General features: G+C 73.0%; 59 protein-coding genes and 2 pseudogenes (1 of these 61 only partly in view). 32 read left to right on the forward strand and 29 right to left on the reverse strand.

The window, feature by feature from the left end:
* Together ABT300_RS05325 and ABT300_RS05330 are read left to right on the forward strand one after the other, a co-directional pair.
* A pseudogene (locus ABT300_RS05325) lies at positions 1 to 423 on the forward strand (hypothetical protein); the annotation flags it as partial.
* 317 nt (positions 424 to 740) lie between these two features.
* Positions 741 to 1,397: a DedA family protein gene (locus ABT300_RS05330; RefSeq protein ID WP_351672349.1), complete on the forward strand. Its 657-nt coding sequence runs from the start codon at positions 741 to 743 to the stop codon at positions 1,395 to 1,397.
* A 30-nt stretch (positions 1,398 to 1,427) separates the two neighbouring features.
* Here ABT300_RS05330 and ABT300_RS05335 read toward each other — a convergent pair whose 3' ends face one another.
* Positions 1,428 to 1,955 carry a gamma carbonic anhydrase family protein gene (locus ABT300_RS05335; RefSeq protein ID WP_351672351.1) on the reverse strand — a complete coding sequence of 176 codons (528 nt, stop codon included), beginning with the start codon at positions 1,953 to 1,955 and terminating at the stop codon, positions 1,428 to 1,430.
* Positions 1,956 to 2,064: 109 nt separating this feature from the next.
* Between ABT300_RS05335 and ABT300_RS05340 the strand changes: the two genes are divergently transcribed.
* Entirely contained in the window at positions 2,065 to 2,829 is a 765-nt protein-coding gene (locus ABT300_RS05340; RefSeq protein WP_351672353.1) for an acyltransferase, read from the forward strand.
* Positions 2,830 to 2,900: 71 nt separating this feature from the next.
* On the opposite strand, the gene ABT300_RS05345 is transcribed toward ABT300_RS05340, so the two are convergent.
* Entirely contained in the window at positions 2,901 to 3,758 is an 858-nt protein-coding gene (locus ABT300_RS05345; RefSeq protein WP_351672355.1) for an EamA family transporter, read from the reverse strand.
* Between the two features lie 106 nt (positions 3,759 to 3,864).
* On the opposite strand from ABT300_RS05345, the gene ABT300_RS05350 reads away from it, so the two are divergent.
* Entirely contained in the window at positions 3,865 to 4,440 is a 576-nt protein-coding gene (locus tag ABT300_RS05350; protein ID WP_351672357.1) for a helix-turn-helix domain-containing protein, read from the forward strand.
* Between the two features lie 43 nt (positions 4,441 to 4,483).
* Positions 4,484 to 5,047: a YbaK/EbsC family protein gene (locus ABT300_RS05355; protein WP_351672359.1), complete on the forward strand. Its 564-nt coding sequence runs from the start codon at positions 4,484 to 4,486 to the stop codon at positions 5,045 to 5,047.
* A gap of 126 nt (positions 5,048 to 5,173) precedes the next feature.
* Here ABT300_RS05355 and ABT300_RS05360 read toward each other — a convergent pair whose 3' ends face one another.
* Positions 5,174 to 6,361 (reverse strand): cation diffusion facilitator family transporter, encoded by a 1,188-nt coding sequence (locus tag ABT300_RS05360; protein WP_502977882.1) that lies wholly within the window; start codon positions 6,359 to 6,361, stop codon positions 5,174 to 5,176.
* Between the two features lie 61 nt (positions 6,362 to 6,422).
* Between ABT300_RS05360 and ABT300_RS05365 the strand changes: the two genes are divergently transcribed.
* Positions 6,423 to 6,782: an ArsR/SmtB family transcription factor gene (locus ABT300_RS05365; protein WP_351672361.1), complete on the forward strand. Its 360-nt coding sequence runs from the start codon at positions 6,423 to 6,425 to the stop codon at positions 6,780 to 6,782.
* 27 nt (positions 6,783 to 6,809) lie between these two features.
* Here the strand turns inward: ABT300_RS05365 and ABT300_RS05370 are convergent, their stop codons facing one another.
* Both ABT300_RS05370 and ABT300_RS05375 read right to left on the reverse strand, forming a co-directional pair.
* Positions 6,810 to 8,018, reverse strand: a complete 1,209-nt coding sequence (locus tag ABT300_RS05370; protein WP_351672363.1) for a 4-hydroxybenzoate 3-monooxygenase — start codon at positions 8,016 to 8,018, stop codon at positions 6,810 to 6,812.
* A 7-nt stretch (positions 8,019 to 8,025) separates the two neighbouring features.
* Positions 8,026 to 8,442, reverse strand: coding sequence for a CoA-binding protein (locus ABT300_RS05375; RefSeq protein WP_351672365.1), 417 nt, complete (start codon positions 8,440 to 8,442; stop codon positions 8,026 to 8,028).
* 118 nt (positions 8,443 to 8,560) lie between these two features.
* Here ABT300_RS05375 and ABT300_RS05380 point away from each other — a divergent pair, with 118 nt between their 5' ends.
* From ABT300_RS05380 to ABT300_RS05400, 5 genes are all read left to right on the forward strand, one after another.
* On the forward strand, positions 8,561 to 9,334 hold the full coding sequence (locus ABT300_RS05380; protein WP_351672367.1) for a hypothetical protein: 774 nt from the start codon (positions 8,561 to 8,563) through the stop codon (positions 9,332 to 9,334).
* A complete protein-coding gene (locus ABT300_RS05385; RefSeq protein WP_351672369.1) occupies positions 9,331 to 9,873 on the forward strand; it encodes a SixA phosphatase family protein in 543 nt (180 codons plus the stop codon). The genes ABT300_RS05380 and ABT300_RS05385 overlap by 4 nt, the downstream gene beginning before the upstream one ends.
* 181 nt (positions 9,874 to 10,054) lie before the next feature.
* A complete protein-coding gene (locus ABT300_RS05390; RefSeq protein WP_351672371.1) occupies positions 10,055 to 10,681 on the forward strand; it encodes a YigZ family protein in 627 nt (208 codons plus the stop codon).
* Between the two features lie 119 nt (positions 10,682 to 10,800).
* Positions 10,801 to 11,964 (forward strand): exonuclease SbcCD subunit D, encoded by a 1,164-nt coding sequence (locus ABT300_RS05395; RefSeq protein WP_351672373.1) that lies wholly within the window; start codon positions 10,801 to 10,803, stop codon positions 11,962 to 11,964.
* Positions 11,961 to 14,984 carry an AAA family ATPase gene (locus tag ABT300_RS05400; protein WP_351672375.1) on the forward strand — a complete coding sequence of 1,008 codons (3,024 nt, stop codon included), beginning with the start codon at positions 11,961 to 11,963 and terminating at the stop codon, positions 14,982 to 14,984. The genes ABT300_RS05395 and ABT300_RS05400 overlap by 4 nt, the downstream gene beginning before the upstream one ends.
* Here ABT300_RS05400 and ABT300_RS05405 read toward each other — a convergent pair.
* Positions 14,945 to 15,391, reverse strand: coding sequence for an Lrp/AsnC family transcriptional regulator (locus tag ABT300_RS05405; protein WP_107445146.1), 447 nt, complete (start codon positions 15,389 to 15,391; stop codon positions 14,945 to 14,947). The genes ABT300_RS05400 and ABT300_RS05405 overlap by 40 nt on opposite strands.
* Positions 15,392 to 15,523: 132 nt before the next feature.
* Between ABT300_RS05405 and ABT300_RS05410 the strand changes: the two genes are divergently transcribed.
* Complete coding sequence (locus ABT300_RS05410; RefSeq protein WP_351672377.1) at positions 15,524 to 16,000, forward strand: rhodanese-like domain-containing protein; 477 nt, start codon at positions 15,524 to 15,526, stop codon at positions 15,998 to 16,000.
* 150 nt (positions 16,001 to 16,150) lie between these two features.
* Here ABT300_RS05410 and ABT300_RS05415 read toward each other — a convergent pair whose 3' ends face one another.
* The 3 genes from ABT300_RS05415 to ABT300_RS05425 form a co-directional block, all read right to left on the reverse strand.
* A complete protein-coding gene (locus tag ABT300_RS05415) occupies positions 16,151 to 16,945 on the reverse strand; it encodes an ATP-grasp domain-containing protein (protein WP_351672379.1) in 795 nt (264 codons plus the stop codon).
* Positions 16,946 to 17,137: 192 nt separating this feature from the next.
* Entirely contained in the window at positions 17,138 to 18,841 is a 1,704-nt protein-coding gene (locus ABT300_RS05420; protein ID WP_351672381.1) for a DUF885 domain-containing protein, read from the reverse strand.
* Positions 18,842 to 18,874: 33 nt separating this feature from the next.
* Entirely contained in the window at positions 18,875 to 19,366 is a 492-nt protein-coding gene (locus ABT300_RS05425) for an Lrp/AsnC family transcriptional regulator (protein WP_351672383.1), read from the reverse strand.
* Positions 19,367 to 19,408: 42 nt separating this feature from the next.
* On the opposite strand from ABT300_RS05425, the gene ABT300_RS05430 reads away from it, so the two are divergent.
* Positions 19,409 to 20,695 (forward strand): trans-sulfuration enzyme family protein, encoded by a 1,287-nt coding sequence (locus ABT300_RS05430; protein ID WP_502977883.1) that lies wholly within the window; start codon positions 19,409 to 19,411, stop codon positions 20,693 to 20,695.
* Positions 20,696 to 20,854: 159 nt separating this feature from the next.
* On the opposite strand, the gene ABT300_RS05435 is transcribed toward ABT300_RS05430, so the two are convergent.
* From ABT300_RS05435 to pdxR, 3 genes are all read right to left on the reverse strand, one after another.
* On the reverse strand, positions 20,855 to 22,282 hold the full coding sequence (locus ABT300_RS05435) for a GNAT family N-acetyltransferase (RefSeq protein WP_351672385.1): 1,428 nt from the start codon (positions 22,280 to 22,282) through the stop codon (positions 20,855 to 20,857).
* A gap of 247 nt (positions 22,283 to 22,529) precedes the next feature.
* Positions 22,530 to 24,116 carry an alkaline phosphatase D family protein gene (locus ABT300_RS05440; protein ID WP_351672387.1) on the reverse strand — a complete coding sequence of 529 codons (1,587 nt, stop codon included), beginning with the start codon at positions 24,114 to 24,116 and terminating at the stop codon, positions 22,530 to 22,532.
* A gap of 131 nt (positions 24,117 to 24,247) precedes the next feature.
* Entirely contained in the window at positions 24,248 to 25,684 is a 1,437-nt protein-coding gene (gene pdxR / locus ABT300_RS05445; protein WP_351672389.1) for a MocR-like pyridoxine biosynthesis transcription factor PdxR, read from the reverse strand.
* 48 nt (positions 25,685 to 25,732) lie between these two features.
* Here pdxR and ABT300_RS05450 point away from each other — a divergent pair.
* A pseudogene (locus tag ABT300_RS05450) lies at positions 25,733 to 26,569 on the forward strand (EamA family transporter); the annotation flags it as partial.
* Between the two features lie 45 nt (positions 26,570 to 26,614).
* Here ABT300_RS05450 and ABT300_RS05455 read toward each other — a convergent pair.
* Positions 26,615 to 27,445, reverse strand: coding sequence for an alpha/beta fold hydrolase (locus ABT300_RS05455; protein WP_351672391.1), 831 nt, complete (start codon positions 27,443 to 27,445; stop codon positions 26,615 to 26,617).
* A gap of 269 nt (positions 27,446 to 27,714) precedes the next feature.
* Between ABT300_RS05455 and ABT300_RS05460 the strand changes: the two genes are divergently transcribed.
* Positions 27,715 to 28,476: a GntR family transcriptional regulator gene (locus ABT300_RS05460; protein ID WP_351672393.1), complete on the forward strand. Its 762-nt coding sequence runs from the start codon at positions 27,715 to 27,717 to the stop codon at positions 28,474 to 28,476.
* 276 nt (positions 28,477 to 28,752) lie between these two features.
* Here ABT300_RS05460 and ABT300_RS05465 read toward each other — a convergent pair whose 3' ends face one another.
* The gene (locus tag ABT300_RS05465) at positions 28,753 to 29,910 is read right to left on the reverse strand and encodes an ROK family transcriptional regulator (RefSeq protein WP_351672394.1); all 1,158 of its coding nucleotides are present in this window, start codon (positions 29,908 to 29,910) and stop codon (positions 28,753 to 28,755) included.
* Positions 29,911 to 30,178: 268 nt separating this feature from the next.
* Between ABT300_RS05465 and ABT300_RS05470 the strand changes: the two genes are divergently transcribed.
* Positions 30,179 to 30,550 carry a hypothetical protein gene (locus ABT300_RS05470; RefSeq protein WP_351672396.1) on the forward strand — a complete coding sequence of 124 codons (372 nt, stop codon included), beginning with the start codon at positions 30,179 to 30,181 and terminating at the stop codon, positions 30,548 to 30,550.
* A gap of 47 nt (positions 30,551 to 30,597) precedes the next feature.
* On the opposite strand, the gene mug is transcribed toward ABT300_RS05470, so the two are convergent.
* From mug to ABT300_RS05485, 3 genes are all read right to left on the reverse strand, one after another.
* Complete coding sequence (gene mug / locus ABT300_RS05475) at positions 30,598 to 31,143, reverse strand: G/U mismatch-specific DNA glycosylase (RefSeq protein ID WP_351672526.1); 546 nt, start codon at positions 31,141 to 31,143, stop codon at positions 30,598 to 30,600.
* On the reverse strand, positions 31,140 to 32,585 hold the full coding sequence (gene purB / locus ABT300_RS05480) for an adenylosuccinate lyase (RefSeq protein WP_351672398.1): 1,446 nt from the start codon (positions 32,583 to 32,585) through the stop codon (positions 31,140 to 31,142). Before purB ends, mug begins: the two co-directional genes overlap by 4 nt.
* A gap of 132 nt (positions 32,586 to 32,717) precedes the next feature.
* On the reverse strand, positions 32,718 to 32,930 hold the full coding sequence (locus tag ABT300_RS05485) for a hypothetical protein (protein WP_351672400.1): 213 nt from the start codon (positions 32,928 to 32,930) through the stop codon (positions 32,718 to 32,720).
* 209 nt (positions 32,931 to 33,139) lie between these two features.
* Between ABT300_RS05485 and ABT300_RS05490 the strand changes: the two genes are divergently transcribed.
* From ABT300_RS05490 to cutA, 11 genes are all read left to right on the forward strand, one after another.
* Positions 33,140 to 33,616 carry a hypothetical protein gene (locus ABT300_RS05490; protein WP_351672402.1) on the forward strand — a complete coding sequence of 159 codons (477 nt, stop codon included), beginning with the start codon at positions 33,140 to 33,142 and terminating at the stop codon, positions 33,614 to 33,616.
* Complete coding sequence (locus ABT300_RS05495; RefSeq protein WP_351672404.1) at positions 33,616 to 34,524, forward strand: hypothetical protein; 909 nt, start codon at positions 33,616 to 33,618, stop codon at positions 34,522 to 34,524. The genes ABT300_RS05490 and ABT300_RS05495 overlap by 1 nt, the downstream gene beginning before the upstream one ends.
* Entirely contained in the window at positions 34,521 to 35,117 is a 597-nt protein-coding gene (locus ABT300_RS05500) for a hypothetical protein (RefSeq protein WP_351672406.1), read from the forward strand. Before ABT300_RS05495 ends, ABT300_RS05500 begins: the two co-directional genes overlap by 4 nt.
* A complete protein-coding gene (locus tag ABT300_RS05505; RefSeq protein ID WP_351672408.1) occupies positions 35,114 to 35,494 on the forward strand; it encodes a DUF6907 domain-containing protein in 381 nt (126 codons plus the stop codon). The genes ABT300_RS05500 and ABT300_RS05505 overlap by 4 nt, the downstream gene beginning before the upstream one ends.
* A 264-nt stretch (positions 35,495 to 35,758) precedes the next feature.
* Positions 35,759 to 36,613 carry a DUF2637 domain-containing protein gene (locus ABT300_RS05510; protein ID WP_351672410.1) on the forward strand — a complete coding sequence of 285 codons (855 nt, stop codon included), beginning with the start codon at positions 35,759 to 35,761 and terminating at the stop codon, positions 36,611 to 36,613.
* On the forward strand, positions 36,610 to 36,930 hold the full coding sequence (locus ABT300_RS05515) for a hypothetical protein (RefSeq protein WP_351672411.1): 321 nt from the start codon (positions 36,610 to 36,612) through the stop codon (positions 36,928 to 36,930). Before ABT300_RS05510 ends, ABT300_RS05515 begins: the two co-directional genes overlap by 4 nt.
* A 102-nt stretch (positions 36,931 to 37,032) precedes the next feature.
* The gene (locus ABT300_RS05520; RefSeq protein ID WP_351672413.1) at positions 37,033 to 37,218 is read left to right on the forward strand and encodes a hypothetical protein; all 186 of its coding nucleotides are present in this window, start codon (positions 37,033 to 37,035) and stop codon (positions 37,216 to 37,218) included.
* A gap of 18 nt (positions 37,219 to 37,236) precedes the next feature.
* Positions 37,237 to 37,413, forward strand: coding sequence for a DUF6257 family protein (locus tag ABT300_RS05525; RefSeq protein ID WP_351672415.1), 177 nt, complete (start codon positions 37,237 to 37,239; stop codon positions 37,411 to 37,413).
* Positions 37,414 to 37,502: 89 nt separating this feature from the next.
* Positions 37,503 to 39,551: a P-loop NTPase family protein gene (locus tag ABT300_RS05530; RefSeq protein ID WP_351672417.1), complete on the forward strand. Its 2,049-nt coding sequence runs from the start codon at positions 37,503 to 37,505 to the stop codon at positions 39,549 to 39,551.
* Between the two features lie 254 nt (positions 39,552 to 39,805).
* On the forward strand, positions 39,806 to 40,060 hold the full coding sequence (locus ABT300_RS05535) for a hypothetical protein (protein ID WP_351672419.1): 255 nt from the start codon (positions 39,806 to 39,808) through the stop codon (positions 40,058 to 40,060).
* Positions 40,061 to 40,190: 130 nt separating this feature from the next.
* On the forward strand, positions 40,191 to 40,517 hold the full coding sequence (gene cutA / locus ABT300_RS05540; protein WP_351672421.1) for a divalent-cation tolerance protein CutA: 327 nt from the start codon (positions 40,191 to 40,193) through the stop codon (positions 40,515 to 40,517).
* Between the two features lies 1 nt (position 40,518).
* Here cutA and ABT300_RS05545 read toward each other — a convergent pair whose 3' ends face one another.
* Positions 40,519 to 41,802 carry an NsdA family TPR-like regulatory protein gene (locus tag ABT300_RS05545; RefSeq protein ID WP_351672423.1) on the reverse strand — a complete coding sequence of 428 codons (1,284 nt, stop codon included), beginning with the start codon at positions 41,800 to 41,802 and terminating at the stop codon, positions 40,519 to 40,521.
* Between the two features lie 352 nt (positions 41,803 to 42,154).
* On the opposite strand from ABT300_RS05545, the gene ABT300_RS05550 reads away from it, so the two are divergent.
* The 3 genes from ABT300_RS05550 to ABT300_RS05560 all read left to right on the forward strand — a co-directional run bounded on the left by ABT300_RS05550 (position 42,155) and on the right by ABT300_RS05560 (position 43,222).
* Positions 42,155 to 42,496, forward strand: coding sequence for a hypothetical protein (locus ABT300_RS05550; protein WP_351672425.1), 342 nt, complete (start codon positions 42,155 to 42,157; stop codon positions 42,494 to 42,496).
* Between the two features lie 103 nt (positions 42,497 to 42,599).
* Positions 42,600 to 43,073, forward strand: coding sequence for a glycine-rich domain-containing protein (locus tag ABT300_RS05555; protein WP_351672528.1), 474 nt, complete (start codon positions 42,600 to 42,602; stop codon positions 43,071 to 43,073).
* Between the two features lie 23 nt (positions 43,074 to 43,096).
* Positions 43,097 to 43,222 carry a hypothetical protein gene (locus ABT300_RS05560; protein WP_351672427.1) on the forward strand — a complete coding sequence of 42 codons (126 nt, stop codon included), beginning with the start codon at positions 43,097 to 43,099 and terminating at the stop codon, positions 43,220 to 43,222.
* 266 nt (positions 43,223 to 43,488) lie between these two features.
* Here ABT300_RS05560 and ABT300_RS05565 read toward each other — a convergent pair whose 3' ends face one another.
* The 3 genes from ABT300_RS05565 to ABT300_RS05575 form a co-directional block, all read right to left on the reverse strand.
* A complete protein-coding gene (locus tag ABT300_RS05565) occupies positions 43,489 to 43,797 on the reverse strand; it encodes a hypothetical protein (protein WP_351672429.1) in 309 nt (102 codons plus the stop codon).
* Positions 43,797 to 47,690 (reverse strand): hypothetical protein, encoded by a 3,894-nt coding sequence (locus ABT300_RS05570; RefSeq protein WP_351672431.1) that lies wholly within the window; start codon positions 47,688 to 47,690, stop codon positions 43,797 to 43,799. The genes ABT300_RS05565 and ABT300_RS05570 overlap by 1 nt, the downstream gene beginning before the upstream one ends.
* Before the next feature lie 461 nt (positions 47,691 to 48,151).
* Entirely contained in the window at positions 48,152 to 48,373 is a 222-nt protein-coding gene (locus ABT300_RS05575; RefSeq protein WP_351672433.1) for a helix-turn-helix domain-containing protein, read from the reverse strand.
* 300 nt (positions 48,374 to 48,673) lie between these two features.
* On the opposite strand from ABT300_RS05575, the gene ABT300_RS05580 reads away from it, so the two are divergent.
* Positions 48,674 to 49,144, forward strand: a complete 471-nt coding sequence (locus ABT300_RS05580; RefSeq protein WP_351672435.1) for a helix-turn-helix domain-containing protein — start codon at positions 48,674 to 48,676, stop codon at positions 49,142 to 49,144.
* Between the two features lie 104 nt (positions 49,145 to 49,248).
* Here the strand turns inward: ABT300_RS05580 and ABT300_RS05585 are convergent, their stop codons facing one another.
* Positions 49,249 to 49,875, reverse strand: a complete 627-nt coding sequence (locus ABT300_RS05585) for a hypothetical protein (RefSeq protein WP_351672437.1) — start codon at positions 49,873 to 49,875, stop codon at positions 49,249 to 49,251.
* Between the two features lie 127 nt (positions 49,876 to 50,002).
* A complete protein-coding gene (locus tag ABT300_RS05590; protein WP_351672438.1) occupies positions 50,003 to 51,067 on the reverse strand; it encodes a site-specific integrase in 1,065 nt (354 codons plus the stop codon).
* Between the two features lie 113 nt (positions 51,068 to 51,180).
* On the opposite strand from ABT300_RS05590, the gene ABT300_RS05595 reads away from it, so the two are divergent.
* A complete protein-coding gene (locus ABT300_RS05595) occupies positions 51,181 to 52,140 on the forward strand; it encodes a hypothetical protein (RefSeq protein WP_351672440.1) in 960 nt (319 codons plus the stop codon).
* 64 nt (positions 52,141 to 52,204) lie between these two features.
* Here the strand turns inward: ABT300_RS05595 and ABT300_RS05600 are convergent, their stop codons facing one another.
* The 6 genes from ABT300_RS05600 to ABT300_RS05625 form a co-directional block, all read right to left on the reverse strand.
* On the reverse strand, positions 52,205 to 52,444 hold the full coding sequence (locus tag ABT300_RS05600) for a hypothetical protein (protein ID WP_351672442.1): 240 nt from the start codon (positions 52,442 to 52,444) through the stop codon (positions 52,205 to 52,207).
* A gap of 1 nt (position 52,445) precedes the next feature.
* Positions 52,446 to 52,934 carry a hypothetical protein gene (locus ABT300_RS05605; RefSeq protein ID WP_351672444.1) on the reverse strand — a complete coding sequence of 163 codons (489 nt, stop codon included), beginning with the start codon at positions 52,932 to 52,934 and terminating at the stop codon, positions 52,446 to 52,448.
* 56 nt (positions 52,935 to 52,990) lie between these two features.
* Positions 52,991 to 53,203 (reverse strand): hypothetical protein, encoded by a 213-nt coding sequence (locus ABT300_RS05610; protein ID WP_351672446.1) that lies wholly within the window; start codon positions 53,201 to 53,203, stop codon positions 52,991 to 52,993.
* Complete coding sequence (locus tag ABT300_RS05615; RefSeq protein ID WP_351672448.1) at positions 53,200 to 53,577, reverse strand: helix-turn-helix domain-containing protein; 378 nt, start codon at positions 53,575 to 53,577, stop codon at positions 53,200 to 53,202. Before ABT300_RS05615 ends, ABT300_RS05610 begins: the two co-directional genes overlap by 4 nt.
* Positions 53,574 to 53,888, reverse strand: coding sequence for a hypothetical protein (locus tag ABT300_RS05620; protein ID WP_351672450.1), 315 nt, complete (start codon positions 53,886 to 53,888; stop codon positions 53,574 to 53,576). Before ABT300_RS05620 ends, ABT300_RS05615 begins: the two co-directional genes overlap by 4 nt.
* Before the next feature lie 132 nt (positions 53,889 to 54,020).
* Positions 54,021 to 54,276: the 3' portion of a hypothetical protein gene (locus tag ABT300_RS05625; RefSeq protein ID WP_351672452.1), read on the reverse strand. The gene runs 62 nt beyond the window's last position; the window shows 256 of its 318 coding nt (coding positions 63-318); its start codon lies off the right edge, out of view — the gene reads right to left on this strand; the stop codon is at positions 54,021 to 54,023.

Below are 54,276 nucleotides of genomic sequence, written 5' to 3' on the forward strand. Positions count from 1 at the left end.
CCCGCCCCGAGGTCGGCGCAGCCGCCGGCGGAGCCCGCGCCGGGCGACGCCGCGCCCCTCGCCCCCGACACCGCTCCGCCGCCTGCCGAACCCACCCCGTCGGCACCGCAGTTCCGCCCGAAGATCGTCCAGGCGGACTGCTGCGACCCGACGGATGACCCCGGCGCCTCGGACGGTTCGGGCGCCTCGGAGGCCGCCGACGGTTCGGACGCCGTCGATGGTTCGGACGGCGTCAAGGGTTCGGAGGCCGCCGACGGTTCGGACGTCCCAGGTGCTCCAGGCGCCTCGGGGGCTGCTGGCGACCCGGGTGGCCGACCGGTTCCCGCCGCGCGTCTGCGGGCGTTGCCCGTCCACCCCGGCGCACATCGGTCGCCGGGTGCCGCCGTCGCCGTCGCCGTCGTGACGAAGGTCGTGGGCCGCTGACCTGCGGGCGGACGCGGAGGTCAGCGAGGGCCGGAAGCGCGCCGCGGGCGGAGCCGCAGAAAGCAGACCGTCCCCCCCCGGGACTCGCCCCGGCGGTCGCGGCGGAGTCCGGGCTGTCGCGGCGGATTCCGGGCGGTCGCCCGCAAGGCCCCGGCGGCAGCCCGCGACCGTCGAGTGAGTGAGCCTGCCGACCGCCCTGCGCGTCCCGGCCGGGGGAAGTCGGCGTGCTGCGCCACCGGACGGCTCCGGGCCCGGCCGACCCGGTAGGCTTCCCGGGGACGCGCAAGCCCAAAGACGTCGAACGGGAGGAACCCGCGGTGCACGTGCAGGAATGGCTGGACTCGGTGCCCGCGATCGCCGTCTACGCGATGGTGGGCCTCGTCATCGGCCTCGAGAGCCTCGGCATCCCGCTGCCCGGCGAGATCATCCTGGTCTCGGCCGCGCTGCTGTCCTCCCAGCACGGCGGCATCAACCCCGTGGTCCTGGGCGCGTGCGCCACCGCCGGGGCCGTCATCGGCGACTCCATCGGCTACGCCATCGGTCGCAAGGGCGGACGTCCGCTGCTGGCCTGGCTCGGAGCGAAGTTCCCCCGGCACTTCAGCGAGGGGCACATCGCCACCGCCGAGCGCTCCTTCGAGAAGTGGGGCATGTGGGCGGTCTTCTTCGGCCGCTTCGTCGCCCTGCTGCGCATCTTCGCCGGGCCGCTCGCGGGCGTGCTGCACATGCCCTACTGGAAGTTCCTCGTCGCCAACGTCCTCGGCGGCATCGCCTGGGCGGGCGGCACGACCGCGGTCATCTACTACGTGGGCGTCGTCGCCGAGTCCTGGCTGAAGCGGTTCTCCTGGCTGGGCCTGGTGCTCGCGGTGCTGATCGGCCTGACCTCGATGCTGGTGCTCAAGCGCAAGGCGAAGAAGATGCAGGCGGCGCGGCCCGAGTCCGCGTCCGAGCCGGAGCCGGTGCCCGCCGGGGAGTGACCCCCGGCCCGGGACTGCTGGAGGCGCGCTCTACTCGTGGATCGCGTCGTGCGCCTTGGCCAGATCCGCGTACAACGTGCCGTTCAGCGTGACCCCTTGACGCTCCTCCTCCGTCAACGCCCGCTTCACCTTGGCCGGCACGCCCGCCACCAGCGAACCCGGCGGGACCTGCATCCCCTGCGGCACCAGCGCCTGTGCGGCGACCAGCGAACCCGCCCCGATCACGGCCCCGTTGAGCACCGTCGCGCCCATTCCGACGAGGCAGTCGTCCTCGACGGTCGCCCCGTGCACGACGGCGTTGTGGCCCACGGAGACCCGTTCGCCGATGGTCACGGGAAATCCGGGGTCAGCGTGCAGCGTCGCGTTGTCCTGCACGTTCGCGTCCCTGCGCACGGTGATCCGCTCCACGTCGCCGCGCACCACCGCCCCGTACCAGACGCTCGCGCCGGCCTCCACCGTCACGTCCCCGATCACAGAGGCCGTCGGCGCGACGAACGCCGTCGCGTCGACCTGGGGTTCCCTGCCGCCGATGCCCACGATCAGCGCCCTGTGCGTCATCACCGTCTCCTCGCGTCCGTCGTCTGCGGGCACCGTACGCCACCCGGTTGGGGCGAAGATCACAGGGCTGTGGTCCCGTGGCCCCGGCGACGCTGAGTACGGTGAGCGGGTGCCGAAGCGCAAGAACACGTTCTCATCATGGTGGCGCCGCCTCGTGCAGCGCGCCGTCCACGCGGGCTGGGCCTGGGTGCAGCGCACGGGGTCCGTCAGTGCCGAGCGCCCCGGACGCTTCCGTTTCGGCTCCATGGGCGCGGGCACCCGGCTCGCCTTCCCGCTCGGCACCGTGTTCGGGGAGCCGTGGATCCACCTGGGGGCGCACTGCATCGTCGGCGAGCAGGTCACCCTGACCGCCGGCCTGATGCCCGACCTCGATCTCGGACCCGATCCGATCCTGCGTCTGGGCGACGGCGTGGTCCTCGGCCGGGGCAGCCATGTCATCGCCGACACCACCGTCACCATCGGCAGCGACTGCTACTTCGGCCCGTACGTGTACGTCACGTCCACGAACCATTCCTACGACGACCCGCACGAGCCGATCGGCAAGCAGTGGCCGAGGATGGAGCCCGTGGAGATCGGGCCCGGCTGCTGGATCGGCACGGGCGCGGTGATCCTGCCGGGAGCGCGGATCGGCCGCAACGTCGTGGTGGCGGCCGGGGCGGTGGTGCGCGGCCCGGTCCCCGACCACTCGGTGGTCGCGGGTGCGCCCGCCCGGATCGTACGGCGCTGGACGCCCGCCGACGGCTGGCAGCCGCCGCTGCGCACCCCTCCTCCGGTGCCGATACCGGACGGAGTCACCCCGGACCAGCTGGTCGCGCTGTCGGAGCTGGACGACGAGACGGTGGAACGCCTCGCCCAGCTGGAGCCCGAAGGCTGACCGGGCCGGACGGACGGACCGGGCCACAGGGGCGCACGGTCCGGGTCGGGCGGACGAGCCGGGCCGGCGGCTCAGCCGCTCGCCAGCAGCAGCGTCCCCACGAGGGCCAGCCCCGCGCCGGCGGCCTGGAGGCCCCGGAGCCGCTCGCGCAGCAGACCGCGCGCGGCGAGGGCGGTGACGACCGGGTAGAGGGAGGCGAGCACGGCGGCCACCGTCACGGGCCCGTGCTGGGCGGCCACGACATAGGTCCCGTTCGCCGCGACGTCGGCGAGGCCCACGAAGGCCAGGGCCGGCAGCGAGCGCCACGGGAAACCGCCGTCCGGGAGGGCGGCGGCCCCCCGCCTGACGGAGACGTACAGAGCGAGGCCGCCGACCGTCACGTTGACCGCGCGCTGGACGAAGAGGGCGAGGAACAGTCCCGTCACCGTGACCGACGACTCCGCGATCAAAGCGAACACCGTGCCGAAGCCGCCGGCCGCGACCAGCGTGAGCAGGATGGCCTGCCGCTGCACGGGCGCGCCCCGCAACTGCGGTCCGCCCGCGAGGACGACCCCGAGCACGGCGACCGCGATCCCCGCGATCTGCGTCAGACCGGGCCGCTCGCCGAGGAAGAGGCCCACGCCGACCGGGACGGCCACGCCCACCGTGCCGAGCGGGGAGACCACCCCCATGGGGCCGAGCGCGAGCGCCTTGTAGAAGCAGAGCAGCGCCACCGGGCCCACCGCCCCGGCCGCGACCGCGAACCACAGCCGGGGGCCCGCCTCGCTCCAGCCGCCGGTGGCGACGACGACCGCGCCGAGGACCGCCGCAGCGATCGCCTGCGAGACGACGACCACCGTCAGCGCGGGGGTGCGCCGGGTCAGCAGACCGCCGCCGAAGTCGGCCAGCCCCCACAACAGGCTGGTGGCGAGGGCGAAGAGTGCTGTCACTGGCTCACTCGCAGTACAGTTCGGCGAACGATCGGGTACACCTCACCGTAGTGCAGTGAAGTGCACTCTGTCATTGAATATATTGCCCTCGTCTCCTGGATGGAATGTGTCGGACCTCGATCTGCTGACTCAGTCCCTGGCGCGCAACGTCAAGCGATGGCGCACCGAGCGCGGATTCACCCTCGACGCGCTGGCCGCCCGCGCGGGTGTCAGCCGCGGCATGCTGATCCAGATCGAACAGGCCCGCACCAACCCCAGCATCGGCACGGTCGTCAAGATCGGCGACGCCCTCGGGATCAGCGTCACCACCCTGCTGGACTACGAGCGGGGCCCGAAGGTCCGCATCGTCCCCGCCGATCAGGCGGTACGGCTGTGGCACACCGATGCGGGCAGTTACAGCCGCCTCCTCGCGGGTACGGAGGCGCCGGGGCCGCTGGAGATGTGGGACTGGCGGCTCATGCCCGGCGAGGGCAGCGGGTCCGACCCGCACCCGCCCGGCACGGTCGAGATCGCCCATGTCACCGCCGGCGAGCTGACGCTGACCGTCGACGGCGCCGAGTACCGCGTCGAGGCGGGGGCGAGCGTCACGTTCGACGCCGACGCCGCGCACTCCTACGCCAACCGCGGTGAAGTGCCGACACAGCTGGTGCTGACGGTTTCGGTGCCGCCGCCCGCGCACTGAGGCGACGGGCCGACAGCCGGTCGGGGGCTGTTAGCGTGCGGTCATGCGCGCACCCATCGGACGCTTCGACAGCGCCGCCCCGGCCCCCGATCGCCTCGACGAGCTGCCCGGCCCGGTCGCCGACGCCGTGCGCCGCTGGAGCGGCAGCGTGCCGGCCGACCAGATCGTGCACGTCGACACCGATCCGCAGTGGGCGGACACCGCCGTCTTCGTCGAGCACTACGGCCGTGAGCTGCTGGAGCAGTCCGCGAACTGCGTCGTGGTGGCCGGCAAGCGAGGCGGCGAGACGACGCTCGCCGCGTGCGTGGTCCTGTCCACCACGCGGGTCGACGTCAACGGTGTCGTGCGCCGCCGACTCGGGGCGCGCAAGGCCTCGTTCGCGCCGATGGACCTCGCGGTGGGCGAGACCGGCATGGAGTACGGCGGCATCACCCCGATCGGACTCCCCTCCTCCTGGCCGGTGCTGGTGGACGCCGCGGTCGTCGACCTGCCCTATGCGCTGGTGGGGAGCGGGCGCCGCCGCGGGAAGCTCCTGGTGCCGGGCAAGGCGTTCGCCGAACTGCCGGGCGCGGTGGTGATCGAAGGGCTCGGACTGCCCGTGGACTAGGGCACGCGGGCAGAGCCGCGCCGGTCGGGCGTGCAGGCGTCGCTGGCCGGGGCGTGCCGGACGTCGTGGGCGCGGCATGCCGGGCGTCGCGCGCCGGGGGCGGGCCGGGTGGTTCGTCGGCGCGGCCTAAGACGTGCTCGCGGCGGCCGTGTGGTGGGCGAGCACCCGGTGCGGGTCCTCCTCGCCGGGCGCCGCCGCCGGATCGGCGTGCACCAGAGCCGCCGTCAGGCGCGGCACCGCGTGCAGCAGGGCGTGCTCCGCCGCCACGGCGACCCCGTGCGCCTGACGTACGGTCATGTCGCCGTCCACCACGACCGCCACCTCGGCGCGCAGCCGGTGCCCGATCCAGCGCAGCCGCAACTCGCCCACCCCGCGCACCCCTTCGACCTCCCGCAGCGCCCGCTCGGCACGGTCGACCAGCGCCGGGTCGACGGCGTCCATCGCCCTGCGGAACACCTCCCGGGCGGCGTCCCGCAGCACCAGGACGATCGCCGCCGTGATCGCCAGTCCCACGACCGGGTCGGCCAGACGCCACCCGAGCGCCGAGCCGCCCGCGCCCAGCAGCACCGCGAGCGAGGTGAACCCGTCCGTGCGGGCGTGCAGTCCGTCCGCGACCAGCGCGGCCGAGCCGATGGAGCGGCCGACCCGGATGCGGTACCGCGCGACCCACTCGTTGCCCGCGAAACCCGCCAGCGCGGCCACGGCGACGGCCCCCACGTGGTCGACGGGCCGTGGGTCGAGCAGTCGCTCCACCGCCGTCCAGCCCGCGAAGGCCGCGGAGGCGGCGATGGTCAGGACGATCGCGATGCCCGCCAGATCCTCCGCCCGGCCGTAACCGTAGGTGAACCGGCGGGTGGCCGCCCGCCGGCCCAGGACGAAGGCGATGCCGAGGGGGACGGCGGTCAGGGCGTCCGCCGCGTTGTGCACCGTGTCGCCGAGCAGGGCCACCGACCCGGAGAGCGCGACCACGACCGCCTGCGCGGCGGCCGTCACGCCCAGCACCGCGAGGGAGACCCAGAGCGCTCGCATGCCCCGGGCGGAACTCTCCAGGGCCGCGTCCAGCTTGTCGGCCGTCTCGTGGGAGTGGGGCGTGAGGAGGTGCGCGAGGCGATGGCGCAGGGCGCGGGCGCGGGAGGCGGCGGACGGTGCGGAGGCGGGAGAAGCGGGGCCGGGGCGGTCGCCGTGATCGGCGCTGTGGTGCGGGTGGACATGGGCGTGATCGTGGGTCCGGTGGGCGGAGTGGTGGTGTGCGTGCTCGTGCGCGGGGTGGTGCTCGTCGTCGGTCCGGTGTCCGCGTTCGTGCCGCTCGCTCACGTCGATCCCCTTCCGTGCGCCGGGGTGGACTGGTGCGCGCCCACCCCGCCATTATGTGCGTATGAGCGCACGCATGCACCTGTCATCTGCACACCATGCGCATCCGCGCACCCCCGGCGAGGAGCAGTTCGCCCTCGCCGCCGAGCTGCTCGCCCTCCTGGGCGACCGCACCCGGCTCACCCTGCTGCATGCTCTGACCTCGGGCGAGGCCGACGTGACCACGCTGACCGAGGCCTGCGGCGCGGCCCGGCCGGCGGTCAGCCAGCACCTCGCGCGGCTGCGGTTGGCCGGACTCGTCAGCACCCGCAAGGAGGGCCGCCGCGTGGTCTACTCGCTCTCCGACGGACATCTGCGCCGCCTGGTGGACGAGGCGCTGAACGTGGCGGACCACCGGCTCGGCGACGAGCCGCCGCACGACTGACCCTCGGCCGGTCATGACCCCGGCCGGTCAGTAGCGCTCGGCCGTCCCGAGGTACTGCTCCGCGAAGGCGGCAGCGGCGGCCGGCGAGGTGAACAGCCGGCGCAGCCGGGCGGACGCGGCGCCCGCCCGGAACGGGTCGCCGGACGCCGTCCCGTGGTAGACCTCGGACAGCCACTGCGAGAACTCCTGGTAGTCCCACACCCGGCGCAGACAGGCCTCCGAGTAGCCGTCCAGACCGGCCTCGTCACCCGCGTCCACGGCGGCGACCAGCGCGTCGCCGAGCAGGAACGCGTCGTGCAGGGCGAGGTTCATGCCCTTCGCGGCGATGGGCGCGACGAGGTGCGCCGAGTCCCCGGCCAGGAAGAGCCGCCCGTACCGCATCGGCTCGACCACGTAGTCGTGCATGTCCAGCACCCGTTTCTCGATCAGCGGGCCCTCGGTCAGCGGCGGCGCCCCGGCCACCTCGAGCCGTCGGCGCAGCTCGGACCAGATCCGGTCGTGCGACCAGTTCTCCGGGTCGTCGCCGGGCGGACACTGGAGGTAGTACCGGGTCACCTCGGGGCTGCGGGCCATGTGTCCGGCGAAACCGTCCGGATGCACGCCGAACAGGACGCAGTCGGAGGACGGCGGCGCCTCGGCGAGCAGGGCCAGCCAGCCGATGCCGTAGTCGTGCCGGGCGATCCGCGCGCGCCCGGCCGCAGGCGCGGTCCGGCTCACCCCGCGCGCACCGTCCGCACCGACCACGAAGTCACAGGTCAGCAGCCGCCGTTCGCCCGACTCGGGGCAGGTGTACGACACGGAGGGGCGAGCCGAGTCGAGGTCGTGGAGCCCGACGTCGCGGGCCGAGAAGCGGGCGTCGCCGCCGCGCACGTCGACGTACTCGCGGACGAGGTCGGCGACCAGCAACGGCTGCGGATACACCCAGTGGTGATGTCCCGTCAGCTCGGTGTAGGGCAGGCGGCGGCGTTCGCCGCCGAAGCGGAACTCGCACGCCGAGTGCCGCTGCGCTCGCTCCACCAGGCCCTGGGCGAGGCCGCGTTCGCGCAGTCCGCGGACGGCCCGCTCCTCGATGACTCCGGCGCGCGGCCTGCGCTCGATGGACGCACGGCTCTCCGCCTCCAGGACGACACAGTCGACCGACGCGGCGCGCAGGATGTTCCCGACGGTCAGACCCGCGGGTCCCGCGCCCACGACGACGACCGAAGTGTGCTGGGAGGAAGGGGAGTCGGCGGTCACTCTCCCATTATGGGCGGGCTCCCAGCCGGGGGATCTCTATCGCCGGGCAGCGGTCCATGACCATCTCCAGGCCGGCCGCCCGCGTGCGCTCGTAGGCCGCCTCGTCGACGACGCCGAGCTGGAACCACACCGCCCGCGCACCTTTGGCCACAGCCTCGTCGGCGACGTCGCCCGCGAGCTCGCTGTTGACGAAGACGTCGACGACGTCCACCTCGAAGGGGATGTCCGCGAGGGACGCGTACCCCTGCTCCCCGTGGACCGTCTCCGCCTTCGGATGGACGGGCACCACCCGCTTGCCGAAGCGCTGCAGCACCTCGGCGACGCCGTAGGCCGCGCGGCTGCGGTTCGTCGACAGGCCGACCACGGCCCAGGTGTCACCGAGTCCGGTGAGGATCTCGCGGATCGTCGCCTCGTCGCCGTACACCGGCGGCCTCCTCTGGGTAAGGGTCGTCCACAGCCTGGCTCCCCCTGCAACACCGCACGACGCACCTTGATTCCGGCTCCTGCCTGCGCACCGCGCTCCGCCCGCCTAGGCTCGCCCTGTGCTGAGCATCATCGACGCCCGAACCGGCGAACCCGTCGCCGCCTCCGTCCGGCGGGGCCCGACCCGGGTCGAGGCGCATGCCCGCGGGTACGGCGCGGCGTCGCTGCGCGTCCTGCTCGTCGCGGATCTGCTCGTGCGCGCCCTGGAGATGGGCGGCACGCCCGCGTGGGCCCTGCTGAGCGAGGGGGCGAGCGGCAGGGCGGAGCTGCGCGCCGGCGCCGCAGCCCTCGGCATGCACCCCTTCGAGGACGGCCGCGGCGCCACCGGGGGAACGGGCGCGGCCCAGGTGCTGCACGTGGTCGGGGCGGACGGCCCGGCCCCGGACGGCGTACGGATCGCCGTCGCTCCCGTGCAGGGGGCCGTGCCCGACTGGCGGGCTGCGACCGCGGGCCGCGGCGATCCGGCCGCGGGCGGCGCGGCGCCGGGTCTCGACCCCTCCGTCCTGCGCCTCGCCCTGCTCGCGGTGGAGCGCACCGAACCCCTCCGGCTCGACGAGGCCGCCCTGGACGAGGCCCGCGACACCCTCGCGCGCTGGCGGCGGGCCGTCGCCGACTGGGCGCGACGGCCCTCGCGTCCGGTCCCCGACGAGGTGCGCGGACGCCTGCGCGCCGCGTGGGAGGACGACCTGGACGTGCCCGAGGTGCTGCGGGTGCTGCGCTGGACGGAGGACGCCGGACCGGAGCTGCCGGACGGCGCCCGCTTCGAGACGTACGCCTACGCGGACCGGCTCCTCGGCCTGGAACTCACCCGCTGTGTGGGAGCCCCCGAATGAGCCGCCCTGCCGGCGTCGCACCGCGCCGCCTGGTGGTGCTGCGGCACGCCAAGTCGGCCTGGCCGGCCGGGGTCCCCGACCATGAGCGGCCGCTCGCCCCGCGCGGCCGCAGGGACGCTCCGGCGGCGGGCCGCGCGATCGCCGGGGCCGGCTGCGTCCCCGACCTCGCGCTGTGCTCCACCGCGGTGCGCGCCCGCGGGACCTGGGAGCTGGCGTCCGCCCAGTGGGACGCCCCCGTGCCGGTCCGCCTCGATCCCCGGCTCTACGGGGCGGACGTGCCCGAGCTGCTCGACGTCGTCCGGGAGACGCCCGCCGACGTCGGGACGCTGCTGCTGGTCGGGCACAATCCCGGCCTGGAGGAACTGGTCCTCGACCTGGCCGGGGACGGGGAGCCCGCCGCCCTGGACGCGGTACGGCTCAAGTTCCCGACCTCGGCGCTGGCCGTCCTGACCTGGCACGGAACCGACTGGCGGTCCCTGACCCCCGGCGCGGCGCGGCTGACGTCGATGACGGCGCCGAGAGGCGACCGCACGCCGTAGCCGCCCGATCGGCCGCGCCCCCTGCGACCGGTCGGCGCCCCGCCTCCCGACGGGTCCGGCGGGTCGGCGCTCCCCAGCGGTCGGGCGCAGTGCCCCCGACGGCGACGTCGCCCACCGTGCGGACCGTCGCCCGCACGCCTGCGCCGTCGGCGACCCGCGTCGCACCGCATAGGCTGTCCCGATGCAGGAGGAGTACCGCACCGTCGCCCGCGCGGGCGTGCACGAGACCGAGGTCAACCGCTCGCGCTTCCTGTGCGCCCTCGCCCCCGCGGCCACCGAGCGGGAGGCCCAGGACTTCATCGCGTCCGTGCGCAGGGAGCACGCCGACGCCACCCACAACTGCTGGGCGTACGTCATCGGCGCCGACGCCGGCGTGCAGAAGGCGAGCGACGACGGCGAGCCCGGCGGCACCGCGGGCGTGCCGATGCTCCAGATGCTGCTGCGGCGCGAGATGCGGTACGTCGTCGCCGTCGTCACCCGCTACTACGGCGGCGTCAAGCTCGGCGCGGGCGGTCTCATCCGGGCGTACGGCGGCGCCGTCGGCGAGGCGCTGGACGTCCTTCCCGTGCGCACCCGGCGCCGCTTCCGCCTGGCCACGGTGACCGTCGACCACCAGCGGGCCGGCAAGATCCACAACGACCTCCACGCGACCGGTCGCGACGTGCGCGAGGTCGCCTACGGCGAGGCGGTCACCATCGAGGTCGGCCTGCCGGAGGCCGAGGTGGACGCCTTCCGTGCCTGGCTGGCCGACGCGACGGCGGGCACGGCCGGGTTCGAGCTGGGCGGGGAGGCGTACGGGGACGCGTGACCTGCCCGACATACACCTGGGCGCAATGTCCGTAAAGCGCCTCTGTGTCGGCTGTCATGACGGTGCGATACGGGAGTAACCGCCCGTGCTGTCGGACCCGGCCGTTAGTCTCGGGGATCATGAGGCTCCTGCACACTTCCGACTGGCATCTCGGCCGGGCGTTCCACCGGGTGAACATGCTCGGCGCCCAGTCCGAGTTCATCGGTCACCTGGTCGCCACCGTGCGCGAGCGCGCGGTCGACGCGGTGGTCGTGTCGGGGGACGTGTACGACCGCGCGGTGCCCCCGCTCGCCGCGGTCGAGCTGTTCGACGACGCCCTGCACCGGCTCGCCGACGTCGGCGTGCCCACAGTGATGATCTCCGGCAACCACGACTCGGCCCGCCGGCTCGGGGTCGGCGCCGGACTCATCGGCCGCGCCGGCATCCACCTGCGCACGGACCCGACGGCGGCCGCCACCCCCGTCGTCCTGCGGGACGCCCACGGCGACGTCGCCTTCTACGGCCTGCCCTACCTCGAACCTGCCCTGGTGAGGGAGGAGTTCGGGGTCCAGAAGGCGAGCCACGAGGCCGTGCTCGCCGCCGCGATGGACCGGGTCCGCGCCGACCTCGCCGCCCGCGCGCGCGGCACCCGCTCCGTCGTCCTCGCCCACGCCTTCGTCACCGGCGGCGAGCCCAGCGACAGCGAACGCGACATCACCGTCGGCGGGGTCGCGTCCGTGCCCGCCGGCGTCTTCGACGGCGTCGACTACACCGCCCTCGGCCATCTGCACGGCAGCCAGACCCTCACCGAGCGCGTGCGCTACTCGGGCTCGCCCCTGCCGTACTCCTTCTCCGAGGCCGAGCACCGCAAGACCATGTGGCTCGTCGACCTGGGCCCCGAGGGCGAGATCGCCGCCGAGCGGATCGACTGCCCGGTCCCGCGCCCGCTGGCCCGAATCCGCGGCCCCCTGGATGACCTGCTCGCCGACCCGGCGCTCGCCCGCCACGAGGACGCCTGGGTCGAGGCGACGCTCACCGACGCCGTCCGCCCGGCCGAGCCCATGGCCCGGCTCGTCGACCGCTTCCCGCACACCCTGAGCCTCGTCTTCGCCCCAGAACGCGCCCCCGACGACCCGGACGTGTCCTACGCGCGGCGGCTGGCCGACCGCAGCGACCAGGAGATCGCCGAGGACTTCGTGGCGCATGTGCGCGGTGCGGGGCCCGACGCCCGCGAACAGGGCGTGCTGCGGGACGCCTTCGACGCGGTGCGCGCGGACGACACGGCACGGGAGGTGGCCCGATGAGGCTGCACCGGCTCGTCCTGACGGCCTTCGGCCCGTTCGGCGGCACCCAGAGCGTCGACTTCGACGAGCTGTCCGCCGCCGGGCTCTTCCTGCTGCACGGACCGACCGGCGCCGGCAAGACCTCGATCCTGGACGCCGTCTGCTACGCGCTGTACGGCTCCGTGCCCGGCGCCCGCCAGAGCGGCCAGGGTCCGACCCTGCGCAGCGACCACGCCGCCGCCGGCGCCCGCACCGAGATCACCCTCGAACTCACCGTCGCCGGACGCCGGTTGGAGATCACCCGGCAGCCGCCCTGGGAGCGACCCAAGAAGCGCGGCGTGGGCACGACGGTGGAGAAGGCGCAGAGCTGGCTGCGCGAGCACGACGCTGCCGCCGGCGCCTGGAAGGACCTCAGCCGCTCCCACCAGGAGATCGGCGAGGAGATCACCCAGCTGCTCGGCATGAGCCGCGAGCAGTTCTGCCAGGTCGTGCTGCTGCCCCAGGGCGACTTCGCGCGGTTTCTGCGCGCCGACGCCGAGGCGCGCGGCCGGCTGCTGGGCCGCCTCTTCGACACCCGGCGCTTCGCCGAGGTCGAGAAACGGCTCGCCGAGCGCCGCCGCACCACCGAGGCACATGTGCGCGAGGGCGACTCCGCCCTGCTCGCCGACGCCCATCGGATGCAGCAGGCGGCTGGCGACGCCATGGAGCTGCCCGAGGCGGCCCCCGGCGAACCGGGCCTCGCCGAGGCCGTGCTCACCGCCGCCGCCGTCGCCCGCAGCACCGCACGCGAGCAGCTCACCGTCGCCCACTGCGGCCGGCTCGCCGCCGAGTCGGCCCAGGCCGCCGCCGAACGCGCCGCGGCGGACACGCGTGAACGGGCCCGGCTGCAGCAGCGGTTCGCCGAAGCGCGCGAGCGCGCCGCCGCCCTCGATGAACGGGCCGCCGCCCACCGGGAGGCGCAGGCGCGGATGGAACGGGCGCGCAAGGCGGAGACGGTCGCGCCGGCCCTGGAGCTGCGGGAGTCCGCCGACGCCGAGCACCGTGACGCGTCGGCCCGTGCCGCGCGCGCGCGTGCCCTGCTCCCGGAGGGGTTCACGGAGGCCGGCGCCGCGGGACTGGCCGCCGCCGCCCGCCGCGCCGCCGAAGAGCTGGGCGGGCTGGCGTCCGCCCGCCGGGCCGAGCGGCGACTGACCGACCTCGTCGCCGAGCGGACCGAACTGGACGGGAGGGAGCGCGAAGACGACGAGGTCCTCGCGGAGAGCGGGACCTGGCTCGCCGGGTGGGACGCCCTCCGCGACGGGCTGCGGGCCGCCGTCGAGTCCGCCCAGGAGGCCGCCACCCGCGCCGAACAGCTCGACGGCCGGCGGGAGCCCGCGCGCCGCCGCCTCGCCGCGGCCCGTCGGCGCGACGAGCTGACCCGCGAGCTGGAGGCCGCCCGGCACAAGGCCCTCGCCTCCGGGGAACACGCGCAGACCGCCCGCGCGCACTGGCTCGCCCTGAAGGAGCAGCGCCTCGAAGGCATCGCCGCCGAGCTGGCCGCCACCCTCGCCGACGGCGCGCCGTGCGCCGTCTGCGGCGCCATCGAGCACCCCGCCCCCGCCCGCAAGGACGCCGGGCACGTCGACCGCGAGACCGAGGAACAGGCGCTCGCCGCATGCCGGGTCGCAGAGGAGGGCCACGCCGCGGACGAACGCCGTCTCGGCCTCGTGCGGGAGGCGCTCGCCGCCGCCACCGCCGAGGCCGGAGACGCGCCCGCGGACCGGCTCCTCGCCGAGGCGCAGGAGGTGGAGCAGGCCTACGCCCTGGCCCGCCGGGAGGCCTCGGCGCTGCACCCCGCGCGCGAGGAACTGCGGCAGGCCGAGCAGGAGCACGAGCGCCGCGCCGAGGCCCAGCGCGAGGCCGCGGTGCGGGCCGCGTCCCGGGTGGCCCACCGGGACCGGCTGGAGCGGGAGCGCGCCGTCCTGGAGGCGGAGCTGACGCAGGCCCGGGGCGCGGCGGAGAGCGTCGCCGCCCGGGCCGCCCAGCTGGAGCGGCGCGCGGCCCGGCTCACCGAGGCGGCCGAGGCGGCGCGCGCCGTGGAGGAGAGCGCCGCGCGCCTCAAGGCGGCCGACGGCCGTCTCGACGAGGCCGCGTTCCGGGCCGGCTTCCACACCCCGCGCGCCGCCGCCGAGGCCCTGCTCGACGCCGCCGCCCACCGGGAACTGCAACGCGCACTGGACGTCCGGCAGGCCGAGGAGGCCGCCGTACGGACCGTGCTCGCCGAGCCCGACACCGTGGCCGCGGCCGGGCAGCCGCCCGCCGACCTCGCGGCCGCGCAGGCCGCCGCGGCGGCAGCCGCCGAACGGCTGCGCGCCGCCGCCTCCGCGCAGGACGCCGCAGCCCGCCGCTGCGCCGAGCTCGACCAGCTCTCCGCGCGCGCGGAGAGCGGCGTGCGCCGTCTCGCCCCGGTGCGCGAGGAGTACGACCGGGTGGCCCGGCTGGCCGGCCTCACCGCGGGCACCTCGGCCGACAACGAGCGCAAGATGCGGCTGGAGGCCTATGTGCTGGCGGCCCGCCTCGAACAGGTGGCGGCCGCCGCGACCGCACGGCTGCAGCGGATGTCGTCAGGCCGCTACACCCTCGTGCACTCCGACGACCGGGCGGGCCGCGGGCGCAGCGGGCTCGGGCTGCACGTGGTCGACGCCTGGACGGGGCGCGAGCGCGACACGTCGACGCTGTCCGGCGGCGAGACCTTCTTCGCCTCGCTCGCTCTGGCGCTCGGCCTCGCCGACGTCGTCACCGACGAGGCGGGCGGCGTCCGGCTCGACACCCTCTTCATCGACGAGGGATTCGGCAGCCTCGACGACCAGACGCTCGACGAGGTCCTCGACGTCCTCGACTCGCTGCGCGAACGCGACCGCAGCGTCGGCATCGTCAGCCACGTCGCCGATCTGCGGCGGCGCGTCCACGCCCAGCTGGAGGTGGTGAAGGGCAGATCGGGATCGGCGGTGCGGCAGCGGGGCTATCTGCCGAGCGGGCGCCGGGGGAGCGGCGAGGAGTAGACGACGCTGGTCGTGACCGACCCGAGCGCGCCGATCTTCCCCGACACCTCCTCCAGGTGACGCATCGAACGGGCGGCGACCTTGATCACGAAGCAGTCGTCACCCGTCACATGGTGCGCCTCGAGGATCTCGGGCGTGACGGACACCAGATCGTGGAACGGCTTGTAGTTGCCGTTGGGGTAGCGCAGCCGAACGAACGCCAGAATGCCCAGGCCCAGCCGCTCCGGGTCCACGACGGCCGCGTAACCCTGGATGACGCCGGCCTCCTCCAGCCTGCGCACCCGCTCGGTGACGGCGCTCGCCGACATCGCCACCGCACGTGCCAGGTCGGCGAAACTGGCCCGGCCCTCCCGCTGGAGGACCTCGAGGATGCGCCAGTCGGTGGCGTCCGGGGAATACGCGGTCATGGGCGAAGACTGCAGGGAAATCCCCGGCGAAGCAAGACCGAGGCCGTGGAACGCTCCTTCAACCGCGGTGATCGCCGCCATAGGTTTGCGGTTGTAGCGAACCCGTCGGAATCCTGCGGAAAGGCCCCTGCGATGACTGCCACGACCCCTCTCGACCCGGTGCTGCGCGTCGCCCCCGCGGCCCCCGCCGAGGCCGCCGCCCACTTCCGGGCGAGCCTCGCCTTCTACGCCGACGTCTCCGACGTGGCCGCCGCCCTCGCCGCCGGCGAACCGGGCTTCGCGGTCGTGGACTCCCGGTCCACCGCGTCGTGGGACCAGGGCCGTCTCCCGGGCGCCGTCCACCTGCCCACCGCGCTCATCGCCGAGCAGGCCGAGCGGCTCCTCGACCGGGACGTGCCGGTGGTGACGTACTGCTGGGGTCCCGGCTGCAACGGAGCCACCCGGGCCGCCCTCGCGCTCGCCGAACTCGGCTACCGCGTCAAGGAGATGCTCGGCGGGTTCGAGTACTGGGTGCGGGAGGGCTTCGCGTACGAGACCCCGGAGGGCGGCGCGCGGCGCGCCGCCGATCCGCTCACCGCCCCGGTCGACGCGCCGGACTGCGGCTGCTGAACGCATCGGAGGCGACGTCCCCCGCCTCCCTCCGCGCCCCGGTGCGGGGTGTGGCGGTGCAGCGGTGCGTGCACGGTCCATGGGCGACCGCCGCTTCGGGCAGGCCCGTTCACGCCTGCCCGTGCGGCGGCTCCCGTGCGGACCCGCCGTTCAGTCCCGCACGACCTGCGGCGACGGACGCAGAAAGCGACGGTCCACCGCCGTGAACTCGCCCTCGGGACGGGCGGCGTGCAGCACGACGTCGAGTGCGGCGTCCGCGTCGCACGCGTAATGCCCGCTCGCCCAGGCGGCGTTGGCCTCCACCACGGCCCATCCGCAGCCGTCGACCAGGCCGACGTCGACCACGACGGCACTCGGCAGCCCCGTCCCTGCGAGCCGACCGGCGAACTCCGACACCTCGTCGCACCGCGGGTCCCGCGCCAGCGGCGCCACGTCGAGGGCGCCCCGCGTCGCGTACCGGCTGCCGGTGCGGACCTCGCCGTCCAGCAGGAACAGCCGGTACTCCACGGTGAACGTGACGATGTCGCTGATCAGCACCGGCTCCGTGCCGTCGACGGCGTCCGGGCCCGGCAGCCCGCTGCCGTCCGGGTAGATCCGCGCCGCGAAGCTCTTGTCGTTCGGCGGCTTCACGAACGCCGGACGCCGCAGCCGCCACGCGTCCGCGATCGTGGCGAACGCGACGTCCCGCGAGGTGAGTTCACGAGGCAGCCGGGACAGCCAGTCCGCCGGCGCCTCGAGCAGCCCCACGCCCAGCTCCCGCGCCACCGCGTCGGCGAACAGCGGCCCGGCGTACAAGGAGGCGCCCGCGGCCCGACGCCACGCTTCGGGCGCCCGCCACTCCCGCAACGTCTCGACGTGCATCCCGCGCCGCCGCGCCGCGCCCGCGAGGGCGTGGCCGGTCGCGGTGACGCGAGGGGACAGGAACAGGGTGCGGGTGCCGGTCATGCGACGAGGGTGACCCACCGCGGCCTCGGAGAACACCGAATTTCCGCCTGCCCTGCACTGGCAGTCCGACTCCTGTCCCCGGCCCGGCCCGGCCCGGCCCCGACCCCGGCCTCCCGGTCCCGGGCTCTGGTTCGGGCCGGGGGCCGGGGGCCGGTCGGGTCGGGGGGCGGAGCGGGGTGGTGATGTGGAGGGTCAGAGCTGTGCGAGTTCGTCCACCAGGTCGTCGAGGCCCAGCGAGCCCTGCGAAAGGGCCGCCATGTGCCAGGACTTGAGGTCGAAGCCGTCGCCCCGGCGTTCGCGGGCCTTCTCCCGCCCGAGCAGCCAGGCCCGCTCGCCCAGCTTGTAGCCGATGGCCTGGCCGGGGATCGTCAGATAGCGGGTGAGCTCGCTCTCGACGAAGTCCGCGGGGCGACTGCTGTGCCCGCCGAAGAACTCCTGCGCCAGCTCCGGCGTCCAGCGCTCGCCCGGGTGGAAGGGCGAGTCGGCGGGGATCGACAGCTCCAGGTGCATGCCGATGTCGACGATGACCCGCACCGCCCGCATCATCTGCGCGTCCAGGTAGCCGAGCCGCTGCTCCGCGTCCGTGAGGAAGCCCAGTTCGTCCATCAGCCGCTCCGCGTACAGCGCCCACCCCTCGGCGTTGGCGCTGACGATCCCGATGGACGCCTGGTACCGGGAGAGGTCCCCGGCGACGTGCGCCCACTGGGCGAGCTGGAGATGGTGGCCGGGAACGCCCTCGTGATACCAGGTGGAGACGAGGTCGTAGGCCGGGAAGCGGGTCTGCCCCATGGTCGGCAGCCAGGTGCGGCCGGGCCGTGAGAAGTCCTCCGAGGGAGGCGTGTAGTAGGGGGCGGCAGCGCTCCCCGCCGGGGCGATCCGCGACTCGACCTTCCGCACCCGCTCGGCGAGTTCGAAGTGGGTGCCGTCGAGGGCTTCGATCGCCTGGTCCATCAGGCCCTGCAGCCATTCGCGGACCTCGTCCACGCCCTCGATGTGCCGGCCGTGCACGTCGAGGTGGGCCAGCGCCTCCCAGGGCGTCTGCGCGCCCGGCAGGATCTTCTCCGCCTCCTTCTTCATCTCGGCCAGCAGCCGGTGGTACTCCGCCCAGCCGTACGCGTAGGCCTCGTCCAGATCGAGGTCGGTGCCGTTGTAGTACCGCGACCAGCGGGCGTAGCGCTCCCGGCCGACGGTGTCCGGCGCGCCCTGGATCGTCGGCGCGTACACGTCGCGGACCCAGTCGCGCAGCCGCACGACCGCCGCCGTGGCCGCGCGGGCCGCCTCGTCGAGCTCGGCGCGCAGGGCGTCCGGCCGCGACTCGGGGCCGGCGGACACGAACTCCTCGAACCAGCCGCGGCCCTCGCCGTCCGCGTCCGACCACTCGGTGAGCTGCCCGACGAAGGTGGCGGTCGGCCGCGGGGCCGCGTAGAGCTTGCGTTCCAGACCCAGCGTCAGCGACTCGCGGTAGCCCTCGAGCGCCGCCGGCACCGCGCGCAGCCGCTCGGCGATCGCCGCCCAGTCCTCGTCGGTCTGGCTGGGGGTGACGGTGAACACCTCACGCACATGGTGGGCGGGCGTGGCCATGTTGCCGACGGTACGCAGCCCCTCGTCCGCGTCGTGCACGGCGAGCTGTGCGATCAGCCGCTCACGCAGCAGGCGTGCGCACCGGCGCTCGATGTCACTGTCCGCGCCGGGCCTGCGCTCCGCCTCGTCGAGCTTCGCCAGGGTGTCGCGCGCGAGCCGCGCGAGGGCTTCCTGGCCCGTGGGCGAGAAGTCGGGCAGTCGGCTCGAACTCTCCTGCACGCCGAGGTAGGTGCCGGTCACCGGGTCGAGGGCGATGAGGTCGTCGACATAGGCGTCGGCGATCTCGCGGGGAAGCGGGTTGGTGGTGTGTGACATGCGCTCCATCCTCGTACGACGGGGCGACGCGCGTCACGGCATCTGTCCCGAACCCGTCGGCGGCAGCAGCGGTCCGCACTCCCACTGCTGGAAGATCAGCCGCGTCTCGACACGGGCCACCTCGCGCCGTGAGGTGAACTCGTCGAGCACGAGGCGCTGCAGATCCGCCATGTCCGCGACGGCCACATGGACGAGGTAGTCGTCCGGCCCGGTGAGGTGGAAGACGGTCAGCGCCTCCGGCATCGCCCGGATCCGCTCCACGAACGGCCCGACCAGCTCCCGGCGGTGCGGGCGGACCTGCACCGACAGCAGCGCCTGCAGGCCCCGGCCCAACTTGGCCGGATCGAGCCGCAGCTGATGCCCGAGGATCACGCCGGAGCGGCGCAGCCGCGTGACGCGGTCGAGGCAGGTCGACGGCGCGACGCCGACCTGCGTGGCGAGGTCGCGGTAAGTGGTCCGGGCGTCGTTCTGCAGCAGCCGCAGCAGCTGGAGATCGACCGGGTCCAGTACGACGGATTCGGGCATCGGCCGAACGTAGCACGGAGTCCGCATCCGATCACCCGTCCGATGTTCACTCTGCCGTCCATGGACTCAACCGCTGCGAACACGCACGCGTACGACGGCGTACGCATGTACGGAGCGCCCCGCGCGCGGGCACTGGCCACCGAGGCCGTGCACGCCGGACGGGACGACCTGGCCGGGCAGGGCCTGCACGCCCCGCCGATCGACCTGTCCACCACCTACCCCTCCTACGACAGCCGCGCCGAGGCCGCCCGCATCGACGCGTTCGCCGCGACCGGGGCGGAGCCGGACGGGCCGCCCGTCTACGGACGGCTGGGCAACCCGACGGTGGCACGCTTCGAGACGGCGCTGGCCCGCCTCGAAGGCGCCCAGAGCGCGGTCGCCTTCGCCAGCGGGATGGCGGCGCTGACCGCGGTGCTGCTCGCGCGCGCCTCGGCCGGGCTGCGGCACGTCGTGGCCGTACGCCCGCTCTACGGGTGCAGCGACCATCTGCTGACGGCGGGGCTGCTCGGCTCGGAGGTCACCTGGACCGACCCGGCGGGGATCGCGGACGCGCTGCGCCCCGACACCGGGCTCGTGATGGTGGAGTCGCCCGCCAACCCGACGCTCGCCGAGGTCGATCTGCGGGCGGTCGCCCACGCCTGCGGCTCGGTCCCGCTGCTCGCCGACAACACCTTCGCGACACCGGTGCTCCAGCGGCCGGCGGAACAGGGTGCGCGACTGGTCCTGCACAGCGCCACCAAGTACCTCGGCGGCCACGGCGACGTGCTGGGCGGCGTCGTCGCCTGTGACGAGGAGTTCGCGGGCCAGCTGCGGCAGATACGTTTCGCCACCGGCGGCGTGCTGCATCCGCTGGCCGGGTATCTGCTGCTGCGCGGCCTGTCCACGCTGCCCGTGCGGGTGCGGGCCGCCTCAGCGACCGCCGCCGAGCTGGCCCGCCGGCTGACGGCGGACCCGCGGATCGCTCGCGTGCACTACCCGCGGATCGGCGGCGCGATGGTCGCCTTCGAGGTCGACGGCGACCCGCACGCGGTGATCGCGGGCGTCCGTCTGATCACCCCCGCGGTGAGCCTCGGCAGCGTCGACACGCTCATCCAGCATCCGGCGTCGATCAGTCACCGCATCGTGGACGCGGCGGAACGCCGCGGCGCGGGCGTGAGCGACCGGCTGCTGCGGCTGTCGGTGGGGCTGGAGGACGTCGAGGATCTGTGGGAGGACCTCGACCGGGCGCTCGACGGCGCCGGTCCGGTCGGCGAAGGGGAAGCGCAGGGCCGTCGCGAACGGCTGGAGGAGACCGTTGCGCGGTCCGGGCGGGAAGCGGCCGCGGTGTGACGGTGCGGGCGGCCCGGCGGCACTGCACCGCCCGGCCGCCCGCCCCACGTCGTCGCCTTACATCGCCGCCTTACGTCACCGGCCTACGTCGTCGCCTTACGTCGTCAACCTGCGTACTTGTCGCCCGAGGCCCGAGGCCCGAGGCCCGAGGTCGGACGTTCAGTCGCGTCGGACGCGTTCCTCGTGGCGCTGCTCGGACGCCCCCCGTGTCGCTCCGGCCTTCTCCAGACGGGCGGTGATCACCAGGGTTCCCTCCTCGATCTGGTAGTCGAGGGGCAGTCCGAGGCCGCGCATGGCCGCGACCATGCCGGTGTTGGACGACTGCGTCACGGCGTACACGCTCCCGCAGCCCGCCTCCCCGGCCATCGCCACCAGCCGGCCGAGCAGTTCCGCGCCGATGCCGCGCCGCTGCCAGCCGTCCTCGACGAGCAGGGCGACCTCCGTCTCGTCGCCGTCCCACAGCAGATGGCCGAGGCCGACGATGCGGCCCGACCGCGTCTGCACGGCGAGAGTGCGGCCGAAACGCGGGCTGAGCAGATGGTTGAGGTAGCGGTCCGCGTCGCCGACCGGCCCGTGATAGCGCATCCCGAGCGTGCGCGCCGAGCACCGCTCGTGCATCTCCTTCGCCGCGGCCACGTCACCCGTGTCCGCCCGGCGCACGGTGATGTCCTCGCCTTCGGACAGCGTCAGGACGTCCTGGCCGTGCGGGACCCGCGGGCCGAGCCGGGCGTCCAGCTCCACCAGCGCACGCGCGCGGGCGAACTCGGTCGGGGTGAACGGCAGATACGCCCGCTCGACCGTGATCACGCCGCCGTCCGGCATCGGCAGCCGCATCACGGTGTCCTCCAGCGTGCCCTCCACCGGCACGTCCCCGGCGGCGTCCGCGCCACCGCGGCCGACCGCCGCGGGGAGCGAGCGGATCGTGCAGCGGCCGAGCAACTGCCGCAGGGCGAGCGGAAGTTCCGCGGCGTCGAGAGCGGTACGGGTGGCCAGACCGAGGACCCGGGTCGGCGCGTCCACCAGATCGTGGGCGTCGGCCCGCTCGATCCAGGTGTCGCGGCCGCCTCCCAGCACCACGGCCCGGGTGATCTCGCCCGCCGCGAGAGGGCCGGGGGCCCGCAGCAGGAACTCGTCCACGGTGTCCGCGCCCAGCGGGTGCGTCTGCAGGCTCAGAATGTCCACCCGTCGTCCGGCGAGCGCCGCGCACAGGGCGGCCAGCGACCCGGGGGCGTCCTGCACCGTCGTCCGCATCCGCCAGAGGGTGCTCTCCTCGCCGGTCGGCGAGGGAAGCGCGGACGGCCCGGCCTGCGGCTCCTCGGAGCCCGGCCGGGCGCCGGTATCGCCGGCGGGGGGTGCATGACCGTGGCGGCGTGCCCACCAGGTGTGGAACCCGGCCGTGGCGGCGAGCGCGACCGCGGACACGGCCAGCAGCATCGGGCCGTCCGGACCGTGGCCCACCAGGTTCGCCACGCCGTCGGCCACCGCGACGGCCGTGAAGAGCGCGGCGAGTTCCACCACGTCCCGCCGCCAGTGGTGCACCGGGCGTCCGCGCCGCGCGCGCGTCACATCAGTCAGTTCTCGAGTCATGCAGCCACTGTGGAGGAACTGTGTTGCGTGATCACGAACAGTGTGTGACTGGTGGGTAAAGGGCCGCTAATGCCCGTTTTGTTGATCCTTCCATCACTCTACGGCAACACGCGACGCGACTTGCCGCCGCCGTGCCGCCGTGCCGCCGGGCCGCCGGGGCGGGGCGGGAGGGGCGAGGGGCCGGGGTCCTCGCCCCCCGACCCCTCCCGCCTCCCCGGCCCCTCGCCCCTTCAGGGCGAGCGACGTGTCACTGCCCAACCAGCCCCGGCCGCAGCACCTTCGTGAACAGCACGGAGCCGTCCTGCTCGCGCAGCCGCACCGTCAACTCGCCGCTGTCGCCGTCGATGTCGACCTCGCCGAAGAACTGGTAGCCGCCCGCGGGCGACACGTTGGCCGCGGTCGGGGCCTTCACGAACACGCGCTCCGGACCGAAGGTGCCGTCCAGCGCGCTGGACGGGAAGGCGCCCGCGTTGAGCGGCCCGGAGACGAACTCCCAGAAGGGCTCGAAGTCGGTGAACGCGGCCCGCGACGGCTGGTAGTGCTGCGCCGACGTGTGGTGCACGTCGGCCGTCAGCCACACCGTCCCGGTGATCCGCCGGTGCTTGACGTACCGCAGCAGCTCCGCGATCTGCAGCTCGCGACCCAGCGGCGCCCCCGGGTCGCCCTGCGCGACGGCCTCGATGTTCGGCCGGCCCTCCGTGGTGTCCGGCACGACGAGTCCGAGCGGCATGTCGGCGGCGATCACCTTCCACACCGCGCGCGAACGCGACAACTCGCGCTTGAGCCACGCCAGCTGTTCGGCGCCCAGGATGCCCTGCGGGTCCGTGACCTGGGTGTCGGGCGAGTTGGCGTTGCGGTACGTCCGCATGTCCAGCACGAAGACGTCGAGGAGGGGCCCGTGGCGCACGACCCGGTGGACCCGGCCCTCCCGGGCGCCGGGACGCAGCGTCGAGATCGGGAAGTACTCGCTGAACGCCCGCCGCGCGCGCCCCGCGAGCACGTCGACGCTCTTCTCGGTGTAGCGGGGGTCGGAGTCGGCGATCACCTCGCCCGGGTACCAGTTGTTGCGGACCTCGTGGTCGTCCCACTGGATGACGGACGGCACCTGCGCGTTGAAGCGGCGCAGGTTCTCGTCCAGCAGGTTGTAGCGGAAGTTCCCGCGGAACTCCGCGAGGGTCTCGGCGACCTTCGACTTCTCCTCGGTGGTGACGTTGCGCCACAGGCCGCCGTCGGGCAGCGCCTGCGTCGCCGTCAGCGGGCCGTCGGCGTAGACGTTGTCGCCGCTGCACAGGAAGAAGTCGGGATCGAGACGCGCCATGGCGTCGTAGATGCGGTAGCCGCCGAGGTCGGGGTTGATGCCCCAGCCCTGGCCCGCGAGGTCCCCGGACCACAGGAAGCGCACGCCGCGCCGACGCCGCAGGGGGACGGTGCGGAAGGCGCCGGTGACCGGCTCACCGGTGCGGCGTGGATCGTCCGGGTCGGCGAGCAGCACGCGGTAGTGGATCTGCTCGCCGGCCGGCAGTCCGTGCAGCCGGACGGTCCCGGTGAAGTCCGTGCCGGCGCCGAGCAGCGGACCGTGCAGCCGGCGGGCGCCGCGGAACGACTCGGTGGCCGCGGTCTCGACGATCATCCGCGCCGGACGGTCGGACCGCACCCACACCAGCCCGGAGTCGGACGTCACGTCGCCGCTCTGCACGCCCCAGGCCGCCCTGGGCCGCCCGGACAGCGCGAATGCGGGAGCCGCGCCGAGCGCGGCGGGCAGGGTCAGGGCCGCGGACGCGGCGAGCGAACCGCGCAGGACGCTGCGGCGTCCCGGAAACGGACGGTGTGACATGGAGGGGCCTCCTGGGACGGGAACCGGCCGGTGTGCACCGACACGTCTACGCGGGCGCCGCAGCGCATACGGAAACCGCAGATGAACAACTCCACGCGCGCACAAGGCCGCCGCCCGCGCGCTGCTGTGCGTCACCCTGTCCGGACGGCCTCCGCCATGAGGCGTATGCCCTCGTGCAGGCGCGGGGGCGACAGGTGCGCGTAGCCCAACACGAGGCGTACGGGTCCGTCGTCCGGCACGGGCGTGTACGCGTACTGGCCGAGGGCGCGGACGTCGACGCCCGCGGCGGCCGTCCTCTCGAGGAACCGCTCCTGCGGTCCGTAGCGCCGGGGGAGTTCGGCGATGGCGTGCAGTCCCGCGGCGACGCCCGACACCCGCGCCCCGGGGAAGTGCTCGCCGAGCGCGCTCACCACGGCGTCCCGGCGCTCACGGTAGGCCCGTTGGCAGCGGCGCAGCTGACGGTCGTAGTCACCGCGCTCCACGAGCCGGGCGAACAGCGCCTGGTCGAGGGCGGGATGGCCCAGGTCCGTCGTCCGCTTGCGCTCGACGACCGCCTCGGTCAGCGCCTCCGGCACCAGCAGCCAGCCGAGGCGCAGTCCCGGCGCGAGGGACTTGCTGACCGAACCGGTGTAGGCCACGCGCTCGGGGTCGAGGCCCTGGAGTGCGCCGACGGGAGCGCGGTCGTAGCGGAAGTCGCCGTCGTAGTCGTCCTCGAGGACGAAGCCGTCCACCGACCTCGCCCAGTCCAGCAACTCGGCCCGCCGCCGCGCCGAGTACGCGATCCCGGTGGGGAACTGGTGCGCCGGCGTCGTCACCACGGCCCGCACGCCCGACGCCCGGAGCGGCTCCATGGCCAGGCCCTCGTCGTCCAGCGGCAGGGGGACGGCCGTGACGCCCGCCCCCGCGTACAGGGCGCTGTGCTGGGGACTCCCGGGGTCCTCCACGCCGACGACGGTCGTCCCGCGCGCGTGCAGGGCGAGGCCGAGCAGCGCACTCGCCTGCGCGACGCCGGAGACGACCACGAGGCGCTCCGGGTCGGCGACCACGCCCCGTCGGCGGGCCAGGAGTCCGGCGAGCGCGAGGCGCAGCCGGGGCAGCCCGCGCGGGTCCGGATAGCCCAGCTCGTGATGCGGCAGGTCGGCCAGCACGGCCCGCTGCGCGGCGCCCCACGCGGCTCGCGGGAACAGCGACAGGTCCGGCGTCCCCGGCACGAAGTCGGCCCGCGCGCCCGGCGGTCGCGGAGCGAGGTCACGCGCGCGTGGCCGGGCGGCCCGGACGGCGCCGCCCACCCAGGTGCCCGCGCCGCGCCCGCTGCGCAGATACCCCTCCGCCGTCAGCTGCTCGTACGCCTCTGTGATGAGCCCGCGCGAGACCCCGAGGTCGACGGCCAGGTCCCGGCTGGACGGCAGGCGGGCGCCCGGCGCGAGCCTCCCGGAGCGCACGGCGTCCCGCAGCGCGGCCCGCAGGGCGCGCCCACGCGCGCGTGCCGGCGCGGCAGCGGCCGGCAGCAGCACCTCCCAGGCCGCCGACGGCGAGAGCTCTTCGGGATTGGTCCCCGATGACGTCATGGAAGTGGACCTTAAACCGTGCCGCAGCCGCTCCTAGCGTTCGACGTCATGAACGTCACCGCTCTGCGCGGGTCGCTGCTCGCGGCGCTCGCCTGCGTCCTCGTCGGAGGATCCTTCACCGCCAACAGCGTTCTCGGCGCCTACCCGTACGCGGGCGGCCAGGCCCTGCGCTACGGCTTCGCCTGTCTGCTGCTCGCGCCCCTCGCCGGGGCGGGCGCGGGAGCCCGGCTGCGCGCGCTCACCGCGCGCCTGTGGATGCGGCTCGCGCTGCTCGCGGCCGTCGGGATGGTCGGCTTCAACCTCGCCGTGCTGGCCGCCGAACGCTCCGCGGAACCCGCCGTCCCCGGCGTCCTGGTCGGCTGTGCGCCGGTCGTGGTGGCCGTCGTGGCGCCGGCGGCGGAGGGACGGCGGCCCCGGCGCGAGGTGCTGTACGGGGCGACGCTGGTCGGCGTCGGCGCGTTCACGGTGCAGGGCTGGGGCGAAACGGACGGGGCGGGCCTCGCCTGGTCGGTGTGCGCGCTGGCCGGAGAGGTCGGCTTCGCGCTGCTCGCCGTGCCCGTCCTGCGGCCGCTCGGGCCGCGGCTGTTGTCGGCCACGGTGTGCGGGCTCGCCACGCTGGAGTCGGCGGCGGTCGGACTGCTGCTCGACGGCGGCGGGTGGCTGCGGCGGCCGCACGGCGGGGAGGCCGCCGCGCTGCTGTGGCAGTCGGCGGTGGTCACCGTCGTCGGCTTCGTGTGCTGGTACATGGGCATGCAGCGGATCGGCGCCGAGCGCGCCACGCTCTTCTCCGGCCTCATCCCGGTGGCGGCCGCCTGCACCGCCCCGCTCGTGGGAACCGGCACGTACGGCCCCGTCCAGGCCGTGGGGAGCGCTCTGGTCGGGGCCGGCGTCGCGGTGGGCGCGGGCGCCCTGTCGCACGCCCGCGGGGGTTCAGCGGCTGCCGTCGAGGATCACGCGTGCGACGAGGGCCGGGTCGTCGTTCATCGGGCAGTGGCCGCAGCCGGGCAGCCGCACGAGGCGGGCGGCCGGGATGACCTGCTTGGCGCGGACGCCCTGGCGGCGCACGAGGAGCCAGTCGCGGGAGCCCCAGCCGACGGTGACCGGAATGCCGGGCAGGTCGTCGGTGAACTGGACGGTGGTTCCGGCGCGCAGCGTCTGATCGAACCCGGTGGCCCGCGCCAGGGCCAGCGTCTCGGCGACCACGGCCTCGGGTGAGCGGCGGGCCGGGCGGGCGTAGATGGTGCTGGTGAGGGCGGTGCGGCCGGCCGCCGTGCTAGCCAGGCGCTCCACCAGGGGCAGCGGCAGCCGACGGGAGATCTGCCGCATCGTGACCAGCACGCCGAAGGCGTAGCGCCGCTCGGCCTCCGACCAGAACCCGGCCGGGGACAGCGCCGTGACGGACCGTACGAGCTTCTCGCGGCCGAGCTCCAGGGCGAGCAGGCCGCCGAGTGAGTTCCCCGCCACATGAGGACGGTCCAGCTCCAGCGCTTCACAGAAGGCGCCGAACACGGCGGCCGTGGTGGGCAGGTCGTAGGCGAGGCCGTCCGGCAGGGCCGGGGAGACGCCGAAGCCGGGCAGGTCGACGGCGATCACGTCGCGTTCGGCGGCCAGGATGTCCACGACCGGGTCCCAGGCCTGCCGGTGATGCCCGATGCCGTGCAGCAGCAGGAGCGGCTCGCCCCGGCCCACGCGCGCGTAGGAGACCGTGACGGGCAGCGGGCCCTTGGGGGAGGGGACCGTGAAGGAGACGGTGGCGGGCATGGGAGCTCCTCGTTCTGACAGCGGGCCGGCAGACGCCGTAGACAGCTTGTCAGCAATTGCTACCGGCGGGTAGCCCTGTCGTTCGTCCTTCGAGTGAATCCTGTCATTTGGGACGTGTAGTGAGCGCTTTCCCCCCAGTCGCCACAGGGTTGGAGGATTGGTATTGACCAAGGATGGGGGCCGTCCTATGGTCGCGAGAGAAGTACAACAACCTTTAATAAACAAGGGCGCGAAAACGCCGCAGGACCACGGCGATTGCGGAGGACAGGGTGGGGACCACGCAGCTGGAATCGGTGCCGGAACCGAAGTACTGGCATCTCAAGACCGTGCTCAGCGAAGCGCTCGACTCCGAGTTCGCCGTGGGCGAGATCCTGCCCAACGAGCGTGAGCTGGCCGCCCGCTTCGGCGTCGCCCGGGCGACGCTCCGTCAGGCGCTGGAGCAGCTCGAGCTGGAGGGCCGGCTGCACCGCCGCCGAGGCGTCGGCACCACCGTCGCACCGCCCCGGATGGGCGTCGCCGTCGGCACGGAGCAGCGGGTCTGGCCGGGCCTGGGGGAGGACGCCTGGCAGGCCGTCGGCTGCACGCTCGCGGTACCGCCCGCGGCCGTCGCCGCCGCCCTGGAGACCCCGCGCGAGCAGAGCGTGCACATCGTGCGCCGCTCACGGGTGTCGCACGGTCAGCCCGTCGCCGCCGAGTTGCTGTACGTCCCGCAGACGTCGGCGCCCGACCTCGGCGCGATCGACGGCCCGTCCGAGGTCGCACGCGCGCGTGCGGTGCTGCGCGAGCTGCATCGCCTCGAACTGCAGGACCAGGACAGCGCCGTGGAGCTGGGCTCGGCGCGCGCGGACGACGCGAGGGAACTCGACCGGCTCCCCGGCGCGCCCGTCCTCGTGGTCACCACCCGCTACTTCGCCCAGGGTCGTACCGCCGCGCTCTCCGTGGCCACGTACCGCGCGGACACCTGCCGGCTGACGTTCGGCGCGTCCGGCGGCGTGGAGATACACCACGGTCCGGAGCAGCAGGCCTCCTGAGCTCCGCGTCCGGCGCGGACCGCGCGCCGCAGGCCGACGACAGCCTGCGGCGGTCCGCCCGGCCCGCGCCCGCGAACGCATCCGAGGTCTCCGTCCGGTCGGCCCGCGAACGCCGCCCGGCCGCCCCGGCGTGCCACCCGGCCGCCGAGCAGCCGCCCGCCCGGCGCCCGGGAACTCCTCCGGGGCGCCCGGAGTCTCCCTGGGGAGCTCGGCAACCCTCCCGGGCGCTCGGCGTTCCGCCCGGCCCCGGCCCGGCCCGGCACTCCGAGCCGAGGCTCACCGCCGTGCCGTGACCGTCCCCTCCACCGCGAACAACTGCTCCTCCACGTGATCGAGGGCGAGCCGCAGCGCCCCCGTCGCCACCGCCGCCTCCCCGAGCATCGACAGGGCCACGCTCGGCGGCCGCAGACAGTAGCGCGCCAACTCGGCGCGCAGCGGCTCCAGCACGCCGTCCAGCCCCGCCGCCCAGCCGCCGACCACGACCAGCTCCGGGTCGAGCGCCAGCACCAGCGCGGCCACATCGTGCACCAGCCGCTGGATGAAGCGGTCCACCGCCGCCCGGGCCCGCAGGTCGCCTCCCCGGGCCTGCGCGAACACCTTCGCGACGGCCTGCTCGTCCAGCGGGTGCAGCGGCTCGTCCGTCGTGGACAGCAGCGTCTCCGGTGTCGCCTCACGGCCCAGCAGATGCAGCGCGCCGATCTCCCCGGCCGCGCCGCCGTACCCGCGGTGCAGCCGCCCCCCGATCAGCGCGCCGGCCCCGGGGCTCAGCCCGGCCAGCACGAAGACGACGTCGTCGGACTCGGTGGCGGAACCCTTCCAGTGCTCGGCGACCGCCGCCGCGTTGGCGTCGTTCTCCACCAGCACCGGGCACTTGAACGAACGGCTCAGCCGCTCGCCGAGGCGCAGCCCCGTCCACTCAGGCAGCGCGGTGCCCAGCCGCACCGTGCCGTCCGCCTCCACGATCCCGGGCGTGCCGACCCCGACCGCCCGCAGCGAACTGCGCGGGACGCCCGCCCGGCGCAGGAGTTCGGCGACGGCGGTGCGCAGCCGTTCCAGCCGCTCGTCGGGCGGGGCCGCCTCGTCGACGTCCCTGGCCTGTGCGCCCAGCACACGGCCGTCCAGGTCGGACAGCAGCGCGGCCACCCGATGGGACCCGATCTCCAGGCCCAGCAGGTGCCCCGCCTCCGCCCGGAACCGGAACCGTCGCGCGGGCCGCCCCTGCCGGCGGGCGACGCTCTCGTCCGCGGCCTTCTCGACGACGAGCCCCGCCGCGATCAGATCCTCGACGACCCCCTCCACCGTCGGCCGGGACAGCCCGGTGACGCGGGTGATCTCCGTGAGCGTCGCGCAGTCCGTGGCGCGCAGTGCGTGCAGCACCACCGCGGAATTGATCCTTCGCAGCAGCGAGGGGTCCCCGCCGGTCAGCCGCCCCAACGTCCGTCCTCCCAGCTCGTGCGCGTGTTGGGCGGATCGTACTCGGCGCGGAGGATCCGGGCGAGGGTCCGCTCGGTACCGATGCCGCCACGCTCTGCTCAGCCCGGCGCCACGAATCCCGACTCGTACGCCGTGATCACCGCCTGAGTCCGATCCCTGCGCCCCGAGCTTCGCGCAGGCGCCGGCGCCGCGACGGCCGACGACCGGCCTGGGCGCGTGGAGCCTGACGGGCCGCCAATTGTCAGTGCGGACCGCTTTACTGGATTGCATGGACATCGACGGGTATCTCGGGCCCGGGGGGCGCACGGCGGCCTTAGCGACCAGTCACGGCCTCGTGGCGGCGGACGCCGCGGTGCGTCTCGCGGAGGCGGAGCGGTTCCGCGCGGAGGGGGAGATCCTCGCCGGGAGACTCACCCGGCGCTGGGGCACGCCGTACTGCATCGGCCTGCAGACGGTCCGGCTGCGGACGGCGGCGGAGGAGATACCCGAGCCCTGGGCCGGGCTGAGCCTGCGCGTGGGCGAGATCTGTCTGTGGAGGATCGAGGAGGAAGGCCGGTGGGCGGCCCTGGGCGTGGCCGATCTCGACCCCGACGACGAGATACAGCTCCTCCTCGTCGTCACCGAGACCGACCCGCCCTGACCGCCTCGGTCTTCCGCCGCCGGTCTTCCGCCGTCGGCCCCTCGTCGTCAGTCCTCTGCGGCCAGCCGTAGCCGGGCGAACTCCTCGGCCATCGTCTCGGCGGTCCAATGCGCGTTCAGGCCGCTGGGGTTGGGCAGCACCCACACGCGGGTGTCGCCGATGCGCCGCTCCTGCGGGCCCACCACGGCCTTGCGGTCGTCGAACGCCGCCCGGTAGGCGGTCACGCCGACCACCGCCAGCCACCGGGGTGCCAGCCGTCCCACCTTGTCCGCGAGCAGTCGCACGCCCTCGCGGTACTCCTCGGCGCTCAGCTCGTCCGCCCGGGCCGTCGCGCGGGCCACCACGTTGGTGATGCCGAGCCCGTAGGACAGCAGCTCCCGCTGCTCCGCCGGCTTCAGCAGCCGCGCGGTGAAGCCGGACAGGTGCAGCACAGGCCAGAAGCGGTTGCCCGGGCGGGCGAAGTGATGGCCGGTGGCCGCGGTCATCAGACCCGGGTTGATGCCGCAGAACAGCACGCGGAGACCGTCCGCGACGACGTCCGGTACGAGACGGTCGCGGGCGGCCTCCAGTTCGGCCTGGGTGAAACGCGTCAGAGGATCGCTCCGGGCGTGTATCCGGCCGCCTCCGGCCGCTGCTTGACGATCTCCTCGATCCGGCCCACGACCACGGCCACCTGGGCCGCCGCGGCGCCCGTGAAGGACAGCTTGTCGGCCATGAGCGCGTCCAGCTGGGCGCGGTCCAGCGGCAGACGCTCGTCGGCGGCCAGCTTGTCCAGCAGCTCGTTGCGCTCGGCGCCCTGCTCCCGCATCGCCAGCGCCGAGGCCACGGCGTTCTCCTTGATCGCCTCGTGCGCCAGCTCACGGCCGACGCCCCCGCGCACGGCGCCCATCAGCACCTTCGTGGTGGCGAGGAACGGCAGGTAGCGGTCGAGCTCCCGGGCGACGACGGCCGGGAACGCGCCGAACTCGTCGAGCACCGTCAGGAAGGTCTCCAGCAGGCCGTCCAGCGCGAAGAACGCGTCCGGCAGCGCGACCCGGCGGACCACCGAGCAGGACACGTCGCCCTCGTTCCACTGGTCGCCCGCCAGCTCGCCGGTCATGGACGCGTACCCGCGCAGGATGACCATCAGGCCGTTGACGCGCTCGCAGGAGCGGGTGTTCATCTTGTGCGGCATGGCGGAGGAGCCGACCTGGCCCGGCTTGAAGCCCTCGGTCACCAGCTCGTGTCCGGCCATCAGCCGGATCGTCTTCGCCAGCGAGGAGGGGGCCGCGGCGAGCTGCACCAGCGCCGTCACGACCTCGTAGTCCAGCGAGCGCGGGTAGACCTGGCCGACCGAGGTGAACGCCTGCGAGAAGCCCAGGTGGCCGGCGATCCGGTCCTCCAGCTCGGCCAGCTTCGCGGCGTCGCCGCCCAGCAGGTCCAACATGTCCTGCGCGGTGCCGACCGGGCCCTTGATGCCCCGCAGCGGGTAGCGCGCCAGCAGCTCCTCGACCCGGTCGTAGGCCACGAGCAGCTCGTCGGCGGCGGTCGCGAACCGCTTGCCGAGGGTGGTGGCCTGGGCGGCCACGTTGTGGGAGCGGCCGGCGACGACCAGCTCGCCGTACTCCGCGGCCAGCCGGCCCAGCCGTGCAAGGACGGCCACCGTGCGGTCGCGGACCAGCTCCAGCGAGAGGCGGATCTGCAGCTGTTCGACGTTCTCCGTGAGGTCGCGGGACGTCATGCCCTTGTGGACCTGCTCGTGCCCGGCGAGGTCGTTGAACTCCTCGATGCGGGCCTTCACGTCGTGGCGCGTGACCTTCTCACGCTCGGCGATCGACGCCAGGTCGACGGTGTCGAGGACACGCTCGTAGTCGGTGATCGCCGCGTCCGGCACCTCGATCCCGAGGTCCTTCTGGGCCTTCAGCACGGCGAGCCAGAGCTGACGCTCCAGCTTCACCTTGTGCTCGGGGGACCAGAGCGTGGCGAGCTCGGCGGAGGCGTAGCGTCCGGCGAGGACGTTGGGGATGCGGGGCTTGGCGGCGGCAGCGGAAGTCACGTGGAGGGAGTTTACCCGGCGTCCAGACAGGGGCCGTCCTGTCCATAGAGTCCAGAGAGCGCAGGTCGGATGCGTTCCGACCTGCGCTCTTCGGTTGGTCTGTGAGACGAGTGTGAGACGGTCGCCCGTCTTTCAGGATCCGGCGGTCGTCTCGGTGTCGCCGGCCAGCACGATGCGACGCACCTGCTGACGGGTGTAGCCGGTGGCCTCGCAGATGTCCTTCTGCGGGACGTCGTCCACGCTCGCCTGCCTGATCGCGACCGCGAGCTCCTGCCGCAGGATCTCGGTCCGCTGCTCGGCTTCCCTGAACCGCTGTGCCATCTGGGCCAGTGATCGCTTATCCATGGCACACAGTGTTCCATTAGTCATCATGGAACATGACGTTACTCATGATCGGCATAGATTGCTAGGCAGGAACCCTTTGACAGGGAACACGATGTTCCCTAAAGTGGAGGTGTCGGAAGGGAAACCAGCCGACAACGCAAGCGGCCCCCGGCGGTGCGTCAACACCGACCGAGGGCCTACGGAACCACCTGCAGCAACAGGGAGAACCGATGCTCAACCTTCTCATGTCCCCTCGCCGCACCCGCACGGTGCGTGGCCTGATCGGCTCGCTGGTCGAGTCCGCGGCCGACGCCATCCGCTCCATCGCCCCCGCCACCGAGCAGGCCGGCGAGACCCTCGCCGCCGACCCGGCCGACGTGTACGGCATCGACGAGATGCCCGAAACCGACGACATCGAGGCCGCCGCCCGCGAGTATGAGCGCGCCGCCGACCAGGCCCGCCGCGCCGACCGCGGCAAGAGGGCCAGCAAGAAGGTCCTCGACAAGCTCCCGGCCGGCATCTACGGAACGTGGCGCGTCTTCCGCACCCCGTCCTCCCGGCAGACCCCCGACCTGGCCGCCATCACCGCCACGTACAAGAAGCTCGGTCTCGGCCCGGTCCCGATGAAGGCGTGCGCGCCGTCGCTGAAGGTCGAGTTGGTCGAGGTCGCCGCCGGCATCGAGTCCCTGAACGAGGTGACGGTCTGATGCCGAAGCTCACCCGGAACCCGTTCGGCCTGATGGCCACCCCCGCCCCCGCCGACATCGCCCGCGAGCATGCGGACGCCCTGTCCACCCTCGACTTCGACAACGTCATCGCCGACACCAGCAACACCCCGCACACCGCGACCGTCCTGTACGGCCCCACCTACCCCAACCCGAACAAGGGACCCGGCGTCGAGGTGTGGGCAACCCCCGAGATGGCGCCCGAGTACGACTTCGAAGCCATCTACAACCCGGCCGCCGTCGACGGCCAGACCGCCAAGGCGCAGATCTCCGCGCTCCTCGCCGCCAAGGGCATCACCCCGAAGTTCGTCGACGAGGACCACCTCTGCGTCCTCTGCTGCACAGACCTGACCGACGTCACCTCCAAGGTGCCGTGCGAGGGAGACCACTTCGGCATCGACGGGCGCCCCCGCATGCGGTGCGAGCCGAAATGCTGCCGGACCGGCGCCGACATCGAGGCCGAACGCACGGCGTACCTGGCCGACTGGGCGGAGATGCGCCAGGCCACCCGCATGCGGGGCACCGCCACTCCTGCCATGGAGAAGTTCATGGTCGAGGTGGAGCGCGTCCTCGCCGAGTCGCCCGACCCGGCCGCCGCGTTCGACACCGTCCTCGCGGTGGTCGCCAGCACGCGGAAGCGGCGGGGCGCCTGCCCGGTCCATGCCTGGTGCCACGAGACGGAGCCCGGTCACATCGACCACTCCCGGTATGAGACGGGCATCGTCCTCCACGGTGCGGTGCACTTCTCCGAGAGCACGCCGAAGCTGTACGTCGGCGAGACGGAGTTCGGTCCGGAGCAGGCCGCGGCGAAGGCGCAGGAGCTGCGCATGGTCGCCGAGCGCATCGAGGTCTGGGCCGAGGCCACGCAGCAGAAGACGGTCCAGCGGTGACCGGCATCCCCGCCGAGCAGGCCCCCACCCTCACGGTGGGGGCCCTGCCCCCGGCCTCTCCGAGCCTGGCCGCGCTCGCCGCACAGAACGGTGAAGTGCAGGCGGCGATCCGTACCGCACAGAAGATGCTCGCCGCCTACGGCGACACCACCGGCTTCGACATCGGCCAGTACGCCCAGGGCTACGGTGCGCTCGCCGAGTCCCTGCGGATCCTGCTCCGCGCCCTCGACGCCGAGCCGACCTGCGACTTCCTGCGATCGCAGGAAGTTCCGGGATCCCGGAAGAACCCTTCCGACCGGCGCTGCCCGGCCGCGCATGCCGAGGACCCGACCGGCTGCAATGGCCCGGTCGCCGTCACCATCCTCGACGCGCACAACGCCGGCGCGGACGGCTGCGAGCACCACGCCGCCCGCATGCTCGCCTCCCTCGACGGCGGCCGCGTCTACCCGCTGCCCGACGCGGCCGACGGCGCGGCCATCCGCGTATTCAAGGCCGCCGACCGTGTCCGCCCGTTCCCGTGGGTGAACGGCCCGCGTACCCGAGACGAGCAGCTCTCCCGCGACGAGGTCCGCAAGCGGGGTGAACGCCCGTGAGCACCCAGCCCCAGCCCACGGTCACCCTCGACACTGAGGACTTCGGCCCGATCACCCTCCCCGAACCGTCCTGGTGCCGCGGCCACGCCGACCACCGCCCCGACGCCTTCCGCTCGGATGTCACGCACTACAGCGCCGAGACCGTCCTCGCCTACCAGGGCTCCGAACTGTTCCGCGTGATGGTCACCGAGTCGCCTTACGCCACCCGGCCCGAACACCGCAGGGTGTGCGCCTACCTCGAGCAGGGCGACTACACCGGGGACTTCACCCCGGCCGGCCTGTACGACCTGGCCGCGACGCTCGACGCGCACGCCGACCGACTGCGGGACTACGCCGACCAGCTCGCCCGGATCCTCGGCAGGGGTGAGGGCCGGTGACCGACGAGCAGCGCGCCGAACTGTCCCGCCGCGTCAAGGAAGCCAACCGGCGCAGCGAGGAGCGGCCGCGGTGATCAGCACCCGCCCGGTTCGCCGGCCGACCGAGACCGCTGCCCTCGCGGCGGCGGCCCGGTCGCCCCGGCGACTCCCTACCGTTCCCGCCTTGATGGCCGCTCTCGTCGACGCCGTCGACCGCAGCGACCGTGAAGGCGCCGTCCTCTGCGCGCACCTCGTCGTGCGCGCTGCCGCCCCGGAGGTGGGCGAATGAAGCTGCAGAACCCGACCCGAGTCCTCGCCGTCGCGGCCGGCCTGGTCATCATCGCCCTGACCGCCACCGCGTTCTGGCTGTCGTATGCGCACCTGGCCGAGGTCGCCCTCGCCCACGGCATGCAGGGCAAGGACGTCCGCGCGTGGGCATGGCCGGCCTGCCTCGACCTGTTCATCATGGCGGGCGAGCTGATGTGGCTGCGCGCGGCGATCCTGCGGCACGTCGACTGGTGGGCGATCTGCCTGACCGCCGCCGGGTCCGGCGGATCGATCGCCCTGAACGTGGCCGGCGTCGGCGGGAACGCCGAGCTCCTCGACTACGTGGTCGCCGCCGTGCCGCCCACGGCCGCGCTCCTCGCGTTCGGCGCACTCATGAGGCAGATCCACCAGGCCCTCGCCGAGCGCGGCGAGGCCGAGCAGCCGGTCACCCTCGCCCCGATGGTCGAAGTCGCGGTCGACCGCCCCGAGGTGCCCACGGTCACCCCCGTCGAGGTGACCGCCGCCGAGCCGGTAGCGATCGAACCGCCCGAACCTGCCCCGGCGATTGAGCCGCTGGTCATCTGCGGTGACCGCCGGGTGTGGCACCCCGTATTCCCGTCCCGCGACGAGGACGACGAGGTGACCGGTCCGACGGACGACCGGTTGCCGACCGCAGCCGCGGCGAACGTGATCCGCGCGGCCTGGGTGATGGGCACCTCCGTCACCGAGACAGCACGGCAGGCCACCCGCAGCACCTCGTATGTGAAAAAGGTCTTCGCCCGCCTCGACGAGGAGCGGCAGGAAGGCGACCTCGAATTCCTCGCCGACCGGCGGCCCCCGTCCGTCGCGCTGGTGCCGGCGGTGAAGGCATGAGCGACGCCCTCGACAAGGCGGAGGCCGCCGTCCGGGAAGCCCAGACGGACACCGTCGCCGTGCAACTCGCCCTGGCCGCGGTGGAGCTCGCCAAGGCCGCCACCGTCCAGCAGCAGACCGTCCAGCCGCACGCCTGCCAGCACCAGCACAAGCCCGGTCGGTCGGCCGGCGAGTGGATCGGCATCGCTTGCGCGGTGTGCGTCGGATCCGTCGGCCTGGCGTTCGCCTCTCTCGCCCTGGCCATCCTCGGCGGCGTCGCCGCGATCGTCGCGCTGATCCTGCGGGACCTGTGGCGCGACATGCAGAAGAAGCGCTGACCTGCCTGCCCTTCCGTCCTCCGCCAGTTGTGGGCCTACGCCCACGACTGCGGGGGTGCGGTGGGGCCGGACAGCCCGGCCCGCAACCAGAGAGGAACCCCGATGAGCGACCGCATGAAGAAGCAGGCCGAGAAGGCGCGGCAGGCCGCCGACACCGTCCGCAGCCGCGGCAAGGAGACCGAGGCGCAGCGGCTGGAGGCCTACGCCGACCGCCTCGACTCCGGGAAGGTCGCCGACCGCACCGACGAGGTCAGCAGCCTCCTCGGCCGCATCCTCCGCCACCGCTGACCAGAGAGAAGAAGACCGATGGCCGATGACCTCAAGTTCAGCGACTTCACCCGCGGCGAGCAGTTGCGCATGGCCGGCCTGCTCGCCCGGATGGGGAAGCGCGGCCTCGCCGGTGACGCCGTCGACCTCTCCGATCTGAAACGCAGGGTCGAGCGCATCGAGAACCAGGCGCTGCGCCGCAAGAACAAGAGCTAGATCCGCCCCGGGGCGGCCGTCCTTCCGGCAAGTCGTCCGGCCGCCCCGGGCCCGGCCCGTAACGCGTCACGAAACCAGGAGAGACCAGCATGTCAGTGACCCTGCTGAAGGCACCGACCAGCGACACGAACACCCAGGACACCCAGCAGGAGCGGCGCCGCGCCCGGTTCCGCACCGTCGCACGGGCCGCCCTCGCCGACGACCGCGTCCGCACCGTCGGCCGCCTCGCCGTCCGCCATGCCTCCTACATGGCCGGCGGAAGCCGCGTCGTCGCCCGCCGCGCCTGGGAGAGCCGCACCGCCTCCCGATATGAGCGCATGATCCGTGCCGCCGAAGCCGCCGGCCTCCTCGACGAGGTCAAGGAGTGGGAGCAGCGCGGCCACCAGTTCCGGGCGGCCCGCCACAAGCGGCGCATGGACCTGCTGCAGCTCGCCCTCAACGCCCCGAAGGCCGTCGCCTCCGCGACCGTCGGCGCGGGCGGCGTGCTCCTCATGCTCGGCATCCTGCTGGCCTGGGCGAACCACGACGTGCACGACGTCCTCACCCCCATCGAGACGGTCGTCGACCTGGTGCGGTGGGGGGCGTTCATCGCCGGCGTCGTGTGGGATCCGCTCCTCCTCGCCGCCCCGTGGCTCGCCCTCGCCGCGGTGTGGGCCATCGGCCAGCAGCGGCACACCGCACCCCAGTGGGCGCTGCCCGCGCAGGTACGCGACCTCGGCGGGCCGGTCACGCCGTCCGTCGTCGTCACCGCGTTCCGCGACCTGGGCATCGCCGCGCTGCGCAAGTCCATCGAGGCGATGGGCGACGTCGGCGCCGCCATGCTCTCCCCGATCGTCATTGCAGGCTGCGGCGTCGAACTCGACGTGACCCTGCCCACCGGCGTGTCCACCGAGGAGATCCAGGGCAGGCGCAGGAAGCTCGCCGAGAACCTCAACCGGCACGAGCACGAGGTGTTCATCACCATCCCGGAGGCCGCCCGCACCGTGCGGCTGTGGGTCGCCGACTCCGGCGCGCTGGACGAGCCGATCGGCGCGTCCCCGCTGGTCACCGACCCTGACGTGCGCGCCGACTACAAGGCCGGCCGCGCCCCGTGGGGCCAGTCCCTGCGCGGTGACGCCGTCGCCCTCAGCCTGTACCAGCGGATGCTGCTCATCACCGGCCTGTCCAACCAGGGCAAGACCGCCTCGCTGCGGTCCCTCGCGCTGTGGCTGGCGTTCGACCCGGCCGTCAAGTTCTGGATCGGCGACCTGAAGGGCGTGGGCGACTGGCGCATGTTCGAGGGCCTGGCCGAGGTGCTCATCGAGGGCCCGACCGACGAACACGCCTGCGCCGTCACGGAGATGGTCGAGGCCGCGGTGAAGGAGATGGAGGCCCGCCTGCAGGCCCCGGCCGGGACTGTGCACGCGCCGCTCGTCGTCATCGTCGATGAGGCGCAGGTGGCGTTCATGAACCCGCTGAAGGACGACAACAAGCTGCCCTATGGCGGGAAGAAGGCCACGTCCCGCTACTTCATGGCGTGCCGGCGGCTCCACAACCAGGGCCGCGCCGTGAACGTCACCCTGTGGCAGGGCACGCAGGACCCCACCGACGAGAACCTGCCGAAGCTGGTGCGCGAGGGCGCGCACACCCGCGCGTCCCTCGTCGTCGGCACCGAGTCGCAGGCCAAGATGGCGCTCGGCGACAAGGCCGTGGACGGCGGCGCAGCACCCCATCTGCTGCGGCAGGGCCTCGACAAGGGGACGGTCGTCGTCGCCTCCGACGGCATCGACATCCCCGCAGGCGAGGCGTCCATCACCGTGCGGACGTACTTCGTCGACACCGATCCGGCGAAGGAGATCGCCGAGCGGGCGAAGCAGGCCCGCAACAGTGTGGCCACCGTCCACCAGCTGGAGACCGTGAAGGACGTCGACCCCCTCGCCGACATTCTCGCCGCCCTCGGCACCGCGCCCCGGATGCGGACGCAGGAGGTGTTGCAGCGGCTCGCCGGCCGGAACCCCGGCTACTACCGGGAGTGGAAGAACGGCGATTTGAAGGAGTTCCTGGAGGGCTTCGACGCGGAGCCCCACAAGAGCGACGGGGTGATGGTCGTCGACCGTCAGAAGGTCGTTGACGCCCTCGCCGGCCGCGCAGTGGCATAGAGGGATCGGCGAGGGGTCAGGGAGTTCTCCCTACCCGACTCCCTGCCCCGCCTCCCTCGACATGACCTGCGGATATGGCCAGTCAGGGAGGCGAGGGAGGCGCCTTGTGAGGGTCAGTCTGACCCCCGCAAACGGCCCCTCCGGCTCCCCTTCGTGGCATCCCTCCCTACCCGGTCCCGCGGCTGCTTGGCGATTCGTGGCTGCGGCCGTACAGTCCCGCCTCACGTCGTCCAACCGGACGGAAAGGAAGAGGAATGAGCGAGTCGTTTGAGGAACTGGAAGACCGGTACAGGGGCGCCCTGAACCGGGTCACCGAGTCGTACCGGGTGCTGCGGGACGCCACGGGTGACGCGAGGCCCCTCGCCCCCGGAGAGCAGCCTCCGGAACTGACGAAGGCGCAGCGCGACGCACAGACTGAGGCCATGAAGGCGTTCCAGGAGTACGTGCCCGTGCGAGACCTGTACTGGGCCACCCGGTGGGGTCGCGAGGGCAACCCGCCGAAGTCCTGACAACGCCGCGTCGGCTGGCGCACCCACGACGTCGGTACGCGCTGACACCACACAAGGCCCCCGCCACGCCCTTCGTAGGGCACGGTGGGGGCCTTTCGCATGGTCGCGGCCGACGCATACGCTCCCGCGCATGGCTGACTTCCTTCAGGTATCCACAGCGACGCCCACCCGCGACCAGGCCGTCGATCTCGCCCGCACAGCGGTTGCCGAACGGCTTGCCGCCGGCGCGCAGATCGTCGGCCCGGTCACCTCAGCGTTCTGGCACGACGGCGAGTTCGGCACCGGCGAGGAATGGCAGCTCCTGCTGAAGACCACCCGCGCCCGCTACCCCCAGCTGGAAGCCCACCTGCTGAAGCACCACCCGTGGCAGAAGCCGGAGATCGCCGCCGTCGCGATCGAAGCCGGGTCGCAGGGCTGCCTCGACTGGATCACCGCGAACACTGCTCCGGGCGAGTAGGTCACGCGCGGGACTGATCCAACACGGTCGCGACCGCGGGCAGCGCCTGGTGCTCCCGCAGCCGGCGCAGCACCGTCGCCAGCCGCTCCCGTGGCCGCACGGACGCCACCCCCGAACACAGGTCGAGCGCACGGCCCGTGACCGTCGCGGCCGCCTCGACCTCCCCCGCGGTCAGGTAGGAGTCGGCGAGCCACGACAGATACAGCGCCTTGTCCCGCGCATGCGAGTCGTCGTAGCGGGCGAGCGCCGCCTCGAGGACCGGCACCGCCCGCAGAGGGCGACGCAGCTCCGTCCAGCAGCGGCCCGCCATGATCTGCAGTTCCGTCTCGTCGACCCACGCCGCCCAATCCGGCTGCGGAGTCCCGTCGGCTTCGGCGAGCGCGTCGCGGGCCGCGTCCAGGGCACGCTCCGTCTCGTCGCCCTGGCCCGCCACCGCGGTCGCCCACGCCAGCCGCTCATGCAGCAGGGCCCGCACCCCGGGAGCGGCGTGCGGGCCGGCAGTTGCGCACGACCTGGCGGCGGTCTGCACCGCCGCCTGCCGGTCCTCGCGCAGTCCCTGGTAGGCGAGGAAGGCGAGCGCGTTCCCGGCGAGCTCGGCGTCACCGGCCTCGACCGCGGCTTTCCGGCTGGCTTCGTACAGGCCGTGCGCCTCCGCGTGCCGGCCGCCGTCGAACGCCGCCCAACCGGCCTGCTGCGCCTGCTCGGCGAGGACGGACAGCAGACCCCGGCCGGTGGCCTCGGTGTACGAACGGCCGCGCAGCAGGCCCCTGGTGGACTGGTATTCGCCGAGGTAGGTGCGGTAGGTGTCGCCGCCTCCGAGGACGTCGTCGAGGCGACGCAGGCGGGCGGTGCGCTGGCGCAGCTTCTCGGGGACGTCGCTGCCGACGCGGTTGCCCGCCGGCGGGCGGGTCAGGTCGGGCAGGCCGACGGCCAGGCTCGCCGCTGCGGAGGCTTTCAGGAACTCCCGGCGCTCCGGTCCCGTGTCCACGCTCGTCTCCTCCCACGGCCGGCGGGCGAGGCCGACCAGGTGGCCGGGGATGCGCAGCGCGTCGGCGATACGGACGACCTTCTCGAACGACGTCACCTTGCCTCGCGCTTTGGCGAGGGCCCCGACCCGTTCGGGCTTGATGCCGCACTCGGCCGCGATCATCGAGTAGCTGATGCCCGCCTCGGCGCGCGCGAGGTGGAACACGGTGCCGAAGTCGTGGGCGGCGAGCGCGGCCCGCACGTCGGCACGCTCGAGCAGCGCACGGGGCAGCGCGGTTGGCGGTTCGTGACCGGTCATGAGGTGCCTCATCGCACGGGGTGACGGCATGGTCTGACGCGAGGGTATCCCCCCGATGGGTACCCCTCGGCGGGAAGTCAGAAGCCGTAGGCGGTGGCGAAGCTGGGCTCTCAGACCCCGGCGGCCGCGGACACGGCCCCGGGCTTGGCCGACCGCTTGGAGTCGACGTGGCGAAGCCTACGCAGACCGAGGAACCCCCGACCATCCCCCGAACTACCGGCATTGGCTTCTGCGCATGGCATCAGGCCTACTCCAACACCGCGAGGCTCGTCCGGGACACGAGCGGCGCCCGCCTCTTCGCCTGCGTCTCCTGCCGCGAGGCCTACGACCTTCAGCCCGTCGCCGACCACCGGTGAACCTGGGATTCGTCCGCGCCGCGGAGATGCTGCCCGTGCCGAGGGCGGCCGGCCTCGCCCCCGAACGGGTCGACGGGAGCCGCTGCGTCTGGTGCGGGAAGGGCCCGGCCGTGGACCTGGGGCCGCGGATCAGCCCTCTCGGCGGGACGCTGCAGCGGTGGACGCCGCAGGCCTGCCATGCCTGCACCGGGCAAGAGGCCGCCCGCGTGTACGCCCTGCACGTCAAGACGTGCGCCCGCTGCTCGCACAACGACTACTGCCCCGACAGCGCGGCCCTGTACAGGCTCTCCCTGCCCCGACAGCAGGCTCCGCTCACGAGCTCCCCGCCCGGCCGGTGAATCCCGCGAAGAACCCCGGCCCCGGGCGGTGCCATCCCCATCCGCAACCAGCGAAGGAGAGAACGTGACCATACCGCCGGGACCCATGCCCGACCCGGGGCCCATGCCCGCGCTCGCCCGCATGCTCATCAGCGACGAGGAGTTCGCCGGCTGCCGCGCGACCGTGATGGACGGCAACCCGGACATGGCCGCAGAGATGGCCGGCCGGATCGTCGAGGAGGGCCTCAAGTTCGTGGCCGCCTGCTCCGCCAATCCGGGCGTCGGCCTTGCCCCGTCGCGGATCGTGGACGAGGGCTGGCACGCCCTCATCCTGCACACCGCCGTGTACGCGGAGCTGTGTCAGCGGCTCGGCGGCGCCTTCGTCCACCACTATCCGGGGTGGGATCCGACGAACTATGACCCGCCGATCCTGGACCGGACCCGCGAGAAGATCGGCGAACTCGGGTGGGAGGCCGACCCGCAGTTGTGGGGTCCGCCGTCCGACGAGACTCTCGTTTCGGTGGCGGCGAAGTGCCAGCACTCACCTGACTGCACCATCGTCATCACACCGAAGCCGAAGCCGGGCGGTGTGGTCTAGCCTCCCTGCTGAAGGGAGGCCGCATGTCCGAGTGGATTGACCCGAGGTACGCGGAAGTGGTGGCGGCGTGGAAGCGCGCACAGCAGCCCCGGTCCCGTGACCCGCAGCCGCAACCGAAGCGGGCGTTCATCGTCCCGCCCAAGGACTGAGGCAACACCAGCGGCCCGCCTGCCTCGCACCCCAGGCGTCATGGGGGTGGGCGGGATCCTGGCCCCGGTCGGAGCACGTCCCGGCCGGGGCCGCACCGCACCCGGGCTTGCGCATCACCCGCGAGCTGGACGTGTGTCTCACACGTCCAGCCTTCTGACCAGTGCTTTCGCTCGATGCGCGAAAGGGTCCTCACTGGTGAGGACCCCTGGCGGCGACCAGCGCGGCCGTTACGACCGTGGGGGTCGGGACTGACGCGCACCCCTGGCTACAGGTGCTTGCCGTCCGCGATGTACCTCTCCAGGAGCTCGACGCCCAGCCGGCGCGGGAACCGCGGCTCCGCCCACCTGTGGCCTTCCGGGCAGGTCATGTACGAAGCGGTCTCGCTGCGGTCGTTGCCGTCGATCGCGACCACGAGATCGTCGGCCGCCTCGCACTGCGGGCAGGCGATCAGGTCGAGGCCCTTCAGTACCCGGCAGGGCAGCGGATAGTCGGCTGTCAGCCCTTCGGCCAGGCCCACGCTGGTGCGCCTCTTCGGTGTCGACCGCCAGGCACGGCGGCGCAGTCGCTGGCCCATCAGCGCCTCCTGCTGTTGTCGAGCTTCCGCAAGGCTTCCTTGATGTCGTCGGCCATGCCCGTCGCGAAGCGGCGCCGTTCCAAGGGACTCGGCAGGGTGGCACTGTTCACGGTCATGTTGAGCGTCACTTGAACCCCACCCGCAGCCATCGACTGGAGCCCAGATTGCACAAGGCTGCGGAACGCTTCGTGCTCCTCCGCCGTGAGGACGGCTTCGGGCTTGCGCGTCTTGTTGATCGCGAGCGTTGCGCCCGGCTGCAACAGGCCGCCGCTGTCGTACTTCGCGGCCGGCGCGAAACCCCACCTCGAGGTGAAGAGGGGGTCGTTGTAGCCGCGGGCACCCCGGCCGATGACGATGCCGTCGCCGCCCCGCGACTCCACATTCACCCCGGCCAGCGTGCCAGCCGTGTGCCCCACCCCGGCGTTCGTGACCCCGATCATGAACGGGCTGTTCAGGTTCCGCACCCAACCCGCCGGGCCCGAGTTCCCGACGAACGAACCCGTCGCCCACCGGCGGTGCGGACGCTCCCCCCGGATCACCGACTCGATAGCGGAGACCAGACCCGAGCAGTCGAAGCTAGGGTTCCCGTCCCCACCCCACTGATACGGCTTGCCATCCTGCGTCCGCGCCCAGGCCAGCGCCTTCTGAACCGCCGGGCCGCCCTTCGCCTTCTTGTCCTCTCCCCCCAGGAAACTCAGCATCGAATCCAGCGCCTTGCTGGACAGACCCTTCATCAGGGAGCCGACACCGCCAGCCGGAATCCGGCCGATCAGCGGACCCACAAGCGCTGAGATCGCCTTCCGGGCCGCCGCCTGCAGACCACCCACGACGAGATCCTTCGCCCACGAAGCGGCCGACGAGACTGCGCCGCCGATCGCCGACGTCACCTTCCCGATGATCCCGCCGTCCGCATAGCCAGGCACCGCCTGGTGCTGCTTGCGCTCCTGCTGCGGCGTCGGGTTCCCGCCCGTCTTCGCCGGCCGGTCCGTACCGAGCATGGCGTCAATGCCCCGATGCCCGCCGAGCTTGGCGACCTGCTCCGTCGACAGGATCCGCTCGCCCGGCGTGAGCATCGCCGGCACGGTGTCCCGGCTTCCGCTACCCGGTACGACACCACCGGAGTTGAAGCCCAGCGAGATCGCGGGCAGCGTCAGCTTCGACGAGACTTTCCCGGCGACGGTGTTCCACATCTTGCGGATGCCGTTGTTGTAGACGTGATCCACCACCCACTTCACGGGGGTGCCGATCTTCGACTTGATGCCGTCCCAGACGACGCCGATCCCCGTCTTCAGCAGGGAGAACGCGTTCGTCATGTTCGTCTTGAACGCGGCGATCTTCCCGTTGATCGTCGTGATGATCGATGCGACCTTCGACGACAGGCCGGTCCACATCCCGTTCCACGTGTTCGACAGCGACGTCTTCAACGAGTTGAAGCCCGACTTCAAACTCGCCCACGCGTTGGACGTCGCCGTCCGCAGGCCCGACCAGAAGCTGTTCCAGCGGGACGTCAGCGACGACCAGATGCTGTTCCACAGGTTGACCAGCCACGTCTTCAGCGCGGTGTAGATCTCTTTCGTCTTCGTCCACAACTGCGTGAACCAGCCGACGATCGAGTGGACGAGATCCGGGATGATGCTGTGCCCGACCAGCACGTCGTAGAGGCGCTGGAACGGCTGAATCAGATACTCCTTGATCCAGTCCCACGTTCCGGCGAAGAAGCCCTTCACGGCCTCCCACACGCCCGTGACGACGTTGCGGAACGTCTCACTCTCATGCCAGGCGTAAGCGAACGCGCCCGCCAGACCGACGACCGCGAGAGCGATCAAAGTGATGGGGTTCGCCGCCATGACCGCCGTGAGCAGAGCCTGAGCCGCCGCCAGCGCCTTCGTCGCGAGAGACCACAGCTTCACCGCCGCAACGATGGCGAGGATGCCCGTAGCCAGAGCCCCGAACGCGGCGTGGTGATCCCGCACAAAGCCGAAGAAGTCCATCAGCGGACCCCTGAGCGCGCCGGCAATCCCCGCGATCTTGTCGGCGAACGGGGCGATGATCGGCACCAGCGCCTCGAGCGCGGCACCGAACACACCGGTCACGAGGGACGAGATCTCGTGGAACATGCGGAAGATGCGGGTCAGGCCGTCCTGCATTTCCGGCAGGCCAGTGACCCGCCGCATCTCCTTGAACGCGGCGCCCAGGTTCGTGAGCGCATCGCCGCCGCCGACCGACGCAGCGTGGAGGACGTTCTTCAGGGTGCCGAACACGTCGCCGACGAGGCGCCCGAACTTCTTGACGACCGCGACCCCGTGGTTGATGGCGGCCTCGAGGCGGCCATCTTGGAACGCGGCGGTCAGCCTGTCGGAGATGCGGGTCGCGGCGTTCGCGCCCGCCGTGCTGATCCGTGCGAACGCAGGCGAGGCGGCGATGCCCAGCTGCACGAAGGCCTGCCCGAGCTGTCCGGGAATCTTCTGCAGCGGCCTCATGCCGTTGTTGAAGCCGTCGAACACCCGCTTCAGCAGGCCCTGGTCGGCGAGCCGGGTGAAGGTGTCCGCGAGGCCGCGGCCCATCCCGTTCAGGATGTCCGCCATCCCGCCGAGACCGGACTTCAGAGCGGGCAGCGCCGCGGTTCCCAAGCGGGCGACGGAGTCGCCGAGCCCACGGAACAAACGATCCTGGACCTGCATCCGCAGCGCGGAGAAGCCGGGCCCGAGAGCGCGGATGGAGGTGACGAAGTCGCGGGCGTTCGGCGAAAGCTTCGCCATGGCCTCCGCGTACTTGTCGGCCTGCGCTGCACCCTTGGCCATCGAGTCGTTCACGGACCGTTGGGCGTCCGCGACGGCTTCCTGTGCGGCCCTCACCTGGCGGGCCGCTGCCACCTGAGCGTCGGCTACACCCCGCTGCGCCTGCGCGAGCTTCTCCTGTGCGTCGCGGACGGACTCGGCGCCGTCCTTCGCGGCCTTCGCCGCCTCCGCCTGGGCGTCGCGCACGTCGCGGGTGCGGTCGCCGACGGTGCGCTGCGCGTCCGCCACCTTCGCCTGCGCGGCCGTGACCGTGTCGGAGCCCTCGACGCCGGCCTTGTTCGCCGCGGCAGTCTGCTCGGTGAGCCGGGCCGTTTCGGTCTGCTGCTCCCGCAGCCGCTGAACGGCCTTGTCGTAGCCGAGCTGCGCCTCCTCGATGTCGGAGGCGGACGCTGCGGCGCCCTTGGCCTTGACCGCGACAAGGTCCTTCTCCGCGTCCTGCAGATCGAGGACGGCCTGACGCTGGTCAAGCTGCGCGTCGACCAGCCGGTTGTTCAAATCCTCGAGCTGCTGCGCGGCTTCCCGGCGGGCCTCGGTCAGGTCGAGTTCGGCCTGCTTCGCGTCCCTCGCTGCGTCGGTCAGGTTGCGTTCGGCGTCGGCGACTCGGCGTAGCGCGGCCTGCCGGTCGGCGGCGGCCTTCACCTCGGCGTCACGGACGTCCTCGGCCGCTTCCTTCACCCGGCCCTGCGCGTCGGCGATCTGCCGGGCCGCATCGGTCTGGGCTTCCTTCAGGGAGCGCGTGGCCCGCATGACGTTCAGCTGCGCGGCGGCGACCGCACGCGCGGCAGCGGCGGCCGACGCGCCGCTCTGCCCGCTCTTCTGGCCCGCGGCCCGGAAGGCGTCACCAACCCCGTGCAGGCCCACGGCGAGGGTCGCCACGGCCGTGACGAGACCGCCCAGGGCAGGCACGGCGAGGGCGGCGGCCGGCCCCATCTGAACGATGCTGCTGCCCAGCGAGGCGACCGCGGGCAGGGCGGAGAGAGCGGCGGCGGCGAGGCCGGCGAACCGGGAGGACAGCAGGCCGGCGGAACTCCCTGCGCTGCCTACGCCGGTGAGGAAGGTGAGGGCGGATCGGTCGACGTCGACGTCTACGCGCACGGTCCGCCGGCGGGTCAGGACGGCGAGGTCGTCGGCTGCGACGCGGGTGTCTGCGTCCGCGACGACGCGGGCGGTGCGGCGGCGGGTGAGGAGCGCGAGGTCGTTCGCGGCGACCCTTGTGTCCATCGACGCGCGGATGTTGACGTACCGGTCGGCGGTGAGCCGGTCGAGTTTGTTCTGTGCGATGCGATAGGCGGACTCGGAGATCTTCGGGTTGATCGTGGCTTCGATGTCCCGCAGCCGGAGCCGTGTCAGGGCGGACTCGTCGACCTTCAGCTTGATGCCGAGGGTGCGGTCCCGCAGGAAGCGGTCGAGGCGCGTGGTCGCGTCCCGGTCGTCTAGCTTGAGCTGTACGCCGACCTGGTTGCGCTTCGACTTGAGCCGGTCCATGGCGCGGTCGTAGGCGCTCTCATCTGCAGTTACTTCGACGAAGCCCTCTGCGATGCGAAATGAGCCGGCCACTACGCCACCGCCTGGCGGTCGTCGGCGAGGAAGCGGTCAAGGGGGAGACCGAGGGCGTCGGCGATAGCGTCCGCGACAGGGATCGGCGGGACGGCCTGGCCGCGCTCGTAGGCGTAGATCGACCAGCAGGAGCGGCCGATGCGGTCGGCGACGTCGTGGACGGAGAGGCCGGCGAGACGGCGCTGATCACGCAGGCGTGGGCCGGAGAAGGTGCGCGGCACAGGAAACCCCTGGGGGCGTGAAGGATCGCGGAGCGGACGTCACGCGGGCCCGAGCTGGCCCGCTCCTCGTGCTCGGCGTCGCATCCTGCGTTGGCCTCGCGGCGGTACCTGCCGCTCCTTCGCCCGCCATGCACCGTGCCTGCGTCCCCGGGAGCATCACGCTCGGACAGCCATCACGGCTGCTGGACCTCGGCCCGGCTTTCTCGGTCGTCCTACTGGAAGGATACTCCAATGAACCTTTGAATCGAAGATAGAGAATGCATCGAGCCGATGATTCAAAGCCTGTGGAGGTATCCGGGTATGTCACAGACCATGTCGCCCCGATGGGCGCCCCTGCCGCATGGGCTGGGTGCGATGGTGCGCAGCGCACGGCTGCGGGCAGGCCTGTCCCGGGAGCGCCTCGCCAAGGTGTTGCACGTGTCGGAGGGGTGCGTGCAGGCGATCGAGGGCGAGCGGCGGCCGCCGTCCGTCGAGGTCGCCGAACGACTCTCCGCTGCACTGCATCTGGACCCGTGGGAGGAGGCTGTCCTCCTGGCCGTGGCGGTCGACGCTGGCCGGCTCCGCAGCCGGGCGGGTGTGCGGCACATTCACCGGCGAGGGACGCCCGTACCGCCGGAAGTCGTGGACCGTATCGCGCTCGAGCGGACGGCTGGCCGTAGTTGGCGGTCCATCGCCGCCGGGCTGAACGCCAGGGGGACGCCGACCATGCAAGGCGGCGCGTGGTGGGCGTCGAGCGTGAGCAGGGCCGCGGCTGTCAGTGGCGGCTCGTAGCCTGCTGATATCACTGTTCACCGTCTGCTGGCTGCACACGCTGAACACTCCGATGCCCCGCCCGATGGACAGCGCCAACGGCGGGGCATCGTTCGTGCGGCCGATCAGGCGAGCCAGCGCCTCCGGGCCAACTCCTCTTCCTCCTCCCCCGAGAGCAGCCTCAAGGTTCCGTGCGTGTTGAGCAGCGCGGCCGGCACGCACCACTCGCGGTACGTGCTCCCTTCCTGCACGAGTTCGTAGTCAGCGAGATCGAGACCGGACGGGAGCGTCACCGCGAGGACGTCCTCGCCCTTGGCCCCCTCGTTCACGCCGACCGGCATGTCGGCGAGGAACACGCCGCGCAGCGTGAGACTGGCGAACATGTAGCCGCCCTCTCCGTCGCGGAAGCCTTCCCGGAGGATCGCCTCGGCCGCGTCCGTGGTGTGGAAGTAGGTGGATGTCGCCACGCCTCGCACATCGCAGCCGAGGGCGGCGGCGGCCGTCGAGACCTTCAGGAAGTACGCGGCGTGTTTCTCCTCGGCGTCGGCTGCGAGCCGGTAGCGGCGGCCCGGGAAGACCTCGACGTAGTCGGCGACGCCTTCCCGGGCGAGCTTCAGCAGGACTGCCCGGACGGTGCGGGCGGCGGTGTTCGGTGTGCGGGCCTGGACGTCGCGGGCGCTGAGCCACTGGCGGCGGGCGCGGCGCAGGGCGTTGACGATCTCGATTTCCTGCGCGGAGATCTGAGTCGGCATGGTGACTCCTGTGTGCATGGGGAATGTGACGCTGCACGACTCAGTTGTGGGACGCCCGTCCCGTGCAGCGCCTTTCCGCGCCATGCCATGCCTGAGCTGTCAGCCAGACTACCGGAGGCCGCTCCAGCTACAGCCCTGTCCCGGTAACGGGGTTGTCCTCCCACTTGTCGGAGTCTTCGAAGTAGCCGAGCAACGCCCGTGAGCCGTCGGCCCATCCGCCGTGCCGGCCGATCCGCACGAGGTCGTGACCGGCCTTGCGGGCGGCGGTGGCGAATCCTCGGCGCAGGCTGTGCCCCGACCACTGCCCTTCGAGGCCTGCCGCCTCGGCTGCGCGCTCGACGACCTGCGAGGCGGCCTGAGCGGTGAGCCGGCCGGACGGGTCGCCAATCGGCAGCCCGCGACGGAACATCGGCGGCGCCATACGGCCATGCCTGTCGACGCGGACGAACAACGGGCCCTCGGTCCGGCCGACTTCCGCGAGGGCTTCCCGTAGGCCGCGGACGGCGCGCACGGGACAGGTCGCCGGGTTGGAGCCGAACGGCACGGCGGTGTCCGTGAATGCCTTGATCTTGCGCCGGTAGACGGACGCCTCGATGCCCTGCTCGGTCTCGGGGGCATCGGCCAGGTCGAGGGCGACCAGCTCGGACACGCGCGCTGCGGTGGCGTACCCGAGGAGCAGCAGGGCGGCGTCCCGCTTCCCGATGAGCGTGTCGCGGTCGAGGGTGGCGAGCATCGTCCGGAGCGCCGTCGGTACGGCCGGCTGCGCCTTGCGAGGCTTGGCGGCGGGGTCCTTGGAGCGGGCGAGCCGGTCACGGTACCCGCGCAGGACCATGCGGGCGCCCTTGGTGCTGGGCGGGGTGAGGTTGGCGGCGGAGTGCGCGGTGCGGATCGCGGCGACGGCCCGCTCGATCGAGCTGGGCGAGTACGGCCGCCCGGTCCTCGGCCGCGGGATGGTCGTGAGCGCGGTGACGTACTCGACGACAGTCTCGGGTGCGGCCGGCAGTGGGGCGTGTCCCGTCGCGGCGCACCAGCCGGTGAACTCTTCCCAGTCGGCTGAGTAGGCGCGGCGAGTGGAGTCGGCAGTGCCGGCGGCGAGAGCTTCGCGAGCGGCAGCGGACAGGGGCGGGGTGAGGTTCGAGACGGCCGACAGCGGGGTGTAGGGCCGTGCCTCGATCTCCCAACTCTGGCTCATAAGAACGAACATTATCGTGAGTCAGAAGCCGTTGGGGCTCACCCGGTTGGGCTGTAGCGGATCCGTTACGGCTACGCGTGACAGGCTTTCGGCTTGCGAGTAGCGTTACGGCTATGAGTGACGGTATGAGTCCGGTCGTCTGCCCGATGTGCGACGGCGAGATCGCCGGCCCCGGGTTCCTCGTCGAGGCCGCACGGTCCAAAGGGCGCCGCCGCTGGGGTGTACGAGAGCTGATCTGCGAACCCTGCTATCGACGCGGCTTCTCCACCACCGAGGACGGGCGGATCGTGTCCACCGCCTTCACCGAGCGGCAGCGGGACCGGTTCGAGTGGTACAGCCTCGCCGGCCGCGGGACCGAGCAGCCGGCAGAACCGTGCGCGGCGTGCGGCCGTCAGGTCGTCCGCAACTCCGACCCGCTACTGAAGAGGGTGACATGCTCACACTCGTGCAGCACGTCTCTCACGCGCACCCGTAACGGCAACAACGGGAGCGGCCAGCCGTGCGAGACATGCGGCACGACCGTCACGACCGGGCGGGCGGACTCCCGGTACTGCTCGGCGGCGTGCCGTCAGAAGGCGTACCGGCAACGCGCGTCGACCGGGGCCGCCGCCGCCCGCCCGCTGCTCGATGCCCGCGGCCGACGGATGCCGCAGCGGTCCCAGCTCAAGGCGCTGTCCGGCGGCATGGCGCACCTGGGCGGCCTCTGTGAGGCGTTCACACGGACCGGGTCCGTCGAGGGCACTGCCGACTCCGCTGAGGTGGATCAGTGGAGCGGCGATCTGGCCGAGGCGCGGGAGGTGGTCGAGGTGCTGCGGCAGAAGTTCCGCGACCGGTCGGGCGCGGCTGATGTCCCGGTCAACTCCGAGCCCATCCCGGTGCGCCCGGTGCAGCGAAAGAATGTGGCTGCGGGTGTGGCTGGTCTGTCGGGCCTCTGCGCTGGCCTGTCGGGTGTAGGAGAGCTGGGGGCGGAGGTGACGCCGGAGCTGGCCGCACAGTGGCAGGAGCAGGCAGCCGAGGCACTGGCGGGCATCGACCACATCGTGAACGTGCTGGACACGCACTCTCACGAGTAGCCGTAACGCGACTGTGCCCGACAGTCATGGTGACAGTCGGGCACAAATCATCGGGCGGTGAATATCAGGCTGCGGAGTCGGGCTCCTCGCCGCCTCGAGCGCGGATGGCGTACCAGTCCGCCGTCTGCATGCCCTTCGGCTTCGCCGACTTCCGGGGCGCGGACAGCCGCTCGGCAAGCAGGGATGCGCTGGGCGTGATGTCCTCGACGACCTCCCCCGGGTCGGGCTGGCCGAGGGCGCGGGCGGCGTGCCGCTCCGCCGGCGTCGGCGGGCGAGTCCGAGTCTTCCTCTCCGTGCCGGCCATCTCAGGCCACCTCGGGGATGGCGGGCAGGTTGGCGAGGGCCTCGGTGATCACACGCAACTGCTGCACCGTGGGGGAGGTCAGACGCGGGTCGGACGGGAAGCCGACACCACCCGGGTTCTCCGCCTGCCGGGCATGGTCGACGACCGCCTGTAGCGCGCCCTGCGCCTCACTGATGGCGCGCCCGAACCGGGCGGTGGCGTAGGCGGCCTGCTCGCGATGGTGCTCGGCGGATCCGCGGGACGTCGCCGCGGCCGTGTCGTACACACCGTTCAGGGCGTCCTTCACGGCGTCCTGCGCCTTGTCGAGGGCGGCCCGGTCGTTGGCCTTCTTCGACCGCACGGCGGACTCGTCGTCGCGAGCCGTCTCCAACTGCTCGATCGCCTTCAGCGTCTTGGCCGGGAGGGCGCTGCGGTCGAGGGGCAGTACGAAGTGGTGGGTCCGGTCGCCGGGGATGAGTACCTCGAGCGGGCTGCCGTTGAAGTCGATCACGATTGGTCTCCTTGCGTGTTGAAGGGTGGGCGTTGGTGCCCACCCCTGGTCTGGGGTCAGGCGCCGGATGCGGCGAAGGTGGTGTTGTCGAGGAGCGGGGCGAGCTCGAGGCCCTTCTCGGCGAGGCGGGCGAGCTTCTGCCGGTGACGTCGCACAAGCCCTGCAGCACGCGCGGCAGCGAGTTCCTCCCGGCGCTTGCGGTCCGCCTCCGCCTTCACGCGGGCCGCAGCTATGCGGCGTTGAACCTCGGCCTCGACGTGGCTGGTCATGACTCCGCCTCCCGCGCTGCTCGCAGTCCTCGAGCGATCGCGCGGCCGATCAGCCGCTCCCGCTTCCGCGGCGACGTTCCGGGCGGCATGGACACCCGGACCGGCACACCGCCGGCGTCCACGGTCGGCGCGCACTTCGGGGCGAGGCGGGCGGCGACACCGTCGAGGTGCTTCAGGAGCGCACGCGCATCCTGCGGCCGCTCGCTGTACAAGGCGCGGGTCGCCTCGACCTCGCCGGCGAACACGGGGTTCCGTAGCCATTCGGTGATCGTGTTCGGTGAGACGCCGGCGGCCTCGGCTGCAGCCCGCTTCGTCTGACCCGCGGCCAGCCACAACACGGCTGATGCGCGATCACGGGCGGGGGTGGGGTTCATCGTCGTACTCCTTCGTTCGGGGGTGGGGGTCCGTCGAGGGTCGGCATCCATGGCCGGCCGCGGGGGCAGGCGCGGGTGCCGCGCTGCGGGGGCAGCGGGCCGGGCGGGCGTCCGTGGCGTTCGGGGGTGAGCCAGTCGAGGACGAACCAGTGACGCCGCCACGCGGTCGAGGTGCTCATGCCGAGCTGTCCGGCGGCCTGGCGGAAGGACAGTCCGTGCCCGAGGACGAGGTCGACGACGGCGAGGCCCTCGGTGGCCTTGACGGGGAGGGGGACGCGCAGTCGTGGGTAGGGGCCGGCTTTCTTGGTCATTGGCGTTTCACTTTCTGCGGTGCTTTGGCGGGGTGTTTTCCATGGGGTGTGGGCGTCTGGCTGTTTTCCATGGGTCTGGGATGCTGGGTGGGTGGCCGGCCCGTCTCCCGCGGGCCGGCCGTCGCGTGCGGGTCAGACGGAGCGCAGGTGCCGGGACGCGGTGATCTCGTGGGCGGCGAACGTCATCACGTGCTCGTGCGCCTCGCCGGACTGGCACGGGTGCGGGCAGTTGAAGCGCACGAAGTAGTGCGGGCCGGGGCAGCACAGGGATCCGTCGCCCGCGTGGTCCGGGTCGATGGGCTGGCAGTGGCAGGTGCCGCAGAACGGGGTGCTCGGGCCGGTGATGATGCCCTCGACGGGGGGTTCAGCCGGGCCGTCGATGTACTCG

This window comes from Streptomyces sp. NPDC001027, from assembly GCF_040299045.1.
Taxonomy (GTDB): Bacteria; Actinomycetota; Actinomycetes; order Streptomycetales; family Streptomycetaceae; genus Streptomyces.

Bases quoted from the DNA above. Each gene is read 5' to 3' on its own strand.
- ABT300_RS05485 (WP_351672400.1), bottom strand. From the start codon at position 32,930: ATGGATAAGCGATCACTGGCCCAGATGGCACAGCGGTTCAGGGAAGCC.
- ABT300_RS05420 (WP_351672381.1), bottom strand. From the start codon at position 18,841: ATGTCACACACCACCAACCCGCTTCCCCGCGAGATCGCCGACGCCTAT.
- ABT300_RS05355 (WP_351672359.1), top strand. From the start codon at position 4,484: ATGCGCGCACCCATCGGACGCTTCGACAGCGCCGCCCCGGCCCCCGAT.
- ABT300_RS05580 (WP_351672435.1), top strand. From the start codon at position 48,674: ATGTCACAGACCATGTCGCCCCGATGGGCGCCCCTGCCGCATGGGCTG.
- ABT300_RS05600 (WP_351672442.1), bottom strand. From the start codon at position 52,444: ATGGCCGGCACGGAGAGGAAGACTCGGACTCGCCCGCCGACGCCGGCG.
- ABT300_RS05530 (WP_351672417.1), top strand. From the start codon at position 37,503: ATGTCAGTGACCCTGCTGAAGGCACCGACCAGCGACACGAACACCCAG.
- ABT300_RS05520 (WP_351672413.1), top strand. From the start codon at position 37,033: ATGAGCGACCGCATGAAGAAGCAGGCCGAGAAGGCGCGGCAGGCCGCC.
- ABT300_RS05365 (WP_351672361.1), top strand. From the start codon at position 6,423: ATGAGCGCACGCATGCACCTGTCATCTGCACACCATGCGCATCCGCGC.
- ABT300_RS05535 (WP_351672419.1), top strand. From the start codon at position 39,806: ATGAGCGAGTCGTTTGAGGAACTGGAAGACCGGTACAGGGGCGCCCTG.
- ABT300_RS05510 (WP_351672410.1), top strand. From the start codon at position 35,759: ATGAAGCTGCAGAACCCGACCCGAGTCCTCGCCGTCGCGGCCGGCCTG.
- ABT300_RS05425 (WP_351672383.1), bottom strand. From the start codon at position 19,366: ATGCCCGAATCCGTCGTACTGGACCCGGTCGATCTCCAGCTGCTGCGG.
- ABT300_RS05440 (WP_351672387.1), bottom strand. From the start codon at position 24,116: ATGTCACACCGTCCGTTTCCGGGACGCCGCAGCGTCCTGCGCGGTTCG.
- ABT300_RS05490 (WP_351672402.1), top strand. From the start codon at position 33,140: ATGCTCAACCTTCTCATGTCCCCTCGCCGCACCCGCACGGTGCGTGGC.
- ABT300_RS05585 (WP_351672437.1), bottom strand. From the start codon at position 49,875: ATGCCGACTCAGATCTCCGCGCAGGAAATCGAGATCGTCAACGCCCTG.
- ABT300_RS05400 (WP_351672375.1), top strand. From the start codon at position 11,961: ATGAGGCTGCACCGGCTCGTCCTGACGGCCTTCGGCCCGTTCGGCGGC.
- ABT300_RS05620 (WP_351672450.1), bottom strand. From the start codon at position 53,888: ATGACCAAGAAAGCCGGCCCCTACCCACGACTGCGCGTCCCCCTCCCC.
- ABT300_RS05515 (WP_351672411.1), top strand. From the start codon at position 36,610: ATGAGCGACGCCCTCGACAAGGCGGAGGCCGCCGTCCGGGAAGCCCAG.
- ABT300_RS05455 (WP_351672391.1), bottom strand. From the start codon at position 27,445: ATGCCCGCCACCGTCTCCTTCACGGTCCCCTCCCCCAAGGGCCCGCTG.
- ABT300_RS05335 (WP_351672351.1), bottom strand. From the start codon at position 1,955: ATGACGCACAGGGCGCTGATCGTGGGCATCGGCGGCAGGGAACCCCAG.
- ABT300_RS05410 (WP_351672377.1), top strand. From the start codon at position 15,524: ATGACTGCCACGACCCCTCTCGACCCGGTGCTGCGCGTCGCCCCCGCG.
- ABT300_RS05470 (WP_351672396.1), top strand. From the start codon at position 30,179: ATGGACATCGACGGGTATCTCGGGCCCGGGGGGCGCACGGCGGCCTTA.
- ABT300_RS05610 (WP_351672446.1), bottom strand. From the start codon at position 53,203: ATGACCAGCCACGTCGAGGCCGAGGTTCAACGCCGCATAGCTGCGGCC.
- ABT300_RS05435 (WP_351672385.1), bottom strand. From the start codon at position 22,282: ATGACTCGAGAACTGACTGATGTGACGCGCGCGCGGCGCGGACGCCCG.
- pdxR (WP_351672389.1), bottom strand. From the start codon at position 25,684: ATGACGTCATCGGGGACCAATCCCGAAGAGCTCTCGCCGTCGGCGGCC.
- cutA (WP_351672421.1), top strand. From the start codon at position 40,191: ATGGCTGACTTCCTTCAGGTATCCACAGCGACGCCCACCCGCGACCAG.
- ABT300_RS05555 (WP_351672528.1), top strand. From the start codon at position 42,600: ATGCCCGCGCTCGCCCGCATGCTCATCAGCGACGAGGAGTTCGCCGGC.
- ABT300_RS05590 (WP_351672438.1), bottom strand. From the start codon at position 51,067: ATGAGCCAGAGTTGGGAGATCGAGGCACGGCCCTACACCCCGCTGTCG.
- ABT300_RS05595 (WP_351672440.1), top strand. From the start codon at position 51,181: ATGAGTGACGGTATGAGTCCGGTCGTCTGCCCGATGTGCGACGGCGAG.
- ABT300_RS05390 (WP_351672371.1), top strand. From the start codon at position 10,055: ATGCAGGAGGAGTACCGCACCGTCGCCCGCGCGGGCGTGCACGAGACC.
- ABT300_RS05385 (WP_351672369.1), top strand. From the start codon at position 9,331: ATGAGCCGCCCTGCCGGCGTCGCACCGCGCCGCCTGGTGGTGCTGCGG.
- ABT300_RS05525 (WP_351672415.1), top strand. From the start codon at position 37,237: ATGGCCGATGACCTCAAGTTCAGCGACTTCACCCGCGGCGAGCAGTTG.
- ABT300_RS05565 (WP_351672429.1), bottom strand. From the start codon at position 43,797: ATGGGCCAGCGACTGCGCCGCCGTGCCTGGCGGTCGACACCGAAGAGG.
- ABT300_RS05545 (WP_351672423.1), bottom strand. From the start codon at position 41,802: ATGACCGGTCACGAACCGCCAACCGCGCTGCCCCGTGCGCTGCTCGAG.
- ABT300_RS05415 (WP_351672379.1), bottom strand. From the start codon at position 16,945: ATGACCGGCACCCGCACCCTGTTCCTGTCCCCTCGCGTCACCGCGACC.
- ABT300_RS05405 (WP_107445146.1), bottom strand. From the start codon at position 15,391: ATGACCGCGTATTCCCCGGACGCCACCGACTGGCGCATCCTCGAGGTC.
- ABT300_RS05395 (WP_351672373.1), top strand. From the start codon at position 10,801: ATGAGGCTCCTGCACACTTCCGACTGGCATCTCGGCCGGGCGTTCCAC.
- ABT300_RS05560 (WP_351672427.1), top strand. From the start codon at position 43,097: ATGTCCGAGTGGATTGACCCGAGGTACGCGGAAGTGGTGGCGGCGTGG.
- ABT300_RS05615 (WP_351672448.1), bottom strand. From the start codon at position 53,577: ATGAACCCCACCCCCGCCCGTGATCGCGCATCAGCCGTGTTGTGGCTG.
- ABT300_RS05495 (WP_351672404.1), top strand. From the start codon at position 33,616: ATGCCGAAGCTCACCCGGAACCCGTTCGGCCTGATGGCCACCCCCGCC.
- ABT300_RS05430 (WP_502977883.1), top strand. From the start codon at position 19,409: ATGTTCACTCTGCCGTCCATGGACTCAACCGCTGCGAACACGCACGCG.